Raw genomic sequence first — 56,186 nt, forward strand, 5'->3', positions numbered from 1 at the left:
ACCTGTGACCGCTGATGCATTGCGGGGCAACCCTTACGGGCTCGTGCATGGTTGGCGTACCACTCGGGCGGGTTCTTCTTGAACTTGCGGGGCGCTGGCGCCACCACGCGCCCGCCGGTCTGTGTACCCAGTCCCTGGTAGCCGACGTCGGCCAGGATCTCCACGGCGGGCCCGTCGGCCAGTAGCCCGACCAGGCCCAGCTTCCGGGCGTGTGTGATGTCCGCGCAGCCGGCCTGCTCGGCCGGACTGCAGAACAGCAGTATTCCTGCGGCGTCTGTGACAACCATGGACTCTTGACGGCGTTCTGTTTGTTCTTGCCGGAGACGCACTTCTCCCGGTCCTTGCGCCCGGCCACCGGTCGACGCACCGGGACCTGGGTGCCGTCGATGAACCCGGTCTGTACGCTGGCGCCGAGGTGGTCGATGACCTCGGCGAGTGTGCGCAGGCGCGACGATGAAGCCCCGCTACCACCGGTGGGCTGCGCTGTTGGGGGCCGGACCGCGGGGCCACCGCACGCTGCCTTCGCTCAGATCCTGAGTTCGTGGAAGGTGTCGACTCTTGCGTTGCTCATGCCGCGAATATCGAGGTCGGCCAGGGCGGGCGCGTGGGCCGGTGGGGTGGGACGTCATGATGTCTCGGGAGTTTGCGCGGCGCTCCCGTAAGCCCGACGGCAGGGGAGGTCAGCCTTTCTGCCGTGCCTGAGCTGTGCGGGCGTAACGGTGCTCGGGCCGCCCTGCGTCGCCATAGCGCAGGGAGAGCTGGAGCGAGCCTTTTTCCTGGAGGTAGCGCAGGTAGCGTTGGGCCGTCGAGCGGCTGATTCCGGCGCGGGCTGCCACGTCCTGCGCCGACAGGGGGTGGTCAGCCTCGGCGATCACCTGGCAGATCAAATCCATGGTGGGCCCCGACCAGCCTTTGGCGGGTGGCGCGGTCGTGGTCGACGGCGTGCGCACGGTCCCGAAGATGCGGTCGATCTGCTGCTGGCACGGGCTCGTTCCGGTTCCGGCGTCCTGCAAACTGCGCCGCAACTCGGTGTAGCTGTTCAGGCGGGAGCGCAGGCCGTCGAGGGTGAACGGTTTGACGAGGTAGTGGAGCACGCCGTAGCGCAGCGCGGCTTCCACGACCGCGACGTCCTGTGCCGCGGTCACCATGATGACGTCGCTGCGCATCCCCTTCTGCCGCATCAGTCTCACGAGGTCCAGACCGCTGCGGTCTGGGAGGTAGTGGTCGAGTAGGAGCAGGTCGACGTGCCTGTTCTCCAGCGTATGCACGGCGTGCAGGGCGGTGTGGGCGGTGCCCACGACGTGAAAGCCGGCTGTCTTGTCGACGTAGGCGGCGTTGATCTCCGCGACGTGGAAGTCGTCGTCGACCACCAGGACGTCAATCAAGGGTTTCTCCTGCCGGAACGTGCTGTGCGTGGGCTGCGGATCGTGTGGCGATGTCGGGGAACGTGACGGTGAATACGGCGCCTCCGCCGGCGCGGGCCGCGATGCGGGCGGTGCCGCCGTAGCGTTCGGCGAGGCTGCGCACCATTGCCAGGCCGAGCCCTCGGCCACGATGGTGCGGGGACTCCTTGGTGCTCCATCCCTCTTCGAAGACCGCTTCGCGCAGTTCCACGGGTACTCCGGGCCCGTTGTCGCTCACGCGGGCCACGACGGTGTCCGCCTCGGTGAACATCTCGACTTCCACCGTGGGCTGGGTGGCGTGAGCGTCGACGACGTCGAGTGCGTTGTCGATCAGATTGCCCAGCACGGTCACGATATCCCGGGCGTCGATGAGCCGGCTGGGGAGCTGGCTGCGGTCGGACAGGCGCAAGGTCACGCCCCGTTCGGCGGCGATGGCCGATTTCCCGACCAGGAGGGCCGAGACCATCGGGATCCGGATACGTTCCGCGATGTTGCCTGCCGACGCGCGCCGGGCGTGGGTGAGGCCCGCGACATAGTCGCGGGCCCGCTCGGACATGTCCAGGTCGAGGTAGCCGAGGACGGTGTGCAGGCGGTTGGCGTGCTCGTGGTCCTGGGCGCGCAGTGCGTCCAGCAGCCCCTTGATGGAGTCGAGCTCACGGCCCAGCAGTTCGACCTCGGTGCGGTCCCGCAGCGTGACGACCGCGCCGCCGTCAGGGGTGGGCATCCGGTTGGCAATGAGGACACGGCTCCCGCGCACCGTAAGCAGGTCGCGTCCGGCGACTTGTCCGGTGAGGACGTCGCGGGACCGTCCGGGCGGAAGGACCTCTTTGAGGTCCCGGCCTTCGGTATCCTCCTTGAGCGAGAGCAGTCGGGAAGCCTCGTCGTTCACGAGTCGTACGCGTTCGTGCCGGTCGAGCGCGATGACCCCCTCCCGTACCGCGTGCAGCATCGCCTCCCGCTCCGACAGCAGAGCAGCGATGTCGGCGACGGACACCCCGTGCGTGCGCTTGCGCAGAGTGCGGGCCACCAGGAACGCGGCGCCCGCGCCGACCGCGAGGGCTGCGCCCGCGTAGCGCAGCAATCCCGGCAGGGCGGCCATCAGGCGTTCCTGCACGCCGGAGTAGGCGATGCCGACCGACACCGCCCCGATGACCTCGCCGGCACTGTTGCGTAGTGGGACCTTAGCCCGAGCCGATGTGCCGAGAGTGCCGCGGTCGATCTCCAGGATGACGTGACCGTGGAGCGGAGTGGACGGATCCGTCGACACACGATGGCCCACCTGCTGCACATCCGTGTGGGACCAGCGGATCCCGCGCAGATCCATGACCACGACGTACAGGGCACCCGTCGCCTTACGGGTGCGCTGCGCCTGCCGCTGCACGGGCCCGGTCGGATCGGGGTCGCTCGACAGCAGACCTGCGGCGATCTCCGGGTCGACCGCCGTGGTCTGGGCGATGGCCAGGGCTTCGTGCTCGGCCTGGTCGTCGAGCTGGGTGCGGAGCGGCTGGAGAAACAGGCCGGTCAGCAACAGCAAGACGCCGGTGGTGATCAACAACTGAACGATCAGCACTTGGGCGAACACTTGCCTCGGCCAGCCGATGCGCACGCGGGCCACTTTTGACACCTGCTTTCGGGAACCCGCCCGTGCGACCAGAAGTTTCGCCGGGGTGAACGCACCGTAGCCGCTGCTGTCTCGGCCACGGAAGAGCTTGGACGGCAGCGGGCCCCCATGCCGTCGGCACAATGCGCAGAATGGCGTTCTACGGGAACTGGCAGTGGTTGCCGGCCAAAACTTCCCAGCCCGTACGACTGTTTCTAACGTCCCCGGCATGACAAGCCCATCGAGCCCGGCCATCGAACTGCGCGGTGTGCGCAAGGCATTCCGTACGCCGTCAGGCGCCTCCCACACCGCTGTCCATGATCTCGACCTGACCATCCAGCAGGGCGAGTTCGTCGCCGTCGTCGGCCCGACCGGCTGCGGCAAGTCCACCACCCTGACTCTGGTCAGCGGCTTGGAGGAGCCGACGGACGGCGAGGTGATGCTGTCCGGCTCGCCCGTGCGCGGCATCGACGAGCGTGTCGGCTTCGTCTTCCAGCAGGACGCGACGTTCCCTTGGCGGACCGTACTGTCCAACGTGATGGCGGGCCCTCGCTTCCGCGGTGTGCCCAAGGCGGAGGCCAAGGAGAGGGCCCGGGAGTGGCTGGGCCGCGTCGGGCTGAGCGCCTTCGAGGACCGCTATCCGCATCAGCTGTCCGGTGGCCAGCGCAAGCGCGTCGCCCTCGCCTCCACCTTCGTCAACGACCCCTCGATCCTGCTCATGGACGAGCCGTTCTCCGCGCTCGACGTCCAGACCCGGGCGCTCATGTCGGACGAGCTGATGGAGCTGTGGGCCGGCACCGGGGCCTCCGTTGTCTTTGTCACCCACGACCTGGAGGAGTCCATCGCACTGGCCGACAAGGTCGTCGTCATGACCGCCGGACCGGCCACCGTCAAAGAGGTCTTCACGATCGACCTCCCGCGCCCGCGCCGCGTCGAGTCGATCCGTCTGGAGCCCCGTTTCGTCGAGATCTACCGCGAGATCTGGTCGTCGTTGGGTGAGGAAGTCCGCATTACCCGCGAGAGGGGTGCCCAGAATGTCGCCTGACATCACCGCCGCACCGGACACCGCTTCGTCCACCGTGACGAACTCGGTCGGCGTCACCAAGTCCGCCCGTACCGAGGAGCGTGCCAGGGCCGCGCGCCGCCGGCGCGTCATCGTGCTGCTGTCCCGCGCCGCCGTGCTGGTGTTCGTCCTCGGCGTGTGGGAGTGGTTCTCGCGGGCCGGGATCATCGATCCCTTCAACTTCTCGATGCCGTCGAAGATCTGGGACCAGATCCAGCAGTGGGCACTGCACGGCACCCCGCAGGGCTCACTGCTCGAACAGATCTGGTACACGCTCTACGAGGCGCTGCTGGGATGGGTCGTCGGCGTCATCGTGGGCGTGGTCCTCGGTATCGCGCTGGGCCGGATCCGCTTCCTGGCCGACGTCATGGGCCCGTACATCAAGGTCCTCAACGCGCTGCCGCGGATCGTGCTCGCTCCGATCTTCCTCATCTGGTTCGGTCTCGGCCCGGCCTCGAAGGTCGCCTCTGCCGTCGTGCTCGTCTTCTTCCCGGTCTTCTTCAACGCCTTCCAGGGCGCCCGCGAAGTGGACCGCCACCTCATCGACAACGCCCGCATCCTCGGCGCCCGCGACCGCCAGGTCACCTTCCAGGTCGTCATTCCTGCCGCCACCTCGTGGATCTTCACCAGCCTCCACGTCAGTTTCGGCTTCGCCCTGATCGGCGCCATCGTCGGCGAGTACATCGGCGCCACCAAGGGCATCGGCCTGCTGGTCTCCGTCTCGCAGGGCACCTTCAACTCCGCGGGCGTGTACGCCGCGATGGTCATCCTCGCCGTCGTCGCCCTGCTCGCCGAGGGCCTGCTCACCTTCCTCGAACGCAAGCTCTTCCGCTGGAAGCCCGCCGCTGATGAAGCCCGCTAGACCCTCCCGCCGCCGCACGTACCACATCCAGGAGCCGCACATGTCCCGTCGCACCCTTGCCAGCAAGCTCACCACCGTCACCGCTGCCCTGGCCGCTCTCGCCGCCCTCAGCGGCTGCGCCGACCAGGTTTCCTCGCATGCCTCCGGCAGCGGCGGCTCGGGAGGCAAGGGGCCGAAGGTCAAGATCATGGTGGGCGGCATCGACAAGGTCATCTACCTGCCCGCGATGCTGGCCCAGCGCCTCGGCTACTTCAAGGACGAGGGCGTCAACGTGGAGTTGCTGAGCGAGCCCGCCGGTATCGACGCCACCACGTCACTGGTCGCCGGGAACGTCCAGGGCGTCGTCGGTTTCTACGACCACACCCTCGACCTCCAGACCAAAGGCAAGTCCGTGGAGTCCGTTGTCCAGCTCGCGCAGACTCCCGGCGAGGTCGAGATCGTCTCCGACAAGGCGGCAGACGACCTGAAGTCGCCGAAGGACTTCGCCGGCAAGAAGCTCGGAGTGACCGGCCTCGGCTCCTCCACCGATTTCCTCACCAAGTACCTCGGCGTCCACGACGGGGTGTCCACGGACAAGTTCAGCAACGTCGCGGTCGGCGCGGGCCAGACCTTCATCTCCGCGCTGCAGCAGGGTTCCATCGACGGCGGTATGACCACCGACCCGACCGTCGCGCAGATCCTCGACAAGAAGCTCGGCAAGGTTCTCATCGACATGCGCACCCCCGGAGGCTCGAAGAAGGCCCTCGGGGGGCTGTACCCGTCGTCGAGCCTCTATATGAACACCGACTGGGTCGAGGGGCACAAGGACACGGTGCAGAAGCTCACCAACGCCTTCGTGCGCACCCTCAAGTGGATGTCCGCACACAGCGCGCAGGAGATCGCGACGAAGATGCCGAGCGACTACGCGCAGGGCGGCGAGGGCCTCTATGCCAAGGCGATCGAGAGCACGCTTCCGATGTTCACGAAGGACGGCAAGATGCCGGCCGACGGGCCCGCGACGGTGCAACGGGTCCTGAAGTCCTTCAACCCGAACTTGAAGAACGCCACGATCGACCTGGAGAAGACGTACACCAGCGAGTTCACGGAGAGGGCGAGCTGACTGAGCAAGATGGTTCCACGAGCCTGCCGCAGCCCGGAATGAGCGACAGCGACAGGCTCGTGACCGAAACTCGCATGGCCGTTGAGAAAGGCGTCGTGAGAGCAGTCAGAGGGCCCGGGCCAGCTGTGCGACCGCTCGCTCCTACTGGTCGTCGCGTTGCACAAGCCGGTACCCCGCGGTCGGGGCATTGCCGCCCCGGCTGCGAGACCGGTAGGCCGGCGGAACGTAGCTTTGGGTTTGCGTGGTCGTGCGCGCCTCTCGGTGTCCACCAGGGCCACCAGGATGGGGGCGGACCGCTACCCATCTGGCGGTGTCCGGAGCCGGTGATACCGGCGAGCTCGGCGGCTGTTGCCCAGGACTCACCTCTGCTCAACGCCATGATCGCGATGCGGATCACCGCCGGGGTCTTTCTCCCGCCGGGCTCCAGACCGTTTGCGGCGGCCAGGGCCGCTGCCGCTTGTACGGCCGAGGCGAAGGCCGAGTCATGCGCCAGCCACTGTTCCAGGAGGCCCTCGGGCGCCCCGGCCCACAGGGTGGCTGCCCGTGGTCTGAGCCCTTGCGCGGTTGCCTGGAGGATGTCGCCCATCCGCGCCAGCCGATCCGTCCGGTGCCATGGCACGCGCCGAAGTCCGGGCGAGGTGTGTGGGCGGGCTGCAGGCCGGCGAGCCGTGCCGTCGGTTCGGCGGGCCGGACAATTCCGGGAACGGACGCAGATGATGCGGCGGCGGTCACGGAGCAAGGTCTCGTCGGGTTGAGCCGTCCCCTGCACGCCGCCCTCGCCTGGTGGGAGGACGGCGTGGCGGCGGGGCAGCCGTGCCGCCGCGCGGTGCAGTCAGGCGGCTGCGGTCGACGAGTTCCAGTGACGGTGACGGTGACGGCGATGGCCTGCACGTCCATCGGGGCGACGAGGACAGAGAGCCGTACGGCTCCGGCGGTGAGCGCGTCGGCGCCGCCCAGGAGCATGCCGACGAACGCGCCGGGCACGGTGACCGGGCCGACGGTGCGAGTCTGGTCCGGGCACCAGGGTGTCGGAGGCGGCCGGGCGGGCGATCTCGATTCCGGCGTCGCGTTTGGCCAGGCCGAGGGTGAGACCGGCTTCCACTTCGCCGTGCCGTTGTTCGAGCGTGACCGTGGTGTGGCGCCCGGCCAGGACGGTCGCGGTGAGAGAGCCGCCGATCAGGATGCCGGTCACCGGGATGAGCGAGATGCCGCGCAGCGGGAGCAGGGCGGTGGCCAGCAGGAGGGCGACGGTCGGCAGGACACCGGCGGTGATCGGCAGGGCAGCGCACCACCAGGTGCTGTCGGTGGTGATCCGGCGTCCGGCCCTGCCCACGGCGACGGCGTACATCAGCAGCAGGAAGCCGAGCCGGGCGGCGCCGCGGTGGACGACCCAGCCCATGACGGCGGAGACGGCCGCCAGCTGAACGGCCGCGCGGACTCCGGCGGTCAGCACTTCGCTGGGGCGGCCGTAGCTCTGCTCAGGAGAGAGCCGGACCCAGGCGGTGACGGTGACGGCCCCCGCGAGGAGCACGGCCAAGACCCCGCCGAGCATGGCATCGACCGGCAGCAGCGCGGCCGAGGCGGAGTTCATGGGCAGTCACCATCAATGTCAGTGGCTGAGCTTGTGGGCGCAACTGCCCGGCCGCAGCGGAATCTACGCAAATGTAGACAGTGAGGAAAGGGTAGGACGACGCCCAGGCACCAGCGCCCCGATGAGGGCCCCGGAGGGTCCCGGGGCGGTCTGACCTCGAAGATCCACCTTGCCGGTGAAGGCGGCTGCCGGCCCATGGCTCTACTGATTACTCCAGGTCAGTGGGGTGATGCCCCGCAGATGATCGAGGTCCTGGAGCGGATCAGGGTTCCCCGCCGACTGGTCGGGCGGCCCCGGACGAGGCCCGATCACGTCGGCGGCGACAAGGCATACAGCTCCCGTTGAGATCGCCGCTACCTGCGAAGACGCCGCATCCGGCACACGATCCCAGAGCCGAAGGACCAATGGGCCAACCGACGCCGCAGAGGCAGCGCGGGCGGCAGACCCGCCGGCGGGAGGTGGTTCCGGGGAACTCGGCCGCTGCCGACCTGTTCGCCCGGGTGCGTGGGGATGCGGGGCTTCGTCGTCAGACCGCCACAGGACCGTCCGGGGGCATGACCGTCCGGCAGCCGGCAAGGAGCCGGGCGACCATGGCCCTCGCGTGCTCACGGCCGTATCCGGGGCCCACGATGCACAGGTTGCCGACCGCTCGCATCAGTGTGTACGCGGTGACGTCCGGGTCGAACTCGCCCCGGGCCGTCGCAGCGTCGAGGAGCGAGGCGCAGGCCGGGACCAGCGTGTCGAGCATCAAGGAGTGCAGGCTCTGCAGGCTGGGGTCCTCGGACTGGAGTGCCGCTCCCAGTCCGTGCTTCGTGACGAGGAACTCCACGAAAGCGTCCATCCATTGTGACAGGGCCTCGCCCGGTCTCGGCGACCCGGCGAGATCGGCGGCAAGTAGCGCGCACTCGTCCACCTGGTGGCGGTAAACGGCCAAGACCAGCTCCGCCCGGGTGGGGAAGTGGCGGTACACGGTGCCCAGGCCCACTCCGGCCCGGCCGGCGATGTCACGGATGGGTGCCTGGACGCCTTGCTCGACGAACACCTGCGCCGCGGCCGCGAGCAGGGACTGGCGAGTGCGCTCGGCGCCCGCCGCTCTGGAGCCGACCGATCGGGACAAGATCTCACCTCTGGTTCGCGGAACATTGTTCCGCTAGTGTGAACGGAACGTCGTTCCGCCAAGTATGCGGCACGCGCCTTTCCCACAGGAAGTCCGCACATGTTCACTCCTGCGCAATCCCGGACGAAGACCGTCGCGATCAAGCCCATCACCGTTCCCACCAGTGACCGGGCGATGCCCCTGCAGGTCAAGGTGACCGCACCGGCCGAGGGTCGCGGTCTTCCGGTCATCGTGTTCTCCCACGGCAACGCGTGGTCGATGGACGGCTACGAGCCGCTGGTCGACCGTTGGGCCGCCGCTGGCTTCGTGGTCGTGCAACCGACCCACCTGGACTCGCGTCGCAACGCCATAGGGTTCGACGATCCGCGTTTCGGCACCATCTGGCGCGTGCGCATCGACGACCTCCACGCGGTGCTGGACCACCTCGACGGCATCCTCGCCGAGGCCGGCGACCTGATCGACCGCGCTGATGCGACACGGGTCGCCCTGGCCGGTCACTCGTGGGGCGCCCAGACCGTCGGCGCTCTCCTCGGGGCTCGGGTACTGGATGCCGAGGGCGCTCCTGGCGAGGACTTCTCCCACGACGGAGCAAAGGCGGGCGTGCTCATCGCCGCGACCGGCACGGGCGACTCGCTCACGCCGTTCGCCGTCGAGCATCTGCCCTTCATGAGGCCGGACTACGCCACCATGACCACAGCGGCACTCGTCATCGCCGGCGACAAGGACCAGTCAAAGATGTCCACGCGCGGACCGGACTGGTTTCTCGACGCCTTCGACCTCAGCCCCGCCCCCAAACGTCTCCTCGTCGTCCCCGGCGGAGAGCACACCCTGGGCGGCATCGCCGGGGAAGCCGTGAGCGAGACCAGCGACACGGACACCGACCGGGTCGCCCTCGTCGCCGACGCCGTCACCGCATACCTCCTCGACGCCCTAGACCGCGACCCCGATGCGTGGTCCCGCTTCCGTGACGACACCGAAGCCCTCGAGAAGGCGTCCTTCCAGCACAAGGACTGACCCAGCCCACTGCTGCCCCTTCCCGGCCCGTCGCCCGCCGCACGGCAGCGGCGGGCCGGGAGACCTCTCGCACCCACCACGCCGGTGATGCACCGAAGCCCGGCGGTCAGAGCCAGAAGTCCACGATGAGCCACGCCCCGGTCAGCCGCTGCTCCCGTGCTGCGGAGCAGCGACCCTCAGGTTTCGCAGCCCCTGGACATTGCATGACCGACCACATCGCCATCCCGGCCCGCGCCGGCGACGACCTGTTCGGGCCGCTCGTCTCGGTCGCTCCGGTCGCTTACCCCTCACGCGACCGCCCGGCGGAACTGCAGGTACGACTGACCGCGCCGATGACGGACCGGGCGCTGCCCATCGTCGTCCTGTCGCACGGGCACGGTCCGTCCCAGTACGTCTCGTCGCTCTACGGCTACGCCCCGCTCGCCAACTATCTCTCGGTCAGCGGGTTCGCGGTCCTTCAGCCGACCCACCTGGACTCGGCCACCCTCGGCCTGCGGCACGCCGACAGCCCCGAAGCCTCCTTGTACTGGCGCTCCCGCGCACGCGAAGTGTCGTCGGTGCTGGACCACCTGGGCGTTCTCGACAAGGTCGTCCCGGACGTGGCGGCCCGCATGGACACCGGCAGGATCGCCGGCGTCGGCCATTCGATGGGCGGCCACACGGCGAGCATGGTGCTGGGCGCCCAGCCTCGCGACCTCGCCACGGGGTACAGGGGGAACGCGAGGGACGAGCGAGTGAGCGCCGGAGTGGTGATGGCCGCGCCGGGACGCGGAGGCGATGCCCTCAATCCCCGTGCCGCCCGTCACTACCCCGTCCTCAACGACACCGACTTCACCACCATGGCACCCCCGACCCTGGTCGTAGCAGGAGACCAGGACTACGCCCACCACCTGAACGTCGTCGGGGCCGCGTGGCAGACCGACGCCCTTCACCTGGCGCCCGGGCCCAAGTTCCTACTCGACGTCCACGGCGGTGAGCACAGCCCCGGTGGAATCTCCGGCTACGACTCCGCGGAGACGACGGACGAGAACTTCACCCGCGCACTCCTGGTCCTGGAGACAACCGCAGCGTTCCTGCGCACCCAACTGGCCGTCGACGACCGGGCCTGGAACGTGGTGACGGCACAGCTTGCCCGCGAAGACTCCGCCTCCGCAACGGTGCACGAGAGGCCGAAGGACATCCTCGGTGGACGGACGCACATCTGCGCCGCGTTCAGCAGGGTGACGACTTCCACGTCGCGCCGGATCAGGACGCCGACCGGACGCCCGGCCGGCTCATCCGGGTGTGGGCGGTCGCCCTCGACGGCGACGTCTACGTCAGGTCGGCGACGCGGAACTCGCGGTGGTTCCACTCCGCCGTGACGTATGGGTGCGGTGCGGTCGCCGTCGCGGACAGGGAAGTGCGGGTGGTGTTCTCGCCGGCCGACGACGAGGCGGCGAAGGACCGGGCCGACGAGGCGTTCCGCGCCAAGTACTCCAAAAATCCGTACTTCTCCGAGGGCCTGCTCAAGAACTCGCGGCACCAGATCGCCCCCCGGCCGCTGTGGGCAGGGAACTGCAGGGCCCGATCCCGTGATGGGCACAGGCACTGAGGCCCTGGTAGCCACGTACGTGGTCACACCCGACATCGGCTGACCCCGGCTCACCCGCAGCCGCCCCTCCCGCTCGCTCGGCTTCTCCAGCGGCAGGACGCCTGAGGCGCCACACCACCAGTTCGTTGACCGCGTGCACGATCCGTCTCGGGGGTCGGGTCAAGAAGAGCCGGCACAGGCCGAGCCCGGCCGGCAGGCCCACCCCAATTCCGGGCACTACGTCGGGGACTTCATCGCCGGTCGGTCCGAACTGCTCCGACGGGCCGCCGATGTGTTCGAGTGGGTGCGCTCCAAGGCGCTTGAGGTCGCCGTGACGGGCCGCCACGCATTGTCCGAGGCGGCCCGGACCCACAGCGATTTGCAGGGGCTCGGCGACCACCGGCAACCTGTTCCTTATACCCGGAGTGGCCGCTGTCGAATGCCGCGAGGAGACGCAGAGCTGATGTGGGTGACGCTGTCGGGAATCTCGGAGACTGACGTGTTCAGGGGAGGGCCGACCGTCAACGCCAAGATCCCCGACAACGTCAGGCGCGTCCGTACGGCGTCGGTCTGCCGTGTGGTCCGTGCCAGTCCAGGCACAGGGCGGTGGCATCGTCCTGTGGATTGTTGTTGCAGGCGTCGGTGACCGCGGTGGCCAGGTGTCGAGCGACCTCACGCGGGTGCTCGGTGGCAGTGTCGAGGATGAGGCCGGGGAGGTCGACCTTCTGCGCTTGGCGTTCCTGCATGCCATCGGTGTAGAGAACGAGGCGGTCGCCGGGCAGCAGGTCGATGTCCTGCACCTTGTAGGTGTCATGTGCTGGAACCCCGAAGGGCAGGTTCACGGCCAGGCGCACCTCCTCGACGGTGCCCTCGCGCAGCCGCAGGGGCCAGGGGTGGCCGGCGTTGACGAGCTGGGCGCTGCTGCCGTCGAGGGCGATGCGCAGCAGCTGCCCGGTTGCGAAGGTTCTTCGTCCGTGTTCGAGGAGGGCTTGGTGGGTTCGGTGGGCCTGTTCGGCGAGATCAGCTCCGGCGCGGCGTGCGCCGCGCGATGCGTTGACCAGGAGGGTGGCCATGAGCGCGGCGTCGACGTCGTGGCCCATGGCGTCGGTGATGGACAGGTGGAGGGTGTCTTGGTCGAGGGAGTAGTCGAAGGTGTCGCCGGCGATGTCTGAGGCGGGAACCAGGGCTCCTGCGAGGGCGAACTCGGTGGCCTCGCAGGCGGAGGCCGAGGGCAGGAGCTGGCGTTGGATCTCTGCGGCCAGGCTGACAGATGTGGTGCGGTTGCCCCAGTGGTAGAGGTCGGTGAAGCGGCGGTCGGTGACGATGACGTAGGCCAGCGCGTGCGCGACTTCCTCGATTTCTGCTATCACGCCCTGCGTGACCCGGGTGAGGAACAGTTCCAGCACACCGACGGTGTCGCCCCGATTCGTCACCGGGGCGAGCACGCGCTGCCCGCGCTCGTCCTTTGGCACGTGCACCACCTTTTGGGTGCGCAGGACCTCGTCGTAGATGCTGTTGTCGAAGGGAACTTCGTCGGGGCGGCGCTCCTGGGGAGCGATGGACTGCTCGCTGACTCGCAGCAGGCGCTGGCCCACGATGTCGACGAACAGGAACGAGACGTGCCGTGCGCCGAACCGCTCGCGCAGATTCTTCGCCACGACATCCAGCGAAGCCACAGGGGCAGCGGCCTCTGCCGCTTCAAGCACCTCAGCCAGTCCGATTCGATCGCGTACCACGTCAGCCTCCCTTTTCGTTGGAGACTCGTTTTCCCACTGACGTGCAAAACACCGCACAACTGTGACTCATGCCATGGCCCGGACGCTCGAGATCAAGAAGGCCGGAAAACAGGCTTCGCTCTCCCCGCCGGCCCGTGGGAAGCGCATGGCGGGTCAAGTCGAGCCGCCAGCGATTGGGGGATGGGCCTCCAGCGGCTCGCCGCGCGGTTGCAGAAGGCGGTAGCGTCCTCGGCATGCTGGATGGTCCTGGTGTAGCGGCGGCTCTGCGAAGCGGGGTGCGCACCCGCTCCGATGCGTGGGAGTTCGTGCGCTGGTTCGCCGACGCTTGGATGGGCCGTCCGGTGGATCCGGAAGACGGCTTCCCCGCCGCAGAGTCGGCGGCGGGGAAGCCGATTTAGGATTCGACCTGCCGACCGCCTTGCGTGAGGGCTATGCATTCTTCGGCCGTCGGGACGACATGACCCGACAGCAGGAGCCGCTGGTCAAGCCCTCCGGCCTGTACGTCGATGACGCCCTGGGCGGCGTCCTCGTCTACCGGCGTGAGAACCAGGACTGCGCTGCATGGGGGATCCCTCTGGCTCGGATCGAGCAGGACGATCCCCCGGTGGTGGTGGAATCGCATCAGGGGTGGATTCCCGTCCTCGACCGGATGTCCCTGGCATGGGTGCGCGGGACGCCCTGCGGGATGTGGTGTGCGGAGAAAGCCCGCCCGCCGCGTTGAGCCCGATACTCGAGGGGGTCCGCCAGGTCCCGGAGCTCACGGCGTCTACAGTGGACCGTTGAGAGTCCTCCGCACGCCCGGCTGGCCGTCGAGGCAGTCCTTGCCTGGTCCGCCGTGAAGGATCACCTACCTGGTCGGCTACGCCCTTGCGCTGCCGACTGTTCCTGCTCGACCGCAGCCGCGCCAACCGGGCCCGCTGGTGCTCGCTGGCTGTCTGCGGTAACCGCGCGAAGGCGCGCCGCCACTACGAACGCGCCCGCTGACCGTTTCCCCTATGCCCGGTACCTCCCCAGTTAGCAGGCACGCGCATTTCGCTCAACAGGCCTCGGTCGGACCGGCGCCGGGCTTCCTGTCGTCGGCCGGGGGGCGATGATCACGGCGAGGGGCAGGGCTGGGCCGTTGCGCCTTGAGTTCTCACCGGCCGTGGTGAGCTAGCTGCATGAGGCGATGCGCCCGCCCGTAAGGGGGCGGGCGCCAGGCCGACAGCGTGCGGCACGCCGAGGAACGTACCCGTGATCGGGTCAACCTCGATGAGGGCGTTGACGTATGCGTCGGCGACTTGACGAGGAAGCGGATTGCCGATCTGTCATGCGGTCATCCTTCCGTGGAAGCCGACGCCGGTCATCAGTCGTCGAAGGGCCCGTAACACAGATGCTCCGTACCGATACCGCTCCGTTTGTCTTCGGCGTCCGGCTCCCGCGAGAGAGCGCCGACGGGATCGCCACCGTCCTGGAGGACATCGCCACCAACGGACCGCCCCCGGAGGAGGACTGCACGACGCCGGGAGGATCTGCGCGAGACCCCGAAGCCGGCGAACTCCTGCCCCGGTGACAGCCCCGTGCCACGGCTGCGTCGCGGTAGGCCCCACGCTTTGACCGGTCAGCAGCAGCTCCTCGACCTGTCACGGCCGTGGTGAGGCCGCGGCCAGGAGAGTGTGTCCTGCGTCGGTGAGTTCGTACATGGCCGTGCGGCCGGCCCGGCTGCACTCGACCAGCCCGGCCTCCCGCAGGATTGCCAGGTGTTCGCTGGCCGTCGGAGCGGAGACGTGCACCAGTCCCGCCACCGCCGTCGTCTGCAGGGGTGTGGTGAGCGCGGCAAGGATCCTCGCGCGAGTGACGCCCAGGAGACGGTGGAGAGATCTCGGAGTGGGGGGCGCCGCCCATAGGTACCGTCCGGACGCCGGGTAGTAGATCACCGGAGTCCATCGGTCCGAAGTGGTGCACTGCACCCGGTCGGTGATGAACAGTGACGGAACGAGAACGAGTCCCTCCGGGCAGTCGACGTCGATGTCCACAGGCTTCTCGACGATGACGGTGTCGTCTTCGCACGCCGCTGAGGGGTGCAGGCGCGGAAGGACTGCGCGTAGTCCCTCGCGGTTGACCTGGATGGCCCGGTCCAGCAACTCCGCACGCAGCGCCTGCCGCATGCCCACCCACTCCGGCTCCACCACACTCTTCCAGAGGCGGCGCAGCGCATCGGCGGCCTCGGACCTGGCTCGCTCGGGGTCGTCGAGCAGCCGGCCCATGTCTGCCCCGCGTCCCCTCGTGGCGTCGACCAGTTCCGCGTACGTCTGGTCCGCCGGTGCGGCGAGGAGGGCTTCCATCCCTTCCTCGAACGTCGGCTCACTGGTCCTCGGCGACGGGTCGAGGAAGTCGGGCCGATACGCGTCGTCGGCCATGAAGACGGTGAGCGCCCGCAGGTCCGGATGCGAGAGATGGAGGTGGCGACGGCGAAGCCACGGATGGTACATCGCGTGACGCTGCGGCTCGGTCAACAGCTGGGCGAGGCTCACCACTTCGTGGATCGGTGACATCGCCCACCGCACACTCGCAGCGCCGGCGCCCAATCGGTAGCGGATCATCCCCGCATTGTTAGGCCACCGCCGAAGTGAGCGCGAGCGGAACGGTGAAACCCGGAGACTCGGGCCATGACCGACACGGCATCGAATGCACGGTGTTCCAAGGAATCCGAGCAAGTCCAACAGACGCGAACGATCCGGCTGGGCGTCGGCGGATCGACCATCGAAGTCCTCGCCAGGCCGGCGGAGACCAGCGCAGTGGTGAGTATCTACCGGTGGCGCATGTCGCCCTCCAGCCGGGGACCTGCCCCGCACTTTCACACGACGTTCAGCGAGACCTTCATCGTGGAAGAAGGCGAAGTCGACTACTTCGATGGGCAGGCATGGCGAACCCTGCTGCCCGGCGACACCGCACATGCCCCGATGGGCGGCGTCCACGCCCTCCGGAAGGAACGCGCCGAGCCGGCCACCCTCCTGATGGCACTCTCGCCAGGTGTACCGCGGGAGGAGTACTTCGCACAGCTCGCCACCATCAACGAGGGGGAGTTGAGCCGGCTTCACGAAGACCACGACAACCATTTCGTCGACGCCCACGAGCGGTGACGGCGGCGCACCCTGTCCACTCTCGCCGGACAGCTGGCCTCAGGTATCCCCTCGGCAGGATCGCCACCGCCGCATGACTCAGCCTCTCCCAACGGCCCTACGTGCACGCCGAGGCCCACCCCGCCTCCGAGCGCCGGGCTCGCTCCGCCATCGACAGCTTCTACTTCTCCAACACCGCCACGAAAGGGATCCGTCTCATGCTCGCCGCCATCGCCACCACCCTGGCCGCCCTGATTGCCGCCGCCGTCGTCCTTGTCGGGGCCCGCTCCGTGTGGGCGCCCAGCTCCGCCGTCGGCTTCGGCATCCCCAACACCCGCCCCGACGACCGGCGATGCGATCGTGGCTGGCCGTCATGGGCGTCCGCGACATCGGCACAGGCCTGATTCTCGGGGTCCTGCTGATCGGCGCCACCACTCACCTGCTGGGCTGGGTCATGCTGGCCGCTGCACTGATACCCGCCGGTGACGCGGCCGTAGTGGCGCGCAGCAAAGGGTCACACGCCGCCATCTACGGTGTCCACCTCGGCACCGCCGCCATCATGGTGATCATCGCTGCCCTCCTGGTTGCGGCATGAAGGACCAGCGGGAACGCCACCCCGGCCGGCTCCCACACCTCGCCCACCGCCACACCGACAAGCCGACCGAAGCGAAGCGGAAGACAGCCCGCACCAGCGACCCACATCGCCGCCCCGGCCGACCTGCGCACCCACCGCCTCGCCGCGACCGGCGGTTCCACGAGCACGGGTGAGCACGGGTGAGGCCCTGCGCCATCTGTCCCTCGAGGGCTTGGAGGCCGCCGCCACCGAACTCCGGCGACCCTTGTCCGAGATGGGCGCACGCGGCGCGGGCGGGGCCGGCTCCACTCACCCGATAGTCGTAAACGAGACCGGCATGGCGCTGCTGCGCCCGAAGCCGGAACTGGCGAAGCTCGCCACCGACCCGCCCGCGGTGCCGGCCGTCGCCCGGGCCGTTGCCGACGGGCCCGGCGGGGTGGGGAGTATCGCTCGTACTGGACCGAGGTTGCGTTGCGGTTGCCGGGTCGTGGAGCACGCTGGCGCCGCAGGGCCTGCTGGACTCGTTGCCTGCGACGGTGCGGGAGCGAGCGCTGGCCTGGGAGGGGCACGTGCGGGAGGTGGAGACGGTGTACCCGGGCGGATCCGGTGGGGTCGGCCCTGCGCGGACCGAGTACGACCCGGAGGTGCGGACGCCGGCGCAGCGGGAGGAGGCGAAGGCGGCGGAGCTGTCGGCGGCGGGGAAGCCCACCAGCGCGGTGACGGTGCGGCGGATGCGGACGGCTCCGTCCGTATGCGGTCCCCATCGCAGCCGATGGGCGCCGGTGGAGTGGAGACCTGCGTCAGTGCGGCGTGTCGCGGATTCCCACGAAATCCGGTGGAGTCTCAGCCGTCGGAAGTGGTTGGGTCCTGCCCAATGCTTCGCTGGCACGGCCCGGCACAGTGCGAGGCGCAAGGGCCGAGTCGCAGGCGCGGTCCAGTCCGCGCGTCGTCGAGTGATGGAGGTTGTCGCGATGGCTGGTTATGGGGCGCTTTCCGACGTATACGAGTGGCTGATCGGGGATGACAGGTTGACCCCCGCCAAGGCAGCCGCGGTCTACTACAGCGATGTCGTGGGCTCTGTGCCGCCCAACGCACGCGTCCTCGACTGCGCATGTGGAACCGGCCAGCTCGCCGTCGGTCTCGCGAGTCTCGGCCTTGACGTGGTCGCCGCAGACGCCAGCAGCGGGATGGTTCGCCGGACCGAGAAGGCCGCCGACGAGCAGGGTGTCTCGCTTCGAGCCCTCCGCGCGAGCTGGGACGAGCTGCCCGACCACCTGCAGGACTCCACGTTCGATCTGGTGTTCTGCGTCGGCAACTCGCTCGGGCACGCCAAGGGCGCAGCCGGACGCCTGACCGCACTGGAAGCGATGTCGCGGCTGCTGAATCCGGGTGGACGCCTTGTGCTCCACTCCCGCAACTGGGAGCTCGTGCGCTCCGCCGGCTCACGGGTAGACGTCCGCGATCGACTCATCCGCCGCAACGACCGCGATGCGGTCGTCAGCTACTACTGGCAGATCGAGCAACGCTGGGCGCAGGAACACTTCCTCGAGATCGTGGTCGCCCAGATCGAGCCGGATGGGGCAGTGCGAGCCTGCTCGGAGCGGTTGTCCATCTGGCCCTACCGGTACGAGGACCTCGTGGCGCAGTTGCGGAGCGTCGGACTCACGGTGCAGTCCACCACCTTCGACCCCGCGAGCGACGGATACCTGGTGGTCGCCGGCCGCGACCAGGCGCGAGGCACGTCCGAGCCGGCACGCTGATCCGCCTTTCGTCATCGTTGCCGACCTGCCGGCTCGCGACCGCCTGCAGCGCCTCGCGAAGTGTTAAGCGGTTGCTGCGGGATCGTCACCTCGTACGTGCGGACCGTGGACATCTGGATCGGCTGCGTACCGCTGCGGAGGTGCGCGATGAATGCCTCGCCTTCCGCTGGAGTCCATTGCCACGGGTACAGGTCGGTGAACTCCTCCAGGCGCTGACCAGACGCAGCCCGCGGATCAATCGTCCTGGCCCTCAGGAAGCGTGCCGCCTGCTGGCGGGTCCAACCGTTCTTCCTCGCCTCGAACACCGCTGCTGCCGGGTCGAGGTGCACCACATTCCGGGGCAGTACAAGCCGTGCTGACCCTGGGGCCTCGGTAGTCACAGGCTCGTTGTAACCGATGCAACATTGTTGCGGCGGTCTCTTCCCTCCCAGGTCACCGCTAAGGGTGAACTCTCATCGAAGTCCGCCCCACCGCGCTGGGCCAGCGGTATCAAGAGTTCGAGTAGCCTGCGGGGCGTTGTGTTCGATGCAATTCATCCTGTTCTCGAGGTCCCGGAACGATGGCAGGCCCACGAGGTATAGCCAGCCCGTCTCGGTCTGCCGCCGCTGCCATAGCCGTGCCACGACCTCTTGCTCCGGGTGCCCGGGAACCGGGCCGGCGGGCAGTACGACCCGCACCGGCACCGGCTGGGCCGCGTCAGCGGAGGCAGTGGTCACAGCCTCACGGTAAGCACCCGCCGCCAGCTGACGGACATTACCGCTCGGGCAGTTTGCGGCGAAGGCCGCCTACCGCCTTCCACAGGTCTTCGAGTTGGTCACCGAGAACTCGCATGCGTCGGTCCATGTGCTCCATCCGTGCCGCGACCGCCAGCGATGCGAACGTCTGCGCCGGCTGTGCCGCGCCGGCGTCACCCTCCATGGCCTTCTTGGCGTACCTGGCGGCAGCCGCTTCGTACCGCATTGCGCGTTCCACCGCGCTTGCGCGAACGGTCATGTAGCCCTCCCGGGTTGATCTCTTTCTCCGTGCTACTGGCCGCGCCCCACAGGGGGCGTCTGCGGAATTTTGGTCCGCGAGGCCGTCCACGGACGCGGGCCAAACCCCAGGCGAAGCTTGGCCGCACCCGCGCAGGGCGGCCTGGCGGGGAGGGAGCGGGTGGCGCACGCGACACAACATACCGACGGTCGTGTCGGCAACACCCGATAGGATGCCGACACCTGCGTCGTCAACTTTAGGCAAAGATGCGATGTGGCCAGCCTGTCATGCCCTCATTTCCCTTTCCCTCGGAGAACTCCGTGTTCCTTGCCCTACGCGATCTGCGCTTCGCCCGCGGTCGCTTCGCCCTGATGGGTGCGGTGGTCGCGCTCATCGCCGTACTCGGTGTCCTGCTGTCGGGGCTTGCCTCTGGTCTGGCGGATGCCGGCATATCCGGGCTGCGCGCGCTGCCTGTGACCCATTTGGCCTTCGATGAGAAGGCGACCAGCGAGCAGTTCTCCCGCTCGACCGTGGAGCAGGAGGACTGGCAGGCGTGGTCCAAGGCCCCGGGGGTGGAGCGCGCGGAGCCGTTCGGGAACACCCTGGCCAATGCCCAGGTGACCCAGGGCGCCAAGAAGGGCGAGCAGGTCAACCTCGCCGTCTTCGGCATGGCACCGGACTCCCCCCTGGCACCCCGCCCCAGCGACGGTGAGGGCCTGAAGGAGGGCAGCGCGGGCATCGTGATCACCCGGGAGATCGCCGACCTGGGCGTGGAGGTCGGTGATGTGCTGACCGCGGACAAGAGCGGGGTGCCGCTGAAGGTCGTGGGGCTGGTCGACGAGACCATCTCCTACGGCCACATCGGCGTCGCCTACGCCGACCTCGAGACGTGGCGGCACCTGCACTACGGCCTGCCCGGCGACCTGCCCGAGGCCGCGAGCCGGCAGGCCACCGCCGTCGCCCTGACCCTGAAGCCGGGCGCCGACATCGCCGCGGTGGAAAAGGCAACCGGGACCCTCGCCGAGACCAAGGAAGAGACGTTCAACGCGTCCCCCGGCTACGAGGCCGAGTCGAGCACCATGGCCCTGATCGAGGGCTTCCTGTACGTCATCTCCGCCCTGGTCGTCGGCGCGTTCTTCACCGTCTGGACCGTCCAGCGCAAGCCGGAGATCGCCCTGATGAAGGCGCTGGGCGCCCCCACCCGGTACATCCTGCGCGACGCGCTCGCCCAGGTCGTCGCCGTCCTCATCGGCGCCACGGCCCTCGGCACCGCCGTCGGTCTGGCCCTGGGCAGCGCGATGATCGGCAAGGCCCCCTTCTCGCTGTCCGCCCCGGCCATCGCCACCTCCTCCGGCCTCCTCATCGTCCTGGGCACCGTGGGCGCCGTCGTCGCCGTCCGCCGCATCACCGCCGTCGACCCCCTGACCGCTCTGGGAGCCACCCGATGACCACACCCGCCTCCGACAACCAGGCCGCCGCGGACACAGGCCGCTCCGGCGGGTTGCGCCTGAACGACGTCACCCTCACCCTCGGCGACGGCGATACCGCCGTCACTGCCCTCGACGACGTCGGCCTGACCGTCGCCCCCGGGGAGTTCGTCGCCGTCGTCGGCCCCTCCGGATCCGGCAAGTCCAGCCTCCTCGCCGTCGCCGGCGGCCTCCAGCGCCCCACCTCGGGCACCGTGCACATCGCCGGCACCGAGCTGACCACCCTTTCGGACAAGGAACGCACCGCCACCCGGCTCCGCCACATCGGCTTCGTCTTCCAGCAGTCGAACCTGCTGGCCTCCCTCACCGTCAGGGAACAGCTCCTGCTGCCCCTGCACATCGACGGACGCCTCGACACCACTGCCCGGACCCGCGCCGACGAACTCATCGAAGCCGTCGGACTGACCCACCGCGCCGGCTCCCGTCCGCACCAGCTGTCGGGCGGCGAGCGCCAGCGCGCGGGCCTGGCCCGCGCCCTGATGACCTCTCCCGCCGTCCTGCTGGTGGACGAACCCACCTCGGCACTGGACCGGGTACGGTCCGCCGAGGCGGTGCGGCTGATCGCCGAGCAGACCCACGAACGCAACACGGCCACGGTCATGGTCACCCACGACACGGTGATAATGGACGCTGCCGACCGGGTGTACGAGATGGTCGACGGCCGCCTGTCCTGACCGGCGGCCGCGGGCCAGCACCGTTCCCGGCCCCGTCCACCCCCCCAGGAGCCCGCCCCGCATGCCGAAGATCAACGCCTCCACCGTCGCCGAGCACCGTGCCCAGCAACGCGAAGCGCTGATCGGGGCGGCGATCGACATCCTGGTCAACGAGGGCGCCGCCGCCGTCACACCGGCGGCGGTCGGCGCCCGCGCGGGCCTGGCCCGCTCCAGCGTCTACCAGTACTTCGACTCCTCCGCCGCCCTCCTGGCCACCATCACGGAGGAAGCCTTCCGGCGCTCCAACGAGGCACTCACCCGCGCCCTGGCCACCGCGAACGGCCCACTGGAACGCGTCGAGGCGTTCTTCGCGGAAAGCCTCCGCCTGGCCGCCGAAGGCGCACACCGGCCCGCCGTCGCCCTCATGAACGCCGGCCTCCCCCCGGCCTGCCAGCAGCGGCTGATGGAACTCCACCTGGAACAGGTCGAACCGTTCCGCGCCGCCGTCCGGGAACTCGGCGCTCCCGAGCCCGCGCTCACGGCCGACCTGATCGCCGGAATGCTCCACACCGCCCTGGCCGCCGTCGAGAACGGCACCCCCCTCGATACGGTCACGCAGCGCACCCTCGCACTCGTGGGCCGCTGCCTCACCCCGGCCGGCAGCACCGCCCGCGCATCGCAGATAGGGGCCTGAAGCCCTCGCACCGCCGGCGCACCTCGGCCGGAACGGCGAAAGTCGCGCGACGTCCTCGTCCCGGACATCGAAGCCGTCGGCGCGGAGCTGGGCGAGGGCGGCATCCATGTACCGGGTGTTGAACAGGACCAAGGTGTTGAGGACGAGGCCGAGGGCGCCGATCTGGTCCTCCATGCCATCCTGGTAGCGCTGGTAAAGCTGCCCGGCACGGCCGTGGAAGATCTTCCGGGCGAGCGCGTGCCTTCCTGAAGGTTGGCCTGCACCTTGATCTGGCGGCGTAACCGAGCTCGTCGGCCAGACGCAGAAGGTGCAGGGTCTTCGCGATCCGCCCATAGTGCGCGATCGCGTCCCCGAGCGGGGTCGGGCGCCCGTCGCGGGAGAGCATCCGAATCACGTCGTACGCGCGGACGGCGCCGGTGTGGATGGAGCCGATGATACGACCGCCCTCATCGCAGCTCACTCGGTCGGATAGTTCGGGGCGGACCTCCGCGACCATGCGCACCGCACGCTCACGAAGCTCGGCAGGGTAAGGGGAAGGACGGGCTATGAACTCGATCCTCTCAGGGAATCGAGCCCCCAACGACCCGGAGCGGTTCACCACACCGGAGTGCCGCTGGTGGTGTATCTGTTGCCGATGTAGCCGGCGTCCGGCGAGGCGCTGGCGCTGCCTGCCGAAACAGTGAGAGCGAGCAGGGCGGTGCAGGCCGCGGCAGCGAGCCGCGTCGGGTACTTCTTGAACACGAGCGTCCTTTTAGACGCCTCGACATGGTGCCGATGACCGGGGCGCGAGTTGGCCGCGCCCGTCATGCCCACGCTGTGAGTACCAGCAATGGGCATGACGGGATCGCACGAGCGATACATGACGTCTCGTTGGTCATTGTTCGGCAATGCGGCCGAGACGAGGAGCGGAAGCTACTCGGCTGTCATCGGCAGCTACACGTTACTTCCAGACTTGGTACCTGCCACCGTTGCACGGCAGGGTGTATACGACGCCGTGGGAGTTGCTGTCAAGGCACTGCCCCGTCTCCCGGTTGACCAGGTTGAAGCCGTCGCCGGTCCACTTCTCGTACCACTGCTCGTAGTAGTTCACCGGGCTGGAGCACCGCTCGGTGTACACCTGGCCTTGCCAGTAGGCGGTGAGACATTCGCCCTGGTACGACTTCTCGGTCCAGGCACCGTCGAAGTTCTCCAGGTTGTTCTGGCCGTCGTACCAGTCGCTCTTGAGGTGGCCGATGGGGTCGAAGCAGTGGACATATCCCGGAGCGTCCGTGGTGACGACGTGCTCCGCGCCCGTGGTGGTCTCGGTGATCAGACAGCCGCCCGTCGCCGCGTTGCGCCAGTGGATCTGGCTGTCGGCGGCGGCGTTTCCTGCGGTTGCGAGAATGAAGGCGGGCGTGGCAGCAGCGGTGGCGAGGATCGCAGCAAGAAGGAAGCCTCTTTCACACCAGCCGCTCCGAACCGCTACGCCGCCCACTCCAGCCCCAGACCAGCGAGGGCGGCGAGCTGCTCCGGGGGGAGTTTGTCGCGCCGGCTCATGGTGTTGGAGAGCCATACGCCCAGCTTTATGGGCACCGTCTCGTCGTCGACGAGGACGTCCACCACCGCCCCGCGCGGGACGGGTTCGGGCAGGAGCTTGGCCCAACTGTCGTGTTCCTGTTGCCGCGACCGCCAGGTGCCGACGGCGTCTCCCTCGAAGATGATGCCGGGCGCGATGTGGGGCAGGTGGCCGTCGGCGTCGGACAGGTCGGCGAGGACGCGGTAGTGGCGTTGCCAGTCCAGCGGCCACGGGCAGTCCCCGTCTGCGTCGATCGCGGTGAGCTGCGCTGCTTCTTTCGCGGCCCGGTACGAATCTTTGCCGAGGCCGTCTTTGCGTCGGAGGTTGGCCAGCTGCTGCCCGATCGGCACGGACCCGGTGCCGGCCGGGTCGCCCCAGACCGCGTCCTGCCGGGGAGTGAGGTGTCCGGTCGCCCGCCGGTACGAGCGCAGGACGGCGAGCTTGGCCTCCCACGCCTCCTCACCCGGCTCCCAGACCATCCTGTTCTCCGGCGCGTCCAGCAGCGCCGGGTCACTGGGTGCCGCGGTCAGGAGTCCTGTACGAGCCGACGGATGACGCCGGGAGGCAATCGCTGCTCAGCCGACCGCCATCCCGCCGTTCACATACCAGTCGCACGCCGTCAGGCCGTGGAGCAGTGCGGTCTCGAAGCTGTTCGGGTGTGCCTCCTCCGCGCTCAGGGCCTCGTCCGATATCGATGCGCGGAGCTCTTCGGGCCCCGAGGACGTCAGCAGCCTGATGTCCCGCCTGCGGCGGTTGGACAGCCGGCTCGACGTCGCCTTCGCGTACCGCTCCGCGAGCTTGTGGTCAGCGAAGTGGTGATGCAGGCGCCGGCCCTTCGTCTCGGGCCAGGAATCAGGCGGGCGGACGAAGTAGGTGGCCGTGACGCCGCCGTTCGCCCGATGGACATAAGCGAAGAGCCACCGTTCTGCTCCGAGGTCGTCGAAGTAGGGGTGAAAGGCCTCTTCGCCTGCTTCGGTGGCGAGCTTGTTGCTCTTTCCCTGGTTGCAGGGACCACAGGCGGGCACCAGGTTGAGCGGCGTCAGCGCGCACAGAGGGAAGGTGGCCTTGGGGGCGTGATGGTCGAGCTGAGCGACAGGCTGGTATCCGCACAGAGGGCATAGGTTGTGCACGGCGGCGGCCATGAGGGCGTCGTAGAGCTTCCGGCCGGGCGCCCGGTCCACCAGCGCGGTTTCGTAGACGGCGTGAAAGCGCTTCCTGTCGGAGTCCTCCCTCTGCGCACCGGCCTCCGCGACGAGCAGTGCGAGGAGCTGTCCCGCCTCTCCCGACGTCCGGTAGCGCTCCTCGAGTGCGACGAGTTCGGGAAGACGGGCACGGAGATCCTCACCCCAGTCCTGGGTGTCCAGCCATTTGGTACAGGCGTTCAGCACATCACTGACAGTGATCTCAGGCTTGGGTGGCCACAGCATCAGCGTGCTCCTCGCGCCCGTTCGAACGTCATCGCGCGCAGCAGGGCCCGGGCTTCGCTGCCCAGCCCGGTGAACCTGCCCGCGATTTCCTCGTAGGTGCCGCCCCGGTCCACTTCCCGTGCGATCGCCGCATGAAAGCCGGTCGAATCGACCTCCAGGCCGAACGCTTCGAAGGTCAGCTCTCCGACACTCTCACCGTAGGTCTCCGTCGTGGGACGATGAGCCGTGAGTTCGTCGCCGTGGCGCGAAAGCATCCACACGCAGGACGCCGGTACCTCCTGCAGGACGACGGGGGAGTGGGTCGCGATCACGGCCATGCCGTTGCGATCGCTGAGCAGGTCGGACAGTGTCCGCGTCAGGGCCGCGAGCAACGGGGGGTGCAGATGCGTCTCGGGTTCGTCGATCAGCACCAGGGTGCGCTCACCGACCACCTCCATCAGGCGGGTCATCATCAACAAGACCACGGCATGCCCTGAGCTCAGGCTGTCGAAGATATTGCCCATGCGTTCTTTGAACTTGAGGTCGCTGCCTTCGCGGACCATGGCGTCGATCACCGGCATGTGCTCGTCGAGGAAGCCGCTCGCGTTGTAACTGAGCGTGTCGACAGCCTTTCGCCAGCGCGCGCCTCGCGAGCCGATCCGGACGGTGGCGAAACTGTCGACGAACTCCTTGCGCCATTCAGCCGCGGTCTTCAGCCGCACCCCCTCGGCATGCCGCAGGCCGATGAAGTGGAACGAGAGGCCAGCAGGCGCCAGATCGTAAGGCCGGTCGAAGGGGCTGAAGGAGACAACGACGCATCCGGTGAAGTTGTTGTCCTCGTATTCGGACGGACTGTGCACGGCGATGCGTCCCTCCGTCGCCGCTTCGGCCAGGCGGTGCAGCAGCGTGGACTTCCCGACGCCGTTGCGGCCGATCAGCGCGTGCAGATTGGTGGGTGGCTTGCTCCCCGGTTCCGCGTGGAAATCGAATTTGTGCGCGGGCAGCAGACCTTTCTGATCAGGCGTGTAACTCCAGCGGAAGGGCACGACGCGGGCCCGCATTCCCGTCGCGATGAGGTTCGCCGCGTAGAGCTGCTGCTCCGTTCGGCCGCGGAGCAGGGACTTCTGGTAGACGTCCAGTATCCGCGCGGTTCTGTGGGCACTCGAGTCGAAGACGACATCGTTCAGGGCGCGGAGAACCTCGTACCCCATGCCTGCATCGGGCAGCTCCCGCAGCTTCTCGTAGTAGTCGTCTTCGTGGGCCAGACTGAAGAATTCGTCGCCCAGGGCGGTGAACGCAGGGGGAAGCAGGTCCGCCGTCCGCCTCGTTCCGTCGGAACGCATCGACACATGGCCGATCCGCAGATACCCGATCCGGAGTACACGAGCGTCCGCCAAGCGGATGCTGAGCTCGAACGTGGTGATGAACCCACCGTCGTTCCAGCTGTCGACCATCAGGTAGGCACCGGGCCGATCCGGCATCGGTTCGCTGTACTCCAGGACGGTGAATTGCATCGAGGCCCCCTCCAGAACGTGTGTTGTAAGGATGCCTCAGCTCCTGACAGCGCCCGTAGCGGCAACTCGGATGCCGCCCACGTACAACGCCACGCAGACGCCGGAACCCCCCTCGACGTCCTGGGCGAACTGGTGGACCACAAGTCCGTCAGCACTACCCAGCGCTACTACAACCCTCGGCAATTGCATCAGGCGGGCGAGGCACTGCAGGTGGCCTGGGCGATGCGGGAAGTGGAACGAGTTCGTAGGGTCTATGGACTTGCTTCCTGAGCGGGCATGTTGCCGAGTCGATCCCGTCTGATGCATGACCTGCCCTCCAGAAGGGGGGGCTGGGGTGGTGCATCACGGGAACGGGTGGTCTTCCGGGACCCCGCCCAGCACCTTCGCGTCGGCAGCCCGACCGGTGTCCCCAAACCGGTCCCCAGCGACCTGCTGGCTGACGCGTTACGGCACACGAGGACGCCACTCGGACGCCTGGTCCTCGTCCTGGCCGCTGTCCACGCCGTGCCTGCCCACGAGCTCCGCACGCTCCTGACCTGCGACCTGAACCTCGCACGCGGCACCCTCGTCATCCGTCGCGGCCGTCGACGGCACACCCTCTACCTGGAGGAACTCACCCACCAGATCACCGCCGACTGGCTGGACTACCGCCACCGCCGCTGGCCTCCTCGACCAATCCTCGCCTCGTCGTCAGCCAGAGATCTCCACTCGAGCCTGACCATCCCGCCGTCAGCAAGACCTTGCTCCGCGACGACCGCCAAGGAGGGGTCTGCGAGGATGGGCCGTATGGACGTGCGGAGCAGGAATCATGTGAGGGTGACCGGTAAGGCCGGTGCACCGGTGGTGATGCTGGCGCACGGTTTCGGGTGCGATCAGAACATGTGGCGTCTGGTGGTGCCGGCGCTGGAGCGGGACTTCACCGTTGTCCTCTTCGACCACGTCGGCGCGGGGAACTCGGACCTCTCTGCGTGGAGCCCCGAGCGGTACTCCACGTTGAACGGGTACGTCGACGACGTTCTCGAACTGTGCCGGGAGCTGGCGCTCGGACCGGTGACGTTCGTCGGGCACTCGGTGAGCGCCATGATGGGTGTGCTGGCCGCCGTGCGCGAGCCCGAGGCGTTCGCGGGACTGGTCCTGCTGGCCCCTTCGCCCTGCTTCGTCGACGATCCCGATGTCGGCTACCGGGGCGGGTTCAGTGCCGCGGACATCGACGAGCTGCTGGAATCGCTCGATGCGAACTATCTGGGCTGGTCGGGTGCGATGGCCCCGGTCATCATGGGCAACCCGGAGCGGCCGGAGCTGGGGGCGGAGCTCACCAGCAGTTTCTGCCGCACTGACCCGAAGATCGCCAGGCTGTTCGCCCGGGTGACGTTCCTGTCCGACAACCGCGCCGACCTCGCCGGGGTGAGGGTGCCCACGCTGGTCGCCCAGTGCTCCAGCGACGCGATCGCCCCGCCCGAGGTGGGCGCCTTCGTCCACGCGCAGATTCCGGACAGCCGGCTCGTCACGCTGAGCGCCACCGGGCACTGCCCGCAGCTCGCCGCGCCCGAGGAGACCGCCGAGGCGATCGCCGTGTTCGCGGGAGCCGCCCGGTGATGTGCAAGACGAACGGCGAAGGGCAGGAGGGACGAGAAGGCGGGGGGCCGGTGGATGAGCAGGCACAGTTTTCCGCGCTGCTGGAGGACAGTGCCGAGGATCTGTACGAGCACGCGCCCTGCGGCTACCTCTCCACCCAGCTCGACGGCCGGATCGCGAAGGTCAACACCACCCTGCTGGACTGGCTCGGATACCAGCGCGATGATCTCGTGGGCCGCAAGCACTTCTCCGACCTGCTCACCGTCGGCGGCCGGCTCTACCACGAGACCCACTTCGGCCCGCTGCTGCGGATGCAGGGCGAGATCAGCGGCATCGCTCTGGAGCTGAAGACCGCCGACGGCACCCGGCTGCCGGTCCTGGTCACCTCCACCGTGAAAACGGGCAGCGACGGGCAGCCCCTGCTGATCCGCACCACCGTCTTCGACGCCCGCGACCGCCGGGCCTACGAAACCGAGCTGCTGCGCGCCCGCCGGGAAGCCGACCTCGAACGCGACCGCCTCCAGGTCCTGGCCACCACCCTGCAGAAAACCCTCCTGCCGCCGGCCCTGGTGAACGTTCCCGGCCTGGACGTGTCCGCGTACTACCACATCGCCTCCGTCGACGAGGTCGGCGGCGACTTCTACGACCTCTTCCCCCTGGCCGCCGGCACCTGGGGCCTGTTCCTGGGCGACGTGTGCGGCAAGGGCGCCGCCGCAGCCGCCGTCACCTCCCTGGCCCGCTACACTCTGCGCGCCGCCGCCGTGTACGACCCCGCCCCGGCCGCCGTGCTCGGCAACCTCAACACGGTCCTCAACCACGAGTACCAAGGGACCGACCCCCGCTTCTGCACCGTCGTCTTCGGCCTGCTCACCCCCGACGAGGACCGCGGCGGCTTCCGGATCACGCTGGCCAGCGGCGGCCATCCGCCGGCCCTGCTGATGCGCGCGGACGGCACCGCCGACTTCCTGCCCACCCCCGGCGGCCAGCTCATCGGCGTCCTGCCCGATGCCCACATCGCCACCACCACCGTCCACCTCGTGCCTGGCGACACTCTCCTCCTGCACACCGACGGCCTCACCGAAGCCCATACCCACGCCGTCCCGGGCGGCAAGCAGCGCTACGGCGACGACGCCCTCCTCGACTTCGGCCGCCAGCTCGCCCCCACCACCGCCCCGGACACCATCCACGCCGTCCGCGACCTGCTCGACACCTTCGGCACCGGCGTCGACGACGACACCGCGGTCCTGGCCATCCACGTACCCCGACCCCCCAGTGAAGAGCAGCAGTGACCAAGCACCTGACCCTTCACACCCGCACCACCCCCGCCGGACCGGTCCTCGAACTCATCGGAGAACTGGACCACCACACCGCGCCGGAAGTCCGCGCCGCGCTGCCCAGCCTGACTCCGAGCCCGGGCCAGCAACTCGTTCTTGACCTCGGCAGCCTCGCCTTCTGCGACTCCACCGGCATCAGCGTCCTGATCACCGCCCGCAACTACGCCCTGGCCGCGAACGCGATCGTCGTCCTGGCCGCGGTCCCCAACCACCTCGACCGCATCCTCCGCATCGTCGGCCTCGACCAGGTCTTCACCGTCCACCTCACCGCACAGGACGCCGAAACCGCCTGGCACACCGCCTCCGACTGACCCGCCGTACCTGCCAGAGGAAGCTCCCGCCCCCACGTAGAATCGAACGATCACCGTTCTCAGTGCCTCCCAAATTTCTCGCAAACATTCTGAGCCGACAAGATCGCTATCTGCTGCTCGAACCGATCGACATTCGCTGTTGCTTCGCTTCTCACGAACGTAGCCAGTTTGCGCGGTGACCGACCGTGGATAGCGGACTGCGGAGTAAGGGAGCACGCTGGATGGATGAGCGCGCCCATCGTCATCCACCGCCCGTCCGCGACCGGCGGGCGGCGGGTCACCATCCGCGGGCAGATCGCCGGCCTCGCCCACGACGACGGTGATGTCGTCGAGTTTCTGCGCCGTGCCGGCCTACACGACGCGGAACGGCTCCTGGACGATTCCTCGCTGGTCGAGTGGCGCGGCGGCCGCGCGCACCGGTACGAGGCCGCGTGATGCCTTGGGGTTCCGGCGGATGTTCCTCCAAGTCGCCGAACACGCCCAGGCGACGTACACCAGACGTATGGGAGACGAGCAGCGAACGTGGCGTCCTGGGGAGATCGTGCCCGAGAGCGGTATCTACGAGTGCGACTGCGGGGCCGGCCACCACTGGAGCACAGACGTCAAGGGCCACCGCTTCCCTCCGCTCCCGCCCGGCTGTCCCGGCGGTGCGTGGGCGCTGAAGACGGACGCCCACCCGGACACCTGATGTGACGCTGAACCCGCCGCTGGAGCCGATGCTCGCCCAGGCCCGCGACGCCATTCCCCGCCCCGGCCCGGGGGGCGCGGCGGCAGAGCTGAAGTTCGACCGTTACCGGGCCCTGCTGTTCACCCCTGACGTGCAGGGTGGGCGGGTGCTGGTGCAGTCGCGGCACGGCACCATGCTGCAGTCCCGCTTCCCCGACCTCGTCTCCGCGGCCGGCCAGCTGCCGTCCGGCCTGGTCCTGGACGGCGAGCTCGTCGTGCTCGACGAGAACGGGCACCTGAGCTTCCCGGCACTCCAACGCCGTGCCGCGACCGTAGCGGTGCTCAGGCTCTTGCCGCCGCCCTGCCGGCGCACTTCATCGCCTTCGACGTCCTCCAGATCGAGGGCCGCGAGCTGCTGGACGAGCCGTACGCCGCCCGCCGGGCCCTCCTGGAGGGCCTGTTCGTGGAGCACGGGCTGACGACGCCGCCGTGGACGCTGTGTCCCTCGACCACGGATATGGCGACTGCTGAGGAGTGGCTGAACGGATGGACTCGGACGCCCGGGATCGAGGGGATCGTCGTCAAGAGCCTCACCGGCCGGTACCGCCCCGGAGTCCGCGGCTGGACCAAGGTGCGAATCGAGCTGAATTGCATTAGACGCAACAGTTCGTACTAGGTCACATACGGCCTTATCGCAGGTCAAGCCCTCCGAACGGCGAGCAGGTGAGCCCCCTCTGGGTTCGTGACCGGCCGCTAGCGGCTTGGACGCAACAATGATGCGTTTGATACAACAACCGCCATGGTCGCTGAGGCCCCCGGTTCGGCTCGTCTTGCCCTGGCCCCGAATGTCATCCTTCTGGATCCGGAGCCAGCGGTTTCGTCTGCGATGAAAGAGGGATGGGCTCGGCAGCAGTCGGCGCGTTTCCTCCAGCCCTCAACCATCCAGCCCCGGCTGCGTCTACTGCAACGCTTCGAGGACTTCACGGGGTTGTACCCGTGGCAGTGGACTCCCGCCGACGGCGAAGCGTTCATCGTCCACCTTCGCAGCGGAGCCAAACCGATCCAGTTGTCGACAGCTCGCTCCTACGAAGTAGTGATCGAGCTGTTCGTGGAGTACCTGTTGGACCCCCGCTACGGATGGGGCAAGACCTGCCGGGAACGGTTCGGCCTGTCGCCTCAGGCGGTCTTCCATGAGGGCAACTCGGTCCTGCACTCGGTGGAGTACGAAGGCGATCCGAGGCGTCGGCCGCTCACCTATGACGAGGTTCAGGCGCTCTTCGATGCGGCCGATGCCCGGCCACGGAGAGTCCAGGGGCAAGGCCGAAAGGGCACCCTGACCGCGCTACGCGATGCAGCCGTCCTCAAAACCATCTACGCCTACGGAACCCGGCGAACGGAGTCCTCGAAGGTCGACCTGGTTGATCTGCGACGGCACAGGAAGGCGCCGCAGTTCGGACAAGCGGGCAGCATGGCCATCCGGTACGGCAAGTCCTCCAAGGGGGCGCCGCCGAAGCGACGGACCGTACTCCTGGTGCCCGAGATGGACTGGGCAGCCGATGTCCTCGACGAGTGGGTGCAAGAACTTCGTCCTCGGCTGTCACCCGACCGCCACCCAGCACTGTGGGTGACCGAACGAGTCGGCCGGCTGTCTCCTCGTTCGATCAACGAAGCGTTCGTGACGGCACGCCGGGACGCCGACCTCGACGAGGACCTCGATCTCCACTGCCTTCGTCATAGTTACATCACCCACCTGACCGAGTTCGGCTACCCCGCTCGCTTCGTTCAGGAGCAGGTGGGTCACACTCACGCCTCCACGACGGCCATCTATATGGGCGTCTCCGACGAGTACCGCAACCAGCTGCTTGAGGCTTCACTGAAGCGTCGGCTGGGTGACGACTGGGACCTTAAATGATCAAGAAGATGGGGTACGAGTGGTGCTTGCGGGCCACGATGGCGGAGCATCAGATGTTCCAGACATCGGACCTCGTGCCTCTCCTCGCCGAGCGCGGCGTGACGTTGTCACGCGAGCAGGTCTACCGCCTGGTGACGCAGCCGCCCCAGCGGATGAGCATGGACACCCTGGTCGCCTTGTGCGACATCTTCGAGTGCACGCCGAATGACCTCATCAAGCCGAAAGTGGTCAACGCCCAGGTCAGGAAGACCGCCGACGGGCAGGGAGAGCCGCTTCCGCTCAAGCAGCCGCGGACCACGATCCGGCGTCCAGGACAGCCGTGAGGCCGCCGACTTCCGACCAGATCCGTCTACGTGCCGAGCTCGCCGCCGCCCAGGAACAGATCGTCACACTGCTGCGATCGGCAGTGGGGGACGCTCTTTCCCCCGAGCAGGCCCAAGCCGCAGCCGAGCAGGCCCAGGCATGGCGAGGAGCGAACGCCTTCCGCCTGCTTCGATATCTGTCCAGTGAACCCGACGCTCTCAGTGCTCCCCGTGGCGACTGCCCTCCCTGCGCGGTGCGCCTGCTGGCCGCGCTCGCCGCCGCCGGACACAGCGACAAGGTCACGCTATTGGCCTGTGCCGACTGCGGGCGTACCCAGCCCCTTCCCACCGAGAACGGACCGGAGGGGCGCCTGTGTTCACGCTGCGCCGGCCGCCGCCGCAAGAAGCCGTGCGCGCGGTGCGGCAACGTGGCCAGCATCTACACGCGCCGCGAGGAAGGCGGCATCTGCCTTCCGTGCAGAAACAAGGAGCCGGACGCCAAGGAGAACTGCGCCAACTGCCAACGGCTGATGCTCCCCTACCGTCGCCTGCTCGACGGATCCAGCCTGTGCCAGACCTGCGTGCCCAAGAACCTGCAGGTCTGCTGCAGATGCGGCCGCCGACGCCGGGTCAACGCTCTGACCGCCGCAGGCCCAGTCTGCGGTACCTGCTACACCAGCCCGCCACGACAGTGCGGGGTCTGCCAAGAGATCGTGCCCATCATGGCTCGGGCCGACGGGACCAGGCCCGACACCTGTTACCGATGCCACAAACGGTCGAAGAAACCGTGCGCAATCTGCAGGAAGGTTCGCCCAGGCCATCACATCGATAGCGGCCGCGGCGCGTTCCACTGCGACACGTGCCGACCGCGCGCAGAAGGACCCTGCACACTTTGCGGCCTATCCACGAAGGTCAAGATCTTCTGGCCGCGAGGGCCGGTCTGCGCCTCCTGTTACCGGACGACTCGGTCGACGCCCGCTCCATGCACCTCCTGCCGCCGAAGTCGCATCCTCGTAGGACAGACGCCCGAAGGAGCTCCGCTGTGCAAGGCGTGCTCGTTCCCCGACGAACCAGTTGAGCGCTGTGCGACCTGCGACGAACCAGCGGACCTGTACTCCGCAGGTCGCTGTCCCCGCTGCACTCTGACCAACCGCGTCACCCATCTACTTTCCGCGGACGGGGAGCGCGTGGCACCGCACCTACAGCCGCTCATCCACGTGCTGACCGATGCGGAGAATCCTTACCAGGTCCTGAAGTGGCTGCGACGGAGCCCAGCCGCTCACCTCGTGAAGCGCCTGGCCCTCTCCCCGGAGACCCTGAGCCACGGGGCCCTCGACGCACTCCCTCAGCGGGCCGCATCGGCATACGTGCGGGGACTCCTCGTCACCGCCGGCATCCTTGCGCCGCGGGACGAGAATCTCGCACTGCTCACCAACCGCGTGACACGCACGGTCGCCGACCTTCCAGCACGGCAGGCCAACATCATCCGCCCCTTCGCCGAGTGGCACATCGTCCGTGATGCTCGCCGACGCTCATCACGAGGCCGCTACACCTACGCGGCGTACAAGGGCGACTACGGAAACGTAACTGCCGCCATCGACCTCCTGAACTGGCTCGACTCCCAGAGCCTGAACCTCCGCCGGCTCCAACAGCCGCACTTGGACACCTGGGCAACCGACCGGCCGACTCTGCGCGCCCGAGCCATCCCCTTCCTCCGCTGGGGCATCGCCCGGCACCTCTGTCCTCCCGATCTGGTCATCGACCGCCCAGACTCCCAACTCCCGGGCAACTTCCAAGCCGAAGACGACGCACGTGCAGAACTGACGCGCTGCCTCAACGACGCCACACTGCCCTTGGATGTCCGCATCGCCGGAGCTCTTGTCCGCCTCTACGCTCTGCCCCTGACCCGGATCGTCGAACTCACCACCGAGCACATCAGCCGCGACCGAGAGCACACATACCTGAGGGTCAAGCAGCACCCCTTCCTGCTGCCACCCAAGCTCGCCGGCCTTATCGCCGACCAGATCCGTTGCAGTACACCCGGGCACAGCGCTGTGACCGGACCACGACATCTTCTGCCTGGTCAAAGCCCTGGCCGTCCCCGAAATCCAATCGGCTTCGCCGACACCATGAGGCACCACGGCCTGTCAGCTCGCGCGGCTCGAAACACCGCCATGCTGAACGCCCTCACGGATCTACCGCCGATGATCATCGCTGACCTTCTCGGCATCCATCCCAAAACGGCCGACCGTTGGGCCACTCTCGCAGGCAACAACTGGTCCGAGTACGTGTCCTCGCGGAGCTGATCTGACGGCATCGAGAGCCCAGACCCCGACCGGGGCATACCGCAGCTCCCGAAGTACCGACACTTCACCAGTGAAACGAGCTGACGGGCCCGAGATGTTCAGCGCGCGGCTGGCACGAGCTTGCTGATTCCCGGGGCCCGTGGTGTGTCCGACTCCTGGTCGGTCTCCGTGACGGCGGCCCTTGCGGGGCTTCGTCGTCGGTCAGGAGCAGTAGCTGCGTCGGGTGGATGTTCCGGCCCTGCACGACGTGGACGTGCCCTGGGTACGCCGCAGCCCGTCCTGGTTCCGGAGGGCCACTTCTATCCGGGGGGCCAGTTCATGTTCCGGCCGCCCATGACGTGCACCTGAGCGTGGGTAGTTTCCTGGCTCGCAGAATGGCCCGTGTCCACCACCATGCGGTAACCCTCCGCCGCAAGTCCCAAGGCTGCGGCCGCCTTGCAGGCTTCGCGCATGACGTCAGCCATGACGTCCGGCGCCTTGTCGGCCAAGTCGGCCGCGGTCTTGTAGTGAGCCTTGGGGATGACGACGACGTGAGTCGGGGCTGCGGGGTTGACGCTATGCATGGCCAGAGCGCTGTCAGTCTCGGCGATCGTTTTTGCTGGGATCACCTTCGTCGCCACCTTGCAGAAGATGCACCCTGCTTCTGTCTGTCCTGACATCTACGCCTCCGGAAGTGAATGATCAACGGGACGAGGAGCGTATTTCCTGGGCACGGCAGTCCGGGCGGCTTCGCTTGCACTTCACTCAGTCGAGTGAGGAAATGATCTCCTGAAGGGTGCTTCCGCGCTGCCCGGACGGTAACCGTGGTCGCTGTTCGTCCACCGATCGAACACCGCCCTGTCCATGACGCCCACACGGTGCCGTCGAGAGCTCACGGACCTCCGCAACTGGGACGCCAAGCATGTCACCTGCCGTCAGGGCAAGGTCGGCCGCCGGTGGTCGACGCCACTCTCTCTCGCCCTACGGCAACGCGGAATTCTCTCCGGACCACTGCCGCCGGTGCCGAAGGCCGCCTGCACCCGTACCAATGCCAGGAAGGTTGCCTTCCTCCCGCGCGATCTCTACGACATCCAGCCCGAGTCCTGCACCGGGATCACTCACTCTCATCACGACCGGGCACGCAGGACAAGTGATCATTCTCGGGCCCAGGTCGGCTCCGACACCCTGCCCTCGTGCGACTGTCAGCCGAACGTGGTGCCCTCACACCATGGTGGCTCCTCGTGCTTGTTGGGTCCGCCACAGAGTTCCTCAACTCCCGAATCGGCCCAGCGGCATCCCGAGCCGTTGGCAAGTCATCGCGATCTAACGAACCCGACCGGCCATGAGCAACGAGGCTGCCCCGGAGAATTTCCCAAGTTCCCCGACAGCGTCAGGCACTGACGGTGCCCAGAAAACGGACCATGGCCTGGAATACCGCAGCTGCCAGATACCGACACTTCACCAGTGGCGCAGGGAGTCGTCCGAGGCGATCATCGGCGGTGTCACCGGATCCCTCCGGCGCCCGAACGTTCTGCTCCTGGGCCGCTATGACACCACCGGCCGGCTCCGCCTGGTCGGAAAAACCGTCCCGCTCAAGGCGGCGGCCGCCCAGGAGGTCGCGGCCCTGCTCACTCCGGCCGGCCCGGACCATCCGTGGACGGGGGCCCGGTTCAGCGCCCGGTGGGGAAGCCGCGACCTCCTCGACCCCGTACTCGTCGAACCCGACCATGTCGCCGAGGTGAGCGCCGACACCGCCCAGGAGCACGGCGTAGGACGGCACCCCGTGCGGTACGTACGAATCCGCCGCGACCTGCCTCCTGCACAGGTACGCAAGCTTGACGCAGACCGCGGACGACCGGCCTGACACGGGCCGAGCAGCCTCCTCGTCGAGACAGGGGCCCTTCGGCTTGCAGCCGCTCACCAGGAGTGGCGCCGCCAGGTTCAGGAAATCTTCGACTCGGGGATCACGGAGGCAGAGGCACGAAAGCAGGTGCGGGTTCCGGTCCCGACGAAGCCCGCCGTGCAAAAGGACCTGAACCGGATCAAGGGCGACTCGCGTTCCCCTGACCTCGCGGCCGGTGCGCAGGGACCTCCCCGCCGGTGCCCGTGGTGGCACGAGGTCAACACCTACGCCTTCCAGTCCGCCATGATCGACGCCGACCGGGCCTGGGGCAACTGGCTGGACTCCCTGGGCGGTAGCCGAGCAGGCCGCCGCGTCGGATACCCGCGCTTCAAGAAGAAGGGCCGCGCCCGCGACTCCCTCCGCATCCACCACGACGTGAAGAAGCCCTCGATCCGGCTCGCCGGGTACCGGCGACTGCGCGTCGCCATGCTGGGCGAGACGATCGTGCACGGAGAAGACATCCGGAGCCCGCTGGGCATCCATCGCAACTACCCGATCGAGGTCCTCACGCAGGTGGCCGAGTACTACCAGGGCTCCGACCTTGTGGTCGTTGTCAAGGGACGCATCGGTGGTCTGAAACTCGTCTTTGGGCTGTTCTCCGGCCACCGTCTGCCGGGTAATTCATCGGCTGAGGCCGCTTCTCGCGCTGGAGCCGGCGCTGCGGCCTGTAGCGGATGTCGAACGGTTGTGGATCGTGGACGGCACTCTGGTCCCGGTCCGCGACCGCAGGGTCGCCGCGTCCTCCCGCAACTATCGGTTCTCGGCGAACGTGCAGGTCATCATCGATGCGGTGATCGCCTCCGCCCGCCCCGTCCCCGGGAACAAGGCTGACGCACACGCCTGGCGGGAATCGGACCTGCCCGCCGTCGCGGCCGGGACAATCGCAGACGGGGCGTACCTGGGCACCGGGCTGATCGTCCCGCACCGCAGAAGAGCCGGACGGCCACTCCTGCGCGGCCAGGAGGAGGACAACGCCGAACACCGACGCGTCCGCGCCCGCGTCGAGCACACCTTCGCCCGCATGAAGAACTGGAAAATCCTGCGCGACTGCCGCCAGAAAGGAGACGGACTCCACCACGCCGTCCAAGCCGTCGCCACCATGCACAACCTCGCCATGACAGGCTGAACCACCAGGTCAAACACCACCCCGGCTTGCCCGCACCCACCCTTCTGCAACAACCTTTAGTGTCCGCGAAGCAGTCTCCGCTGTCTTCGCGCCATGGCGGCGGTCAGCAGGGTTGTGGCCACCAGCAGGGACCCCATGGCCAGGGTCACGAGGCGGTTCCGGAGCGTACGGCGGTGTGTGGCCATGCCGGCGGCGAGGAAGTCCGCTTCGAGAGGGGTGATGTCATCCTGCTCGGCCCCTGAGGCGAGTGCGGCGAGCTGCGCCAAGCGGATCGGGGATATCCGCACGCCCTGTTCCCGTCCGATCGCCTCCCACGCGTCGGCGGCTTCTGTCAGCCAACGCTGGAAGTGGAGCTTCTCACGGTTCTGTTCGATCCAGTGGTCCAGCCGGGGCCAGGCGTTGATGAGTGCCTCGTGTGTCAGGTAGACGCCGGCCCCGTCGAGTGTGATCAGTCCGGCTCGGGCCAGTGCCTCCAGGACGCCGTCCGCTTCCGGGGCGCCGGAGAGGGCTTCGAGCTCCGCCCGTGTCGTAGAGCGGCGTGTGTCGGGAGTGTTGTCGGTCCCTGGGGTGATCAGCCGCAGCAGAATCCGTCGTGCGGTGTCTGCCCGGGTGGCGTCGAACCGGGCGTACACGCCCTCGGCGCTCTTTGTGATGGCTCCCTGGAGACCGCCGGCCCGTTCGTAGGAAGCAAGGGTGAGCGTCCGCCCGCTCCGACGCTTCCAGGTCTCCAGGAGGGCATGAGACAGCAGCGGCAACGCGGATCCGCTCTCCGTGACGTCGGCGATGAGCCGGGCCGTCAGCGCGCGCTCGACGACCAGGTTGTGTGCGCGCGCCGGTCCGACGACGGTCTCGCGGAGTTCGGCCGTGCTCATGCGGGTCACGGTCAGGCTTGCGCCGCGCATCACCTCGGCGAGCCCGGAGTACTGGTGGCAGCGCATGGCGAAGTCTGTGCGGATCCCCAGGACGACACGAAGGCAGCTGCCCGGGTCCTGAGCCGCCAGAAGCGCCGCGACGAACTCTTCCCGCTCCGCCGGATGGGGACACAGTGTGAAGAGTTCCTCGAACTGATCCACGACGACCCAGGTCTCCCCTTCACCCGTCGCGGGGACAAGCGCGGACCGGTAACGGTCGAGCGGGCGCGCCCCGGGGGCCAGGACCCGAATGGCCGCCGGACGGGCCGCCGCACCGTGCTCACCTGACCGGACCGCCCGCTGCAGTCGGGGAATCAGACCCGCTCGAAGCAGCGAGGACTTGCCGCTGCCCGAAGGGCCGAGGAGGGCGACCACACGGTGCTCCCTCGTCAGGTTTAGCAGCTCGGCGCCCAGCGTATCCCTGCCGAAGAAGAGGTCTTCATCACCGGGTTCGAACCTTGCCAGACCCCGATACGGAGACGGCGCATCGTCGGCCTGCTCACGAACCGTCAGTTCCCGGGATACGGCATACCAGCGTTCCTCCCACTCCCCGGGGTCGGCGCCGCATGCCGTCGCGTAGGCCCGCACCACGGGCAGAGAGGGCAACTGTTCGCCCGCAGCCGCCCGTGAAAGTGTCGCCACCGAGTACCCGGCACGGCGAACCATGGCGGCGTACGTGGGCCCGCCCGCCTCCCGACGCAGCCGCCGCAGGTCAAAGGCCAGCCGCGCCACTGGGCTCTGCCTCGGATCGAGCGGTTTCTCGTCACGCCCCATGCCCCGCCCCGTCTCGCGTAGCGACACCATCCGGCCCTGACCTGCTGCTCACGCACCCAACCAGTTGCGATGCTCAGCTCACTTGTGCCCTACGAGGCAGGCCGCCTGTCACCGATGGGTCCACCCGCAGTGAGAGCAGAGGAATGCGCCGGCCAGGGCGGCGGTGTGGGTCGCGGTCCGGGCCGTCTTCCGCTTTGCGGCCGTGGGCTTGTCAGTGTGGCGGTGGTTCAGGTGCGGCATGGTGATCCGCTGGATCTGGTCCGTGGTGGCGACCTTCAGCGCTCCGAGGAGGCGCGGCACGTCCACGCGCGCCGTGTTCGTCGAGACGGCCGCGTTCGGCTTCGGCTGCCCGGCCATCAGCTGGCCGCCTTCGCCGAGCGTCGCTCTGCCAGGCGGCCACCAGTTGGGCTTCGCCGGACGTCCGAGGGCGGCACCCGATGCTCTCCTCCACTACAAGCGTCAAACGGATTAAGACCGTGTCCTATGTGGTGAGTCGAGCGAGTCGTTTGTAGCAGCAGAGGGTGGCGGCGAGGCCGAGAAAGGCCAGGTAGTTGCGGGGATGGCGTTCGTAGCGGTGGTTGAGTCTGCGGTAGCCGGTCAGCCAGGACATGGTCCGCTCGATGACCCATCGGCGGCGCCCTAAGCGTTCGCTGGGCTCGATGCCCTTGCGGGCGATGCGCACGCCGATGTGCTTGCCCCATAGCCATTTCCGCAGGTGGGGGACATCGTATGCCTTGTCCGCGTGGAGACGCTGGGGCTTGAAGTAGCGGCCGCGGTGGGGGTCGTGTCTCGTTTGGTGACCCATGATCATGGGCTTCAGCGCGAGGCTGTCGTGGGTGTTGGCCGCGGTGAGACCGACGAGGAGGGGCAGTCCGTTCGCGTCCGACAGGACGTGCATCTTGGAACCCGACTTGCCCCGGTCCACGGGGCTCGGACCTGTGAGTTCGCCCCCTTTTTGGCCCTGACATGGGCGGAGTCGAGGACGGCCCGGGACAGGTCGAGCAGGCCGGCGTCGTCCAGGCGGTGCAGGATCTCCTCGTGCAGCCGGCCCCACACACCTGCCCGCGACCAGATCAGGAACCTGCGGTGAGCCGTCGACTTCGATATCCCGAAGCACGGCGGCAACGCCCGCCAGGCGCATCCGCTGACCAGTACGTAGATGATCGCGGCGAACAGCGTCTCATCAGGCGTGTCCTGCGTCCCGCCGCCCTGCGGCCGCACCTTCGACGGCGGGATCAGCGGCTCCGCGATCTCCCACAGCCCGTCCGGAACAATCCAACTCCACGTACCCCGGCCCATGACGAGTCCAACGAACCAACCCCACATAGGACACGGTCTAAGGCGCTCAAGCGCCAGATGTTTAGAGAAACCGGCTTCGCTCTGCTGCGGAAGAGGGCTCTTATGGCCGCTGACCACAGCCCCCCATAGGGTGACGGGGACGAGAGAAGAGCACGATGGATCCCCGCATACCCCGCCTGCGTCACAAGCTGGCCGCGATCCCTTTCCAACCGCAGCGCAGCCACTCCTTCGGAGAAGAGCAACACAAGTTCCGCCTCGGTCCGAAGCTGGCAGACGCACGCGTCGCTGCGTTCGAGGCCGAGCACGACATCGCCCTGCCTGACGCCTACCGGCAGTTCCTCACGCACATCGGCGGCTCAGGCGCGGCGCCGTTCTATGGCCTTATGCCGCTGGAGCGGTCTTCCCTGCTGGTCATGAACCCGCGGGAGGAACCGGGGGCACCCCGCGGATTCGACGACGCAGAACCCAGGGGTCACGAACGCGACCTCTTCCTCCACGTCATCGAAATGGGCTGCACGGACGTATGTGTCATCGCGGTGACCGGTCCCCTCACCGGCCGCGTCCTCATCGGCAACAGCGACGGATTTTGGGGCCCCAACGTCTCCTCCGCCACCGACTTCCTCGACTGGTACGGACGCTGGCTCAACCACATGAGTGCCGGACGCGACAACCGGGCCCTCGAACTCACCTCACCCCAACTTCGTGCCCATCCAAACCGCCATCGCATGGCCCCGAAGATCTGACTCTCCGTAACCAGCCCACGGAAACTGAGCCAGAACCTGAGAACGGACAGTAGGTGTTCACGAGTTTGGGCTCTGGCTCACTTTCCGTGAGGGTTGACTTAGTGTGATGTCAATGACTCCCCAGGCCGTGAGCAACGGACAGTCGGAGTCACGTGCCCACAGCCTCGCTGCGACGTCTGATCGCCGTTCACTTGGTGGCGGCGCGACGGCAGAATATGGAGGTGGACTCTGACCTTTACCCTGATCTGGCTGCTGCGGGCAGCCTGGCCGCAGCGCTGGAACAGCTGGCGGCCGAACTCGGCGCCGATCTCACAGTGGTTCCCGGTGATTGGAGCCCACTCGTTTCGGCGGGCATCGCCTCGTCAGCCACTGGACGCTCGGCTTCAGCTCCCGCGCTGGATACCCGTTCCGCGATGAGGTGGCCATCGTCGCGTCACACAGTGGCAGCCCATTCCGCGTGAAGAGGCATCCGCTCTCCGATGACGTTCTCGGCGAGGCCGCAACAGCCGAGGAAGCCGTCGCCCTGGCAGTACGCCACGTCCCCACCGATCTCGGCCGGCCGTCGCGGGAACCGCCGAACAAGATGGATGACGAGCGCGAATCAAGTGACTGACCGTCACTGGTCCCGTGGATAGTTGGCTCCCTATCAGACGGTCACGGACGGGGAAAACCAACTGGCCACCCAGAACGGTCTGACCTGCGGTTCACGAGTAGAGCAGGACGCGCTTGCGGAGGAGGTGAAAGCCGGCGCGGCCGAGTATCTGGCGTTTGAGCATCTTGATTCGGTTGACGTGTCCTTCGACCACGCCCGAGCTCCAGGGCAGGGTGAGGCCGGCGATCACGGCGTCGCGGTTGCGGTCGATGCCTGCGGCGAGGGTGTGGAGGCCGGGGAGGTTGTCTCGCCGGACGGCATCGAGCCACTGCGGCAACCGTTCGCCCTGGCGCTCCGTGAGCATCTGGCCGAAGGACCGGACGTGACCGGTGAGAGCGTCCAGCTCAGGGCAGTGGACCAGAACGGCCTTGAGTCGAAGGTGCTCCGTCTCGGTGAGGTTCTCCGGCCGGCGCAGGATCCATCCGGTGACGGCGCGGGGTGACGGTGGCCGAGCCGTAACGGAGCCAGGCGAGAGTTGCTTCTCCCAGAAATAGGCGCGAACCCGCTGGTAGTTGCCCTGATAGCCGAGCGGCACGATCTCCTCCCACACCCTCCAGGCGTTCGTGCAGCCCTGGTTCCAGCGGTCATCCACTCAGCGAGGAGCTTGAGCGTGCCCGCCTGGAGGTCAAGACCGACGTCGACCTGGGTGTCCTCATGAGTCACGACGGGTTCGCCGGTGGCGCTCAGCTCCATGCTTCTCTCCCAGGGGAGGTCGGGGTCCGTCTGCCGAGCATCGCAGCCGCCCAGGACCTGGGGGTACTGGCGCAGAGCACTTGTTCCGTTGCTGTCGTATTCCTGGCCAAGAAGGTCCGTCAGACGCCTCGTAGGTGCCCCTGGGCCGTGCAAATTCGCTGGTCGAGGGAGGGGTCGGTGCGGGAAGCTGCATGCGTGATCGAGCGAGAGGCCGCCGTTCAGGCTGTCGAGGACCAGCTGGAGCGCGACTATCAGCAGTGGCGGGCTGCGGGTGTGGACGCGATGCGGATGGCTGTGGTCGACGTCGAGGAGCACGAGCTGGTGTGGATCGTCTCCTGGACCTCCGAGGAGTTCGTGCGCACCCGGAACCCGGAGTTCATGCTGGCCGGTAACGGGCCTTATCTGGTCGACCGTGTCGACGGTGGACTGCACCGGGTCGGCGTCGTCTCCGCGGTAACCGGGGAGTGGGAGGCCGACTATCGAGCCCGGATACGTGGGCTGCCGGTGCGCACCGCAGTAGACGATCTACACGATGCGCTGTGCGAAGTCGCCGCTACGCGCGGACGCGTGCACGCTGTACGGACACTGCGATCGTTATCTAGGGTGTCAAGACGAACCTAGAGGTGAGCGTATATAGCACAAGCCAGGCAAGTAAGGCATGTTACAGCTTCACCGTGCTGCTACAGCAGTTGCTGGGCGATCAGGGCTGTGGGCTACGCCCAAGGCCGGGTAGTTGAGCGGTGGTTCGGGGGGCAAGGCGAAACGTGAGCAACGCGGCCCCGTTGAGGCAGGTCGACGCCCCTGCGGTGGCGTTACAGGACATCGAGCAGGGAGGATGGCACGCGAACGCGACCCCTGTTCTTGATCAACGGCTTCGAGAACATTGATCATCAGGGGTCGCGTTCGCCACATCCAGACCCAGGTAGGCGGGCCATCAGGGCACATCCACGGGCGAGTTGCTCATCCCGGCAGATGAGAACGCACGCGCCCTGCTTGGCGCACACCTGTAAAAAAATGCTGCACGCAGGATCCAGCTCCAATTGAACATGTCACCCACTGACACCAGTGCGCCTCAAACACATCCGCACAGGCACTCCAGGGGCTTCAGGTCCCACGCGCGTCAGAGATTCATGACAGGAACCCGTTGTGGATTGCCGTAGGAGAAAACCCTGCGCAGCCCCGCTCGCAGCACTTCGGCGTCAATATTCGGGCCGATACTAAGCGGAACTAGGTTTGACGGCAGCTCCAGTTCTTCGACTGCTTCGTCGTTGAAGCGAAGCTGCAGCACATTGCCGGTTATTGCAACCTCTTCCACACCTCCGTAGTGCACGCCGTCTGCCTCATTTACAACGCAATAGCTGTCGGTTTCATTTCGCACGTCCTGCTCTTCAGGCTGATCGCCTAGGTCGCGCTGAAATTCGAAGTAGAATCCCTCTACTTCCGCATCTTCACCGTCTCCAACAAAGACCGTGAAGGTCAAGCCGGGTACGGCTTCTCCCGCAACCATTTTCGTGATTGTCCAGTAAGGGGATGGCGAACTCATCTATTACCCCAACTCCATTCTCGACTGCCCTGCTTGTAGATAAAGGTGACACCCAGTTCTTCGGCTGCCTGACTCATCCTGTTACGGCAGTTTGTGCAGGGCGGTTTCAGGCCATGGATGGTTATCGTATCTCCTCGCTGCACGGGGGCCATGTTCGCGTACCGGTCACCGTTGACGCTGTAACTCGTGGTCCCAGACATTCGGATGGTCCGTGTCTCGGTGTGACTCGATGACTGGCTTTCGCTGCTAGTCATGCTGCCACTTCTCACCGTGTACGTGACGACGAGCTGACCGTCCCGCGTAACTTCCACTCGCGCCCAGTGGGTCTTCGTCGTGGTAGGGCCCGTAATAGTGCCACGGCGGCCCTTCGCCGCCCTGTCGCCATAGGTCGGCTTACCCGATCTCGTGTTCGGCTTTGCTCCGAATACTCCAGGATGCTCTCCGCTATGGGCGCCGAAGAGCGAAGCTAGAGCTCCCGGAACCTGGTATGCGTCCCCTTCGGTGTCAACGCCGAGGTTGGCTGCCGCCTCGTCGTATGACTCACCGTAGTCGCAGCCCGGATTGTCAACCCCCCCCACCGGATCGGCAGTCGCTGTCCCAGAGGGCAAAGTAGTCAACGGTGTAGGCAAGGTTACGCCCCAGCCCCCACAGGAAACTGAACAGACCACCTGCCTTCGTCTTCGGGTATGGCCCAGGCGTAGGGGGCGGCCCTGGGCTGGGGCTTGGCAGAGGGCCACCGCCACCGCATTCGCCGAGTGTCTTGCAGCCCTTGTTGTCTATTGCGATTTGTTCGCGGTGTTCTGCGGGCTTGTTGCTGCCGCCGCCGCTGTCGACTCCACCAGTGCCAGCAACATCGCCTTCGAAGACTTTCAGGCCTGTGGGGTCGCTGTTGGTAACGGGGCTGTTGGCTGCGTAGCTGTAGCCGTTGAGGGACTGCGGCTGGTCCGGCGCGAGGATGGGGTCGACGCTGATGAATTGACCGAGGGAGGGGTCGTATTCGCGGGCGCCGATGTGGGTGAGTCCGGTGCCGGTGTCGGCGGTCTTACCGAGGAAGGATTTGTCGTCGGGCCAGGTGCCGGTGGTGGTGCCTCGGGCGGAGCCGAAGGGGGTGGTGTAGCGCTTGGTGAGCGCTTGCGTGGAGTCCGCAGTGACGGCGATCGAGGCGGTGCCGTGGCGGTCGGCGGTGAGGAAGCTGAGTTTCTCGGTGCCGGTTTCGTTGGAGCGGATGGCGATGGTGGAGCCGGCCGCGCTGTCCCCACCGTAATGCACCCCCGACCGAGACCGGCCGCCTGCGTCTGGCCCACTGCGTGGTCGAGGACGGCTGGCCGCTTCGGCGGGCCGCCGAGCGCTTCCAGCTCTCGCCCACGACGGCTCAGCGGTGGGCGACCCGCTACCGGGTTCTGGGTGAGGCCGGGATGGCCGACCGCTCCTCCCGCCCGCACCACAGCCCCCGCCGGACATCGTCCCGGACCCGAGCGCCGGATCATCAAGGTCCGCGTCCTGCACCGCTCGGGACCGGCACGCATCGCCTACCTGCTCGGGCTGAACCCGGCGACCGTCCACCATGTCCTGACTCGCTACAAGCTGGCCCGCCTGGCTCACCTGGACCGGGCCACCAGCCGGGTGATCCGCCGCTATGAGCACCCCGCCCCCGGCGACCTCGTGCACGTCGACATCAAAGAGCTCGGGAACATCCCCGACGGCGGTGGCCACAAGGCCCTCGACCGGCAAGCGGGCCGCCGGAACCGGGCGAACGCCGGGACGGGCTTCCGCACAACGCCGTCGACGACCACTCCCGCCTGGCCTACAACGTGATCCTCACCAACGAGAGGAAAGAGACCGCCGTCGGATTCAGGCAACAGGCCCACGCCTGCTTCACCGCCGCCGGCATCACGGTCCAGCGGGTCATGACCGATAACGGCGCCTGCTACAAGTCGCGCCACTGGCGCGACGCCCTGTCAGCGCAAGGCATTCAACACAAACGGACCCGCCTACCAGCCTCAGGCCAACGCAAAGGTCGAGCGGTGCAACCGCACCCTGCTCGACGAATGGGCCTACGCGAAGACCGACCGAACCGAGACCGAACGACGCGACACCTGCCCGCGATGGCTGCACACCTGCAATCACCACCGCGGACACACCGCGCTCAAGGGCCAACCACCCGCCGGCCGCGTCCCCGACCTCACAGGTCAGCACACTGGGAGCCACTCCGGCGTATATGTGACGTAGCTCGCATTGGAGGTCGCTGACCGCCCCGTTTTGGGCATCAACTGGGACAGCGGCGACCACTCGATGAGACATCGCGGCGAGCGTCGCTTCGGACAGGTCTACCCCGTGACTCTTCAGCCTGCCCCCACGGGCCAGACAACGATGCGCTGGACGATCCCGCCGCCGTGCCCGGTCACGACGGCGCGGAGTTATCAACGGTCACCACCGACCACTCAGGGTGACAAAGCTGGAAAATCGCAGGAGAATTCGCTATGCCGCAACATGCGGCCCTACCGGCCTCAATCTCCGAATACGAGTAGATCGCCCTTTAGCTGACCGGCGACGCCCGCGCGATCGCCTCCAACGTCCGGCGCCGCGCCGACCAGCTGCCCAAGAGCCGCGGACCCCGGCACTCGCCGACGTCGTCCTGCGAGACATTGGAGGCCCCGCACCGCAGCCCTCAACGCCGCGTCCGCGCTCTACGGCACCCAACTCCACCCAGTACGCGGCCGTCGCCTGGCCCACCGAACGGGCGGCCCCGGGCTGGTCGCGGTGCCGAGGGCAGGTCAGTGCCGAAAGGGCGAGCTCCCGACCTGACACGGACCGGCTCAGGGGCGGGTGTTGCCGTACACGCGCTCTCGCCTGGAAGCGGAGACTGGGACGGGGCGGCCCTCGGCCCTTGAGCGGGTGGCGGCTTCGGCCACAGCCAGAGCCGCCCGGGCGTCCTCACCAGTGCATGGACTGGGGCTGAGGCCCGCCACGACTTCGGTGAACGCTGTGAGTTCGGCGCGGTAGGCCTCCTGGAAGCGCTCCATGAATCCCGGGTAGGGGGAGTCGGCCGGGTAGGCCGCCCCCTCGGCCGAGGTCAGCGGGGCCCTTTCGGTGAGACCGGCGACCAGGGTGCCTTCGGAGCCGCAGACTTCCAGCCGTACGTCGTAACCGGCGCCGTTGTAGCGGGTGGCGGTGCAGGTGGCCAGGGTGCCGTCGTCCAGGGTGAGTACGGAGACGGCGGTGTCGACGTCCTGGGCTGCGGCGAAGAACTCGTCACCGCGGTTGGCCCCGGTGGCGTAGACCTCGGTGATCTCCCGGCCGGTCACCCAGCGGACGATGTCGTAGTCGTGCACCGAGCAGTCACGGAAGATGCCGCCCGAGCCGGGGATGTACCCCGGGTGCGGGGGAGCGGGGTCCGCTGTGCAGGCCCGCAGGGTGTGCGTCCAGCCGAGCCGGCCGGCAGCGACGGCCTCGCGCGCGGACCGGTAACCCGCGTCGAAACGGCGTTGGAAGCCGATCTGCAGGGGCACGTCCGAGTCCTGCAACGCCGACAGTACGCGGTCGGTCTCCTCCAGCGTCGAGGCGACGGGCTTTTCGCAGAAGGTAGGCAGTCCCGCGCGGTGGGCGGCCAGGATCAGCTCCGCGTGGCTGCCGGTGGGCGACGCGATGACAATGCCGTCCAGTCCGGCGCCGAGCAGCACGCCGAGACTGTCGGCGTACTCGCCGCCCACGTTGTCCGCCACGCTACGGGCCGAGCGTGCGTCGGAATCGTGGAGAAGGAGCGCGGTGACGGCCGGAAGAGCGGCGAGCGTGGAGGCGTGGAACGCGCCGATGCGGCCCGTACCGATGAGTCCAATACGCATGTGCGAACCTTTCGAGCGGGCGGGGGGACGAGCCGGGGACGACCCAGTTGATTTCTATCCCCAGGCCGAGAGAAGAGCAAGAGTTTGTTCAGACATAAAGACGTACGAATCTAATGTGGAGTGAGGCATACTGGCAGGTGTCGGCAGCAGAGCGCAGGAGGGTGATGTGGAATCGCTCACAAAGAAGATCACGATCGACCGGAGCAGTCCGGTCCCCCTCTACTTCCAGTTCGCCCAGCAGTTGCAGGGCCTCATCGAGTCGGGTGACCTGCCGCCCGGTACCAGGCTGAGCAACGAGATCCAGATGGCCGATGAGTTCGGCCTTTCCCGCCCGACCATGCGCCAGGCGATGCAGCACCTTGTCAACAAGGGGCTGCTGGCCCGCAAGCGTGGCGTGGGCACCCAGGTCGTCACCAATCGCATACGCCGGCACGTCGAGTTCACCAGCCTCTTCGAAGACTTGGAGCGGGACGGCCGCCGCCCGTCCACGCAGGTTCTCTCCGTCGAGACCGTCCCGGCTGGAGCCGCCACCGCGACCGCACTCGGCCTGCAGGAGGGCAGCCCGGTGCTGTCCGTCGACCGCCTGCGTCTCGCCGAGGACCAGCCGATCGCGCTGCTGCACAACTTCCTCCCGGAGGGTGTGATCGAGCTGAGCGCAGGCTCGCTGGCCGAGGGCGGGCTGTACCAACTCCTGCGCCGGTCCGGCGTTGTCCTCAGCAGCGCAGAGCAGACCATCGGAGCCCGCAGGGCGACGGCCGCGGAGGCCAAACTGCTCGACGAGGCCCGCGGCGCGACCCTGCTCACCATGACCCGCACCGCGTTCGACGGCTCGGGGAGACCGGTCGAGTACGGGTCGCACGTCTACCGTGCCTCCCGTTACGCGTTCGAGATGACCGTCGCCGCACACTGACCCGCGGACGCGCCGGCACGCACGCGCCCGCGGCGAGAGGCGGCCCGGCGTCGCGGGAATCAGTGCCCCCGCTTGAGCAGGGCGTCGGACAGGTCGGCGGCGGCGTCCTTGAGACGCCGCCCGATGCCGTCGAGGCGGCGCAGCAACTCCCGGCGGCCGGGCGTGTCGACGCGCACCTCCTCGCGAAGCAGTGCGGCTATGGCTTCCTGGTACGTGCGACGCACCCGCCCGGCGGCCTTGCGGGCGGCCATGGCGCCCTGGTGTACCCGAGCAGGGGTGCCCGTCAGTTCGCCGACCGCCTTGCGCAGGGCGACCAGGCCCTCGTGCACCGCCCGCAGGGCAGGCAGGTCGTCCGGGTTTCCGGGCAGGCCGAAGAGATCGGTCTCCCGGACCAGGTCCCGCAGGCCGTCGAGGACGTCGTCGACGGACCGGGAGAAGCGGTAGAGGTCCTCACGGTCGATCGGCGTGGTCAGTGTCGCGGACAGCTCCGCGACGAGCGCGGCGCGCCGTTCGTCGCCCTCGTGTTCCACACCGGCCATACGCTCGCGCGCCTCGGCCGGAGAGACACGCCCCGCGGCGAGGTCCGCCGCGAGGTCCACACCTCTGATGGTCGCGTCCAATTGTGCGGTCAGCAGGCCGATGGTTGTGCGGTGCGTGCGTCCGGTGAGATCGCCTATGACGCGGCGCACGGTCGCGCTCACCATGAGGTGGCTCCCTTGAGGATCAGGCCGGCCAGTGCGCCGGCGACGAAACCCGCCGGCAGTGTGACCAGCCAGACGGTCAGTAGTGGAAGGGTGTACTGCCAGCGCACTCGTCGGCTGCCCTCGCTGACGCCCGTGCCGACGAGTCCGCCGGCGACCGACTGCGTCATGCTGACAGGCATGCCGAAGCCGGCGGTGGACAACACCGCTGCGGACGAGGCGAATTCGGCCGACATCACTTGCCAGGGCCGGGTGGTGAGCAGCCGACTGGTCGCTCCGCGAGCCACTCTGCGCGCACCCGTCATGGCGCCCGTCGCGAACACCGCGGCCACCATGGCGTCGCCGACCTGCCATGGCTGGGGCATGAGTACGTCTCCGGCGAAGGCCACGGCCACCACCGCGAACATCTTCTGTGCGTCGTTGGCCGCGTAGGCCAGGCATTGGCAGCCGAAGGCCGTCAGTTGCAAAACGCTCACGATGCGCGGCATGCCGTGCAGGGAGGGCAGCAGATGCATCGCACGGCCGATGAACCAGCCGGCTCCCGTTCCCACCAGGGGCGCGACAGTGCCGACGGCCAGCACCATGCCCAGGCTGCCCCACGCCGGACGGATGCCGAGGGAGACATCGGCTCCGGCCAGTGCTCCGAGGACGGCCAAGGTCAGAGAGGTGGGCACGCCGCGCCAGGCCAGCAGCAGGACCAGCAGGACCGAGGCGCCGGCGCCCGCGAGGAAGACCAGCCGCGCGGCGTCGGGCGGCCCTTGGCCGAGGTGGCCGGTGAACGTGCGGGCGACGGTGAGTCCGAAGAGGTCCGGCCCCAGTCCGACGGCCAGTACGAGCAGCGTGAGGAGCAGTCCCGCCGAGCGGCCGCGGTGCCGTACGGCGAGCTCCAGCAGAGCGCCTCCGTCGTTGGCACCGCAGATGAAGACGAAGGCGACAGCGGTGACGCACAGGGCGATGGTGACGGTCACGTGGGAGCCTTTCTCACGGCTGGGACCAGGTGCGGCCGGTGTGCGGCCGCTACGGAAAGGGGAGGGCGGCGGACAGCCGCCCTCCCGGTGCCGTTCGGTCAGCGCACGCCGGCGGCGCGCAGTACGTCGGACAGGTCGACGAGCTTGTAGTTGGTGTCGGTGCGGTCGCCGTCGTCACCGGACGCCGGGGCGTTGTAGCCGTCCTGCGCGACGAACAGGCCGTTCGGGAAGGCCGTGCCGAGCGCCCGGCCCGTGGCGGCGATGCCGTCCGTCTCCTCCGAGCCGTCGGCGACCGCGCCCGGGGCCACCCGGAAGGAGCCGGTCCACTCGTCGTCGTCCGAGGTGTCGTAGACGGAGTAGGTGTAGTCGCCCTGGCTGGAGACGATCAGGTACTGGTGGCCGGAGGGGCCGCGGACCAGGGTGACTCCTTCGGTGTCCGCGGTGATGTGCTCGCCGCCGTATCCCGGATCGCTGCCCGCCACGCACTCGTCGGTCTCCGGGTCGTAGACCGCCGGTATCCCGAACTGGCGCGTCCGGTCGACCAGCTCCGGCTCGTCGTCGAGGTCGGCGTCCACCTTCCAGACGCCGACGTCCTCCTGGCCGATGTAGACCTCCTCCTCGTCGGCGTCCACCGCGAGCCCTTCGATCTGCGGACCGTCGCCCGGGTCCTGGCACGGGCTCCAGGTGCCGCCCGGCGTGCGGAAGGTGCTCGGCAGGGTGAGCGTGCGCACCTTCTTGTAGGTGACGGTGCCGGACCCGGTGACACGTACCTCGAACAGCGCCAGGTCAGGGGCGTGGCGGCGACTGGCGAGCACGTACGAGCGGCCGCTGTCCTGGTCCCGCCACACCGCGGTGCCGTACGCCGTGTACTGGTCGTCGACCTCCGCCTCGGTGGCGGCGAAGGCGCGCGGGACGGCGGTGTCGGTGACATCGGTCAGCGGTGTGCCCGGCCGTGAGCCGTCGATCCGGTAGAAGCGGATGCGGTCGCGCCCGCGGTCGGTGACGACGGCGACGTCCGAGCGCTTGCCGTCGGGAAACCGCACGCCGGTGAGCACGTCCACGTTGTTGAACCGGCCGGGTGCGGAATCGGTCCCGGGCGCGGCCGGGGCCGGCAGGGACTGCACCAGTGAGCCGTCGAGGCGGTAGACGTCCAGACCTCCCTCCTTGGCGGTTCCCAGGACCAGACTGGAGCCGGGGCGTGCGGAGTTGTACCAGATCGCGGGGTCGTCGGCGTTGGAGTTGCCGCCGGCGTCGTCGTCGAAGAGGGCCCGGGTCTCGGCCTTGGCGTACACGGGCGCGACGGAGTGGTTGCCCGGGAGCGGCGGCGTCGACGCGGTGGCGGTGGCGGCGGTCAGGCCGGTCGCGAGCACGGCGAGACCGGCGGCCAGGCGGGTGCGTCTGTGCATGGTTCCTCCTTGACGGAAGTGAGTCACCTCATCGGTGAGAACGGACCTTACATAAGAATGTGCTGACAAATAAAGGGGTGCGCCGCGACCTCTCCCGACAGATGGCGGATGACCTGCTGATTGCGGAGGGGTGAACATTATGTGTGCGGGTTTCATCCTGATGTCTTGACATAGTGCTTCGGGCAGGTCGAAGCTGTCCGGCATCAGGTCGCCGAGCGGTGCTCGTTGGCCTCGGACCACGCCAATCGAGCCCGGTTCTCCGGGACACCGCGAGAGGTCAACCCATGCCCAGCTTTGCACTCGGAGCCGCCCCCCGTTCCGGCGGCCGTCGTCGGCGCATCGCCGTATCGCTCGTCCTCGCAGGCGCGCTCGGCGCCGCAGCGGCCTGCGCGCCGTCCACGGGTCCCACGGGCACCGGAGCCGCGACCGACTCCGCGTCCGGCGCCAAGCCGCAGATCGACTCCGACTTCGACCTGGAGGCACTCGTCGCCGAGGCGAAGAAGGAGGGCAGCGTCACGGTCTACGACAGCACCGGTGACATCACCGAGACCGCTGCCGCCTTCACCGCCAAGTACGGCATCAAGGCCACAGGGGTCAAAAGCAAGGTCGGCGACACCCTGGAGAAGATGACCAGAGAGAACCAGGCCGGCAACGTCACCATCGACGCCACCTTCTACGAGGACGGGCCCTCGCTCGTCGGCCAGTTGCTGGCGCAGAAGGTCGTCTACACCTGGATACCCGGCAGCCTCGTCAAGGACATCCCCCCCTCCCGGCAGAGCCCCTTGCAGGTGCTGTCCAAGGGGAACATGTGGATCTACAACCCCAAGCTCTTCCCCAAGGGGTGCCCCGTGAAGAACATCTGGGACCTGGCCGACCCCGCCTGGAAGGGCAAGGTCGCCATGCAGGACCCCCTGGGCAAGCCCAACATCGTCGAGTTCTTCAACCAGTTGAAGGCCGGCGGGGAAGCCGGGCTGCGGCAGGCGTACAAGACGAAGTACAGGAAGGAACTGGCCTCCGGTGACTCGGCGGCGGAGGCATGGGTCAAGGGGCTGGCCAAGAACGGCCCGATCCTGACGTCCTCGGACGACGATGCCACCGCCGCGGTCGCCTCACCGAACCAGACCAAGGACCGGGTCGCCCTGGTGTCCAACGCGAAGTTCCGTGACGTGAAGGAGAAGAGCTACAGCATGAGGGTCTGTGCCGAGATGCAGCCCTGGTCCGGTTACCAGTACCCGAAGTACGCGGCCGTCGCCACGAAGACCAAGCACCCCGCCGCGGCGAAACTGTTCGTGTACTTCATGCTCACGCAGCAAGGCGTGGACACCCAGCTGGGCAACGGCGGCCTCCCGGGCAACCCGGCGTTGAAACAGGGCACGTTCCTGCCCGACGGGCTGACCGACTGGAACAAGCAGCTCTTCGTCTTCGACCCGTCCAAGCTCAAGAGCGACTTCGACAACCTGCAGCCGATGCAGGACCTTTGGCGCCTCAACCACGGCTGACCGATCGCCGGCGCGTCCGCCCGGACCCCGCCGGCACGCATACGGACACGGACACATTACGGAGAACCGCGTATGGCCGCCGCAACCCGTTCACCCGATACCGCCCCACCCGAAGCCGACGGACCGGCGGGAACCCGGCTCAGCCGGCTGCGCTACCGGCTGAGTGTCCTACGGCACGAGCCGACGCACCTCCTGGGCATCCTGCTCGTCATCGCGCTTCTCTACCTGGTGCTGGCACCACTGGTGGCGGTGCTCTCCGACTCCGCCCAGGTGCAGCACGGGGACGAGGGCCAGGCCCGTCAGGATCCCGGCAGCTTCACCAGCTACTACTTCTGGCGGGTCTTCCGTTCGCCGGTTGCCAGGATCCTGTTCTGGGAGCCGCTGCTGCATACCGTCGTGGTCGCGCTCGGGGTCACTGTCGTGGCCGTGGTCCTCGGCGGATCCATGGCCTGGCTGCTGACCCGCACCAACGTAATGGGACGCAAGTGGCTGTCCACCGCGCTGGTCGTGCCGTACATGCTGCCGTCCTGGACCTTCGCGCTGGCCTGGCTGGCACTGTTCAAGAACGACTCCTCCGGCGGCCAGATCGGCATCCTGGAGTCCTGGGGCGTCCACACACCGAACTGGCTGGCATACGGCCAGGTGCCGATCATCCTCTGCCTGGGTCTGCACTACTACCCGTTCGTCCTCCTGCTGTTCGGCAACGCCCTGCGCCGCATCGACAGCCAGCTGGAGGACTCCGCCCGCATCCTGGGCGCAGGCCGCCGTACGGTCGCGGGCCGGATCACCCTCCCGCTGATGCTTCCGTCGCTGTCGTCCTCGGTCCTGCTGGTCTTCGGCCGCATCCTCGGTACCTTCGGCACCCCCTACATCCTGGGCCTGCCCGTCGACTACAGCCTGCTGTCCACCTCGCTGTTCCGCGCGGTCAACAGCCACCAGCGTGGCGTCACCGCCGTGCTGACCGCGGTCATCGTAGTGGTCGGGGTCCTGGTGATCCTCGTCGACACCCGGCTCGCCAGGGAACAGAAGCGATTCATCACGGTGGGCGGCAAGGGCGCCATGGACCGCGTCTCCGACCTCGGACGCTGGCGCCGGCCCGCACTCGGTGCGGCGCTGGCCGTGTTCACCGCGGGCGTCATCCTCCCGGTGGCCACCCTCGCCCTGTCCACCGTCAGCAAGACCCCCGGCGTCTTCCGCGCCGACAACTTCACCCTCAAGTACTGGGTCGGCAGCGATCTGCCCGGAGCCCCCGGCTTCCCGCACGGTGTGCTGCGGGGCAGTCAACTCTACGAAGCCGCGTGGAACAGCCTGCGCATCGTCGGCCTCGCCGCCCTCATCTGCGGCGTGGTGGGACTGCTCGTCGGCTACGTCGTGGTCCGCGCCGGCAGCAGCAGGACCGGCTCGCTCCTGAGGCAGATCAGCTTCCTGCCGTACATGGTGCCGGGCATCGCCTTCGCCGCGGCCTTCCTCTCACTGTTCGCCGTACGCCGCGGACCGGTTCCCGCCCTGTACGGCTCGGTCAGCCTGCTCGTACTCGTCCTGGCCGTCACCCACCTGCCCTATGCCTCGCGGTCGGGCATCAGCGCGATGACGCAGCTCGGCCGGGAACCGGAGGAGGCCGCGCAGATATCAGGGGCCGGCTGGTTCACCCGGCTGCGCAAGATCATCATTCCGATCCAGCGCGGCGCTCTGACCACCGGCGTCATCCTGCCGTTCATCTCCGGCCTGAAGGAACTGAGCATCGTCATCATGCTCACCACCACCGGCACCCAGTTGCTGACCACGCTGTCGATCAACCTGGTCGACTACGCCTACGACCAGATGGCCAACGCGGTGGTGCTCGTCATCGCTCTGGTCTCCTTCCTGGCCACCTACCTCACCCAACGCCTGACCAAGACCAACCTGTCGTCCGGACTCGGAGGCTGAAGACGTCATGCCGACCATCACGCTCTCGGCGGTGCGCAAGAGCTACGGCTCCGGACCGCCCGCGGTCGACAACCTCGACCTGGAGATACCCGACGGCTCGTTCACCTGCCTGCTGGGCCCTTCCGGGTGCGGGA

At 67.9% G+C, this 56,186-nt stretch carries 54 protein-coding genes and 7 pseudogenes (1 of these 61 only partly in view); 35 read left to right on the forward strand and 26 right to left on the reverse strand.

From position 1 onward, the window contains the following. Positions 1 to 680: 680 nt before the first annotated feature. Both BLW14_RS31635 and BLW14_RS31640 read right to left on the reverse strand, forming a co-directional pair. The gene (locus BLW14_RS31635; protein ID WP_093710491.1) at positions 681 to 1,385 is read right to left on the reverse strand and encodes a response regulator; all 705 of its coding nucleotides are present in this window, start codon (positions 1,383 to 1,385) and stop codon (positions 681 to 683) included. Further along, complete coding sequence (locus tag BLW14_RS31640) at positions 1,378 to 3,018, reverse strand: ATP-binding protein (protein WP_093710492.1); 1,641 nt, start codon at positions 3,016 to 3,018, stop codon at positions 1,378 to 1,380. The genes BLW14_RS31635 and BLW14_RS31640 overlap by 8 nt, the downstream gene beginning before the upstream one ends. A 214-nt stretch (positions 3,019 to 3,232) precedes the next feature. Between BLW14_RS31640 and BLW14_RS31645 the strand changes: the two genes are divergently transcribed. Genes BLW14_RS31645 through BLW14_RS31655 form a run of 3 tightly spaced genes read left to right on the forward strand, consistent with a single transcriptional unit; the run spans position 3,233 to position 6,027 of the window. After that, positions 3,233 to 4,048, forward strand: coding sequence for an ABC transporter ATP-binding protein (locus tag BLW14_RS31645; protein ID WP_093710493.1), 816 nt, complete (start codon positions 3,233 to 3,235; stop codon positions 4,046 to 4,048). Next, entirely contained in the window at positions 4,038 to 4,928 is an 891-nt protein-coding gene (locus BLW14_RS31650; protein WP_093710494.1) for an ABC transporter permease, read from the forward strand. Before BLW14_RS31645 ends, BLW14_RS31650 begins: the two co-directional genes overlap by 11 nt. Before the next feature lie 40 nt (positions 4,929 to 4,968). Then, positions 4,969 to 6,027 (forward strand): ABC transporter substrate-binding protein, encoded by a 1,059-nt coding sequence (locus BLW14_RS31655; RefSeq protein ID WP_093710495.1) that lies wholly within the window; start codon positions 4,969 to 4,971, stop codon positions 6,025 to 6,027. Between the two features lie 728 nt (positions 6,028 to 6,755). Here BLW14_RS31655 and BLW14_RS31660 read toward each other — a convergent pair. Then, positions 6,756 to 7,618 (reverse strand): annotated as a pseudogene (locus tag BLW14_RS31660) (ABC transporter permease). A 111-nt stretch (positions 7,619 to 7,729) separates the two neighbouring features. Between BLW14_RS31660 and BLW14_RS31665 the strand changes: the two are divergent. Beyond that, positions 7,730 to 8,071, forward strand: a pseudogene (locus BLW14_RS31665) (transposase); the annotation flags it as partial. Positions 8,072 to 8,144: 73 nt separating this feature from the next. Here the strand turns inward: BLW14_RS31665 and BLW14_RS31670 are convergent. Beyond that, complete coding sequence (locus BLW14_RS31670) at positions 8,145 to 8,735, reverse strand: TetR/AcrR family transcriptional regulator (protein ID WP_093710496.1); 591 nt, start codon at positions 8,733 to 8,735, stop codon at positions 8,145 to 8,147. Positions 8,736 to 8,834: 99 nt separating this feature from the next. Between BLW14_RS31670 and BLW14_RS31675 the strand changes: the two genes are divergently transcribed. After that, the gene (locus tag BLW14_RS31675) at positions 8,835 to 9,749 is read left to right on the forward strand and encodes an alpha/beta hydrolase family protein (protein WP_093710497.1); all 915 of its coding nucleotides are present in this window, start codon (positions 8,835 to 8,837) and stop codon (positions 9,747 to 9,749) included. Between the two features lie 1,201 nt (positions 9,750 to 10,950). After that, positions 10,951 to 11,340 (forward strand): DUF2255 family protein, encoded by a 390-nt coding sequence (locus BLW14_RS31685; RefSeq protein WP_256333034.1) that lies wholly within the window; start codon positions 10,951 to 10,953, stop codon positions 11,338 to 11,340. A gap of 524 nt (positions 11,341 to 11,864) precedes the next feature. On the opposite strand, the gene BLW14_RS31695 is transcribed toward BLW14_RS31685, so the two are convergent. Then, positions 11,865 to 13,055 (reverse strand): PP2C family protein-serine/threonine phosphatase, encoded by a 1,191-nt coding sequence (locus BLW14_RS31695; RefSeq protein WP_093710499.1) that lies wholly within the window; start codon positions 13,053 to 13,055, stop codon positions 11,865 to 11,867. 561 nt (positions 13,056 to 13,616) lie between these two features. Between BLW14_RS31695 and BLW14_RS31700 the strand changes: the two are divergent. Beyond that, positions 13,617 to 14,039: pseudogene (locus BLW14_RS31700) on the forward strand (CGNR zinc finger domain-containing protein). Positions 14,040 to 14,427: 388 nt separating this feature from the next. After that, on the forward strand, positions 14,428 to 14,607 hold the full coding sequence (locus tag BLW14_RS34125; RefSeq protein WP_107468453.1) for a hypothetical protein: 180 nt from the start codon (positions 14,428 to 14,430) through the stop codon (positions 14,605 to 14,607). 70 nt (positions 14,608 to 14,677) lie between these two features. Here BLW14_RS34125 and BLW14_RS31710 read toward each other — a convergent pair whose 3' ends face one another. Next, the gene (locus BLW14_RS31710; RefSeq protein ID WP_256332947.1) at positions 14,678 to 15,589 is read right to left on the reverse strand and encodes a DUF5937 family protein; all 912 of its coding nucleotides are present in this window, start codon (positions 15,587 to 15,589) and stop codon (positions 14,678 to 14,680) included. 114 nt (positions 15,590 to 15,703) lie between these two features. On the opposite strand from BLW14_RS31710, the gene BLW14_RS31715 reads away from it, so the two are divergent. The 4 genes from BLW14_RS31715 (at position 15,704) to BLW14_RS31730 (ending at position 18,490) form a co-directional block, all read left to right on the forward strand. Continuing rightward, complete coding sequence (locus tag BLW14_RS31715) at positions 15,704 to 16,177, forward strand: cupin domain-containing protein (protein ID WP_093710501.1); 474 nt, start codon at positions 15,704 to 15,706, stop codon at positions 16,175 to 16,177. Between the two features lie 101 nt (positions 16,178 to 16,278). Next, positions 16,279 to 16,560, forward strand: a complete 282-nt coding sequence (locus BLW14_RS35450; protein ID WP_256332948.1) for a hypothetical protein — start codon at positions 16,279 to 16,281, stop codon at positions 16,558 to 16,560. Then, complete coding sequence (locus tag BLW14_RS35455) at positions 16,530 to 16,751, forward strand: DUF4267 domain-containing protein (protein ID WP_256332949.1); 222 nt, start codon at positions 16,530 to 16,532, stop codon at positions 16,749 to 16,751. Before BLW14_RS35450 ends, BLW14_RS35455 begins: the two co-directional genes overlap by 31 nt. A gap of 950 nt (positions 16,752 to 17,701) precedes the next feature. Next, entirely contained in the window at positions 17,702 to 18,490 is a 789-nt protein-coding gene (locus BLW14_RS31730; RefSeq protein WP_093710924.1) for a class I SAM-dependent methyltransferase, read from the forward strand. 11 nt (positions 18,491 to 18,501) lie between these two features. Here BLW14_RS31730 and BLW14_RS31735 read toward each other — a convergent pair whose 3' ends face one another. Both BLW14_RS31735 and BLW14_RS31745 read right to left on the reverse strand, forming a co-directional pair. Then, positions 18,502 to 18,822: a hypothetical protein gene (locus BLW14_RS31735; RefSeq protein WP_256332950.1), complete on the reverse strand. Its 321-nt coding sequence runs from the start codon at positions 18,820 to 18,822 to the stop codon at positions 18,502 to 18,504. A 421-nt stretch (positions 18,823 to 19,243) separates the two neighbouring features. After that, positions 19,244 to 19,483, reverse strand: a complete 240-nt coding sequence (locus tag BLW14_RS31745; RefSeq protein ID WP_143052030.1) for a hypothetical protein — start codon at positions 19,481 to 19,483, stop codon at positions 19,244 to 19,246. A gap of 299 nt (positions 19,484 to 19,782) precedes the next feature. On the opposite strand from BLW14_RS31745, the gene BLW14_RS31750 reads away from it, so the two are divergent. The 3 genes from BLW14_RS31750 (at position 19,783) to BLW14_RS31760 (ending at position 22,296) form a co-directional block, all read left to right on the forward strand. Next, complete coding sequence (locus BLW14_RS31750) at positions 19,783 to 20,910, forward strand: ABC transporter permease (RefSeq protein ID WP_093710504.1); 1,128 nt, start codon at positions 19,783 to 19,785, stop codon at positions 20,908 to 20,910. Further along, complete coding sequence (locus BLW14_RS31755) at positions 20,907 to 21,623, forward strand: ABC transporter ATP-binding protein (protein ID WP_093710505.1); 717 nt, start codon at positions 20,907 to 20,909, stop codon at positions 21,621 to 21,623. Before BLW14_RS31750 ends, BLW14_RS31755 begins: the two co-directional genes overlap by 4 nt. A 61-nt stretch (positions 21,624 to 21,684) precedes the next feature. Further along, positions 21,685 to 22,296: a TetR/AcrR family transcriptional regulator gene (locus BLW14_RS31760; protein WP_093710506.1), complete on the forward strand. Its 612-nt coding sequence runs from the start codon at positions 21,685 to 21,687 to the stop codon at positions 22,294 to 22,296. Between the two features lie 30 nt (positions 22,297 to 22,326). Here the strand turns inward: BLW14_RS31760 and BLW14_RS35825 are convergent. From BLW14_RS35825 to BLW14_RS31785, 6 genes and pseudogenes are all read right to left on the reverse strand, one after another. Continuing rightward, a pseudogene (locus BLW14_RS35825) lies at positions 22,327 to 22,735 on the reverse strand (Tn3 family transposase); the annotation flags it as partial. A gap of 155 nt (positions 22,736 to 22,890) precedes the next feature. Then, the gene (locus BLW14_RS34700) at positions 22,891 to 23,037 is read right to left on the reverse strand and encodes a hypothetical protein (protein WP_177154170.1); all 147 of its coding nucleotides are present in this window, start codon (positions 23,035 to 23,037) and stop codon (positions 22,891 to 22,893) included. Positions 23,038 to 23,236: 199 nt separating this feature from the next. Next, positions 23,237 to 23,770, reverse strand: coding sequence for an RICIN domain-containing protein (locus tag BLW14_RS31770; RefSeq protein ID WP_093710507.1), 534 nt, complete (start codon positions 23,768 to 23,770; stop codon positions 23,237 to 23,239). Then, positions 23,758 to 24,354: pseudogene (locus tag BLW14_RS31775) on the reverse strand (helicase associated domain-containing protein); the annotation flags it as partial. The gene BLW14_RS31770 and the pseudogene BLW14_RS31775, both read right to left, overlap by 13 nt. Before the next feature lie 72 nt (positions 24,355 to 24,426). After that, positions 24,427 to 25,278 (reverse strand): hypothetical protein, encoded by an 852-nt coding sequence (locus BLW14_RS31780; RefSeq protein WP_093710508.1) that lies wholly within the window; start codon positions 25,276 to 25,278, stop codon positions 24,427 to 24,429. Continuing rightward, positions 25,278 to 26,771, reverse strand: coding sequence for an AAA family ATPase (locus BLW14_RS31785; RefSeq protein ID WP_093710509.1), 1,494 nt, complete (start codon positions 26,769 to 26,771; stop codon positions 25,278 to 25,280). Before BLW14_RS31785 ends, BLW14_RS31780 begins: the two co-directional genes overlap by 1 nt. A gap of 786 nt (positions 26,772 to 27,557) precedes the next feature. On the opposite strand from BLW14_RS31785, the gene BLW14_RS31795 reads away from it, so the two are divergent. From BLW14_RS31795 to BLW14_RS31840, 10 genes are all read left to right on the forward strand, one after another. Next, positions 27,558 to 28,367, forward strand: coding sequence for an alpha/beta fold hydrolase (locus BLW14_RS31795; RefSeq protein WP_093710511.1), 810 nt, complete (start codon positions 27,558 to 27,560; stop codon positions 28,365 to 28,367). Continuing rightward, entirely contained in the window at positions 28,367 to 29,635 is a 1,269-nt protein-coding gene (locus BLW14_RS31800; RefSeq protein WP_093710512.1) for a PP2C family protein-serine/threonine phosphatase, read from the forward strand. The genes BLW14_RS31795 and BLW14_RS31800 overlap by 1 nt, the downstream gene beginning before the upstream one ends. Beyond that, the gene (locus tag BLW14_RS31805) at positions 29,632 to 29,991 is read left to right on the forward strand and encodes an STAS domain-containing protein (protein ID WP_093710513.1); all 360 of its coding nucleotides are present in this window, start codon (positions 29,632 to 29,634) and stop codon (positions 29,989 to 29,991) included. The genes BLW14_RS31800 and BLW14_RS31805 overlap by 4 nt, the downstream gene beginning before the upstream one ends. A gap of 225 nt (positions 29,992 to 30,216) precedes the next feature. Next, on the forward strand, positions 30,217 to 30,426 hold the full coding sequence (locus BLW14_RS31810; RefSeq protein WP_093710514.1) for a hypothetical protein: 210 nt from the start codon (positions 30,217 to 30,219) through the stop codon (positions 30,424 to 30,426). Between the two features lie 106 nt (positions 30,427 to 30,532). Further along, positions 30,533 to 30,679: a hypothetical protein gene (locus BLW14_RS31815; protein WP_256332951.1), complete on the forward strand. Its 147-nt coding sequence runs from the start codon at positions 30,533 to 30,535 to the stop codon at positions 30,677 to 30,679. A 1-nt stretch (position 30,680) separates the two neighbouring features. After that, positions 30,681 to 31,136: an ATP-dependent DNA ligase gene (locus BLW14_RS35470; protein WP_256332952.1), complete on the forward strand. Its 456-nt coding sequence runs from the start codon at positions 30,681 to 30,683 to the stop codon at positions 31,134 to 31,136. Then, the gene (locus tag BLW14_RS35475; RefSeq protein ID WP_256333035.1) at positions 31,055 to 31,333 is read left to right on the forward strand and encodes an ATP-dependent DNA ligase; all 279 of its coding nucleotides are present in this window, start codon (positions 31,055 to 31,057) and stop codon (positions 31,331 to 31,333) included. The genes BLW14_RS35470 and BLW14_RS35475 overlap by 82 nt, the downstream gene beginning before the upstream one ends. A gap of 123 nt (positions 31,334 to 31,456) precedes the next feature. Then, positions 31,457 to 32,569: a tyrosine-type recombinase/integrase gene (locus BLW14_RS31825; RefSeq protein WP_093710515.1), complete on the forward strand. Its 1,113-nt coding sequence runs from the start codon at positions 31,457 to 31,459 to the stop codon at positions 32,567 to 32,569. Beyond that, on the forward strand, positions 32,566 to 32,892 hold the full coding sequence (locus BLW14_RS31830; protein ID WP_093710516.1) for a helix-turn-helix domain-containing protein: 327 nt from the start codon (positions 32,566 to 32,568) through the stop codon (positions 32,890 to 32,892). The genes BLW14_RS31825 and BLW14_RS31830 overlap by 4 nt, the downstream gene beginning before the upstream one ends. A gap of 1,196 nt (positions 32,893 to 34,088) precedes the next feature. Beyond that, positions 34,089 to 35,177 (forward strand): hypothetical protein, encoded by a 1,089-nt coding sequence (locus tag BLW14_RS31840; RefSeq protein ID WP_218137693.1) that lies wholly within the window; start codon positions 34,089 to 34,091, stop codon positions 35,175 to 35,177. Between the two features lie 299 nt (positions 35,178 to 35,476). Here BLW14_RS31840 and BLW14_RS31845 read toward each other — a convergent pair whose 3' ends face one another. Next, positions 35,477 to 35,836 carry an HIT domain-containing protein gene (locus tag BLW14_RS31845; protein WP_093710518.1) on the reverse strand — a complete coding sequence of 120 codons (360 nt, stop codon included), beginning with the start codon at positions 35,834 to 35,836 and terminating at the stop codon, positions 35,477 to 35,479. Between the two features lie 662 nt (positions 35,837 to 36,498). Here BLW14_RS31845 and BLW14_RS31850 point away from each other — a divergent pair. Further along, positions 36,499 to 37,020, forward strand: coding sequence for an ATP dependent DNA ligase (locus BLW14_RS31850; RefSeq protein WP_093710519.1), 522 nt, complete (start codon positions 36,499 to 36,501; stop codon positions 37,018 to 37,020). 628 nt (positions 37,021 to 37,648) lie between these two features. Further along, positions 37,649 to 38,185: pseudogene (locus BLW14_RS31865) on the forward strand (transposase); the annotation flags it as partial. Positions 38,186 to 38,241: 56 nt separating this feature from the next. On the opposite strand, the gene BLW14_RS31870 reads toward BLW14_RS31865, so the two are convergent. From BLW14_RS31870 to BLW14_RS31880, 3 genes are all read right to left on the reverse strand, one after another. Further along, entirely contained in the window at positions 38,242 to 39,870 is a 1,629-nt protein-coding gene (locus BLW14_RS31870) for a helix-turn-helix domain-containing protein (protein ID WP_177154172.1), read from the reverse strand. A 108-nt stretch (positions 39,871 to 39,978) separates the two neighbouring features. Beyond that, a complete protein-coding gene (locus BLW14_RS31875) occupies positions 39,979 to 40,227 on the reverse strand; it encodes a hypothetical protein (RefSeq protein WP_093710522.1) in 249 nt (82 codons plus the stop codon). A 124-nt stretch (positions 40,228 to 40,351) separates the two neighbouring features. Continuing rightward, positions 40,352 to 41,169 (reverse strand): IS5 family transposase gene (locus BLW14_RS31880; protein ID WP_093710523.1). Its coding sequence is split into 2 segments (ribosomal slippage): positions 40,352 to 40,827 and positions 40,827 to 41,169, totalling 819 coding nucleotides; the frame shifts between segments, so codons are not numbered across the junction. 155 nt (positions 41,170 to 41,324) lie between these two features. On the opposite strand from BLW14_RS31880, the gene BLW14_RS31885 reads away from it, so the two are divergent. Further along, entirely contained in the window at positions 41,325 to 41,912 is a 588-nt protein-coding gene (locus BLW14_RS31885; RefSeq protein WP_093710524.1) for an SMI1/KNR4 family protein, read from the forward strand. A gap of 328 nt (positions 41,913 to 42,240) precedes the next feature. Next, positions 42,241 to 42,525, forward strand: coding sequence for a DUF6193 family natural product biosynthesis protein (locus tag BLW14_RS35830; RefSeq protein WP_143052031.1), 285 nt, complete (start codon positions 42,241 to 42,243; stop codon positions 42,523 to 42,525). A 91-nt stretch (positions 42,526 to 42,616) separates the two neighbouring features. On the opposite strand, the gene BLW14_RS31890 is transcribed toward BLW14_RS35830, so the two are convergent. Beyond that, on the reverse strand, positions 42,617 to 43,156 hold the full coding sequence (locus BLW14_RS31890) for a transposase (protein ID WP_256332953.1): 540 nt from the start codon (positions 43,154 to 43,156) through the stop codon (positions 42,617 to 42,619). Between the two features lie 296 nt (positions 43,157 to 43,452). On the opposite strand from BLW14_RS31890, the gene BLW14_RS31895 reads away from it, so the two are divergent. Beyond that, the gene (locus BLW14_RS31895) at positions 43,453 to 43,878 is read left to right on the forward strand and encodes a YrhB domain-containing protein (RefSeq protein ID WP_371128102.1); all 426 of its coding nucleotides are present in this window, start codon (positions 43,453 to 43,455) and stop codon (positions 43,876 to 43,878) included. A 499-nt stretch (positions 43,879 to 44,377) separates the two neighbouring features. On the opposite strand, the gene BLW14_RS31900 is transcribed toward BLW14_RS31895, so the two are convergent. From BLW14_RS31900 to BLW14_RS35840, 3 genes are read right to left on the reverse strand one after another with little or no spacing between them, the layout of a single operon-like run. Next, entirely contained in the window at positions 44,378 to 44,800 is a 423-nt protein-coding gene (locus tag BLW14_RS31900) for an Imm10 family immunity protein (RefSeq protein ID WP_093710525.1), read from the reverse strand. Continuing rightward, positions 44,797 to 45,468, reverse strand: a complete 672-nt coding sequence (locus BLW14_RS35835) for a hypothetical protein (protein ID WP_371128103.1) — start codon at positions 45,466 to 45,468, stop codon at positions 44,797 to 44,799. Before BLW14_RS35835 ends, BLW14_RS31900 begins: the two co-directional genes overlap by 4 nt. Next, positions 45,365 to 46,069 (reverse strand): RHS repeat-associated core domain-containing protein, encoded by a 705-nt coding sequence (locus BLW14_RS35840; RefSeq protein WP_371128104.1) that lies wholly within the window; start codon positions 46,067 to 46,069, stop codon positions 45,365 to 45,367. The genes BLW14_RS35835 and BLW14_RS35840 overlap by 104 nt, the downstream gene beginning before the upstream one ends. A 20-nt stretch (positions 46,070 to 46,089) precedes the next feature. Here BLW14_RS35840 and BLW14_RS31910 point away from each other — a divergent pair. Next, a pseudogene (locus BLW14_RS31910) lies at positions 46,090 to 47,029 on the forward strand (IS481 family transposase). Between the two features lie 587 nt (positions 47,030 to 47,616). On the opposite strand, the gene BLW14_RS31925 reads toward BLW14_RS31910, so the two are convergent. Beyond that, positions 47,617 to 48,642 carry a Gfo/Idh/MocA family protein gene (locus BLW14_RS31925; protein WP_093710527.1) on the reverse strand — a complete coding sequence of 342 codons (1,026 nt, stop codon included), beginning with the start codon at positions 48,640 to 48,642 and terminating at the stop codon, positions 47,617 to 47,619. Between the two features lie 166 nt (positions 48,643 to 48,808). Here BLW14_RS31925 and BLW14_RS31930 point away from each other — a divergent pair, with 166 nt between their 5' ends. Continuing rightward, entirely contained in the window at positions 48,809 to 49,552 is a 744-nt protein-coding gene (locus BLW14_RS31930; protein WP_093710528.1) for a GntR family transcriptional regulator, read from the forward strand. 59 nt (positions 49,553 to 49,611) lie between these two features. Here BLW14_RS31930 and BLW14_RS31935 read toward each other — a convergent pair whose 3' ends face one another. The 3 genes from BLW14_RS31935 to BLW14_RS31945 all read right to left on the reverse strand — a co-directional run bounded on the left by BLW14_RS31935 (position 49,612) and on the right by BLW14_RS31945 (position 52,627). After that, positions 49,612 to 50,256: a DUF47 domain-containing protein gene (locus tag BLW14_RS31935; protein ID WP_093710529.1), complete on the reverse strand. Its 645-nt coding sequence runs from the start codon at positions 50,254 to 50,256 to the stop codon at positions 49,612 to 49,614. Next, a complete protein-coding gene (locus tag BLW14_RS31940; protein ID WP_093710530.1) occupies positions 50,250 to 51,221 on the reverse strand; it encodes an inorganic phosphate transporter in 972 nt (323 codons plus the stop codon). The genes BLW14_RS31935 and BLW14_RS31940 overlap by 7 nt, the downstream gene beginning before the upstream one ends. Positions 51,222 to 51,319: 98 nt before the next feature. Beyond that, positions 51,320 to 52,627, reverse strand: a complete 1,308-nt coding sequence (locus tag BLW14_RS31945; protein ID WP_093710531.1) for a phytase — start codon at positions 52,625 to 52,627, stop codon at positions 51,320 to 51,322. 284 nt (positions 52,628 to 52,911) lie between these two features. Between BLW14_RS31945 and BLW14_RS31950 the strand changes: the two genes are divergently transcribed. The 3 genes from BLW14_RS31950 to BLW14_RS31960 form a co-directional block, all read left to right on the forward strand. Further along, positions 52,912 to 54,126, forward strand: a complete 1,215-nt coding sequence (locus tag BLW14_RS31950) for an ABC transporter substrate-binding protein (RefSeq protein ID WP_093710532.1) — start codon at positions 52,912 to 52,914, stop codon at positions 54,124 to 54,126. Positions 54,127 to 54,198: 72 nt separating this feature from the next. Beyond that, a complete protein-coding gene (locus BLW14_RS31955) occupies positions 54,199 to 56,052 on the forward strand; it encodes an ABC transporter permease (RefSeq protein ID WP_093710533.1) in 1,854 nt (617 codons plus the stop codon). A 7-nt stretch (positions 56,053 to 56,059) separates the two neighbouring features. Then, positions 56,060 to 56,186 carry the start of an ABC transporter ATP-binding protein gene (locus BLW14_RS31960; RefSeq protein ID WP_093710534.1) on the forward strand. The gene runs 1,016 nt beyond the window's last position, so only the first 127 of its 1,143 coding nucleotides appear in the window; the start codon lies at positions 56,060 to 56,062; its stop codon lies beyond the right edge, outside the window.

This window comes from Streptomyces sp. 2131.1, from assembly GCF_900105515.1.
In the GTDB taxonomy this organism is placed as follows: Bacteria; Actinomycetota; Actinomycetes; order Streptomycetales; family Streptomycetaceae; genus Streptomyces; species Streptomyces drozdowiczii.

Excerpts from the sequence above, each read along its gene's own strand:
- BLW14_RS31645 (WP_093710493.1), top strand. The coding sequence starts at position 3,233 with ATGACAAGCCCATCGAGCCCGGCCATCGAACTGCGCGGTGTGCGCAAG.
- BLW14_RS31650 (WP_093710494.1), top strand. The coding sequence starts at position 4,038 with ATGTCGCCTGACATCACCGCCGCACCGGACACCGCTTCGTCCACCGTG.
- BLW14_RS31655 (WP_093710495.1), top strand. The coding sequence starts at position 4,969 with ATGTCCCGTCGCACCCTTGCCAGCAAGCTCACCACCGTCACCGCTGCC.
- BLW14_RS31675 (WP_093710497.1), top strand. The coding sequence starts at position 8,835 with ATGTTCACTCCTGCGCAATCCCGGACGAAGACCGTCGCGATCAAGCCC.
- BLW14_RS34125 (WP_107468453.1), top strand. The coding sequence starts at position 14,428 with ATGCTCCGTACCGATACCGCTCCGTTTGTCTTCGGCGTCCGGCTCCCG.
- BLW14_RS31710 (WP_256332947.1), bottom strand. The coding sequence starts at position 15,589 with ATGTCACCGATCCACGAAGTGGTGAGCCTCGCCCAGCTGTTGACCGAG.
- BLW14_RS31715 (WP_093710501.1), top strand. The coding sequence starts at position 15,704 with ATGACCGACACGGCATCGAATGCACGGTGTTCCAAGGAATCCGAGCAA.
- BLW14_RS35455 (WP_256332949.1), top strand. The coding sequence starts at position 16,530 with ATGGGCGTCCGCGACATCGGCACAGGCCTGATTCTCGGGGTCCTGCTG.
- BLW14_RS31730 (WP_093710924.1), top strand. The coding sequence starts at position 17,702 with ATGGCTGGTTATGGGGCGCTTTCCGACGTATACGAGTGGCTGATCGGG.
- BLW14_RS31745 (WP_143052030.1), bottom strand. The coding sequence starts at position 19,483 with ATGACCGTTCGCGCAAGCGCGGTGGAACGCGCAATGCGGTACGAAGCG.
- BLW14_RS31755 (WP_093710505.1), top strand. The coding sequence starts at position 20,907 with ATGACCACACCCGCCTCCGACAACCAGGCCGCCGCGGACACAGGCCGC.
- BLW14_RS31760 (WP_093710506.1), top strand. The coding sequence starts at position 21,685 with ATGCCGAAGATCAACGCCTCCACCGTCGCCGAGCACCGTGCCCAGCAA.
- BLW14_RS31780 (WP_093710508.1), bottom strand. The coding sequence starts at position 25,278 with ATGCTGTGGCCACCCAAGCCTGAGATCACTGTCAGTGATGTGCTGAAC.
- BLW14_RS31785 (WP_093710509.1), bottom strand. The coding sequence starts at position 26,771 with ATGCAATTCACCGTCCTGGAGTACAGCGAACCGATGCCGGATCGGCCC.
- BLW14_RS31795 (WP_093710511.1), top strand. The coding sequence starts at position 27,558 with ATGGACGTGCGGAGCAGGAATCATGTGAGGGTGACCGGTAAGGCCGGT.
- BLW14_RS31800 (WP_093710512.1), top strand. The coding sequence starts at position 28,367 with ATGTGCAAGACGAACGGCGAAGGGCAGGAGGGACGAGAAGGCGGGGGG.
- BLW14_RS31810 (WP_093710514.1), top strand. The coding sequence starts at position 30,217 with ATGAGCGCGCCCATCGTCATCCACCGCCCGTCCGCGACCGGCGGGCGG.
- BLW14_RS31825 (WP_093710515.1), top strand. The coding sequence starts at position 31,457 with ATGGTCGCTGAGGCCCCCGGTTCGGCTCGTCTTGCCCTGGCCCCGAAT.
- BLW14_RS31830 (WP_093710516.1), top strand. The coding sequence starts at position 32,566 with ATGATCAAGAAGATGGGGTACGAGTGGTGCTTGCGGGCCACGATGGCG.
- BLW14_RS31845 (WP_093710518.1), bottom strand. The coding sequence starts at position 35,836 with ATGTCAGGACAGACAGAAGCAGGGTGCATCTTCTGCAAGGTGGCGACG.
- BLW14_RS31850 (WP_093710519.1), top strand. The coding sequence starts at position 36,499 with ATGAGCAACGAGGCTGCCCCGGAGAATTTCCCAAGTTCCCCGACAGCG.
- BLW14_RS31870 (WP_177154172.1), bottom strand. The coding sequence starts at position 39,870 with ATGGGGCGTGACGAGAAACCGCTCGATCCGAGGCAGAGCCCAGTGGCG.
- BLW14_RS31875 (WP_093710522.1), bottom strand. The coding sequence starts at position 40,227 with ATGGCCGGGCAGCCGAAGCCGAACGCGGCCGTCTCGACGAACACGGCG.
- BLW14_RS31885 (WP_093710524.1), top strand. The coding sequence starts at position 41,325 with ATGGATCCCCGCATACCCCGCCTGCGTCACAAGCTGGCCGCGATCCCT.
- BLW14_RS31900 (WP_093710525.1), bottom strand. The coding sequence starts at position 44,800 with ATGAGTTCGCCATCCCCTTACTGGACAATCACGAAAATGGTTGCGGGA.
- BLW14_RS31925 (WP_093710527.1), bottom strand. The coding sequence starts at position 48,642 with ATGCGTATTGGACTCATCGGTACGGGCCGCATCGGCGCGTTCCACGCC.
- BLW14_RS31935 (WP_093710529.1), bottom strand. The coding sequence starts at position 50,256 with ATGGTGAGCGCGACCGTGCGCCGCGTCATAGGCGATCTCACCGGACGC.
- BLW14_RS31945 (WP_093710531.1), bottom strand. The coding sequence starts at position 52,627 with ATGCACAGACGCACCCGCCTGGCCGCCGGTCTCGCCGTGCTCGCGACC.
- BLW14_RS31950 (WP_093710532.1), top strand. The coding sequence starts at position 52,912 with ATGCCCAGCTTTGCACTCGGAGCCGCCCCCCGTTCCGGCGGCCGTCGT.
- BLW14_RS31955 (WP_093710533.1), top strand. The coding sequence starts at position 54,199 with ATGGCCGCCGCAACCCGTTCACCCGATACCGCCCCACCCGAAGCCGAC.